Genomic DNA, 46027 nt, shown 5'->3' with positions numbered 1-46027 from the left:
GATTTCATCGATATGAACGGACGGATTCCGGATGCAGTACCGATAGGCGGGGGGAGTTTGAATCCAGTGGACTTCCTTGCTACAGCCAATGCACTGATATCAAACTTATTTGACGGTTCTTCAAACAGGTCAGGTGTGAGCGTACCTTCATCGCCTGGCAGCATTAATCTGATGACCGGTAATCTAGAGCTAGAGAGGCAGGTTGTAGGAGAAGGAGTATGGAAATGGGTCATTTTCCCGGAAGGCTTTGATGCCCCGAATATTATAGAACTTGCCAAGCTTCAGACTTGGAGTCTCAAGCCTGCATACTGGAGCCGGTGCTGAAACAACTCGGCAAGGTTCCACAGAAGTCCCAAGTGGTTTCATGTTGCGAATGTCGAGGGTTTCGAAGATGGTGGTCCTACCTCAATTGGAAGTACAGATAAGGCATTGCTACCATGGACATGACCAAGAAATGGACTACGCCAGTAAGGGAATGGGCAGACTGTATATCGCAGCTCATTCTTCAGTTCGGTGACCGGATGGAGGTGGCTGCGTCTGCCCTATGGCCCGTGGCGGGGGATCATATGAAAAGACCATTTACACAAAATAATCTACGCTCCTAAGATACTGTTGAAAACAAGACTGGCCATACCAAGGAGATAAGCCTTCGGGCCCAGTTCTGAGGGGACCACTTTTAGTGAATCGATGGGGACAGGTAGAACCCTATTATGAACGAATTCTCCAATGGCTGTCGCTAGTCCGGGAATTGAGTCAATATATTCGCCACCCAATATGACCATCTCTGGGTCGATAAGGTTCACAAGATTCACGATACCTGCGCCACAGTATTCTATGAGGGTGTCAGTCTGGATGTCCGGCACATCCCCTCCAATAAAGGTGCCAAGGCATCCGGCATTCCCGCAGGAACATCTTTCGCCTCCAAGAGCCACTGTTATATGTCCCAATTCGCCAGCCCTCATATTAGCTCCTGGATAAGGATTGTCATCAATCACTATACCGGCCCCTATACCGCCCTTTCCTATAGTTACATATACAAAACTGCTTACTCCTTTGGCCTTGCCGAAAATCCTTTCTCCATAGGCTGCGGCCCTCACGTCCCTTTCAATGAGAACAGGGACTGAAAATTCTCTTGATACTATCTTGCCAAGTGGCACGTTCGTCCAGTTCAGGCGAGAGGAACGGATCACCAATCCCTCCGCAGTATTCACTATGCCTGGTATGACGATTCCTACGCCAACAACTTCGCGATGCCTTTTGGGAATCCTGGCAAGTATCCTGGCTATAACCTCAAGTATCTTCCCAACCAGTTCCTCAGTAGATAAATCACTAGATGGAATTTCAGATAATAACCCTATGGCACCCCCTAGATCTACACTGGCGGCTCGGATCATGCTCACTGTCACTTCCACGACAATGGCCATCCTGGCCGAATGGTTAAAACCTAGAAGTATGGGCTTTCTTCCGCCCGTTGATGGCCCAGATTGTATCTCTAGAACGAATTTCGCCTTGATCAGTTCATCAATTATCCCTGAGACCGTGGATGGGCTTAATCGAGTAAGCCTCGCTATGTCGGACCGGGAAAGGGGTGCATATTTCGATAGACAGTCTAGAATTAGCGAGCGATTGATTTGTTTTGCCAGCGCGGAGCTAGCTGTTGTCTTTATGGCTTTCAAAGGCTGTTTCCTCCCTCTGGTATTCCCATTACGGGTTATTCTAGCGGCCAAATCATGCAGACTCAAACTTTATACAGGATTAGAAATAAGTCTTCGTCAATGTTGCATCGGCATACACCGTTAAATAGATGATACCAATAATTTTGCGGAATCTCAATATAAACATTCTACCGTTTGAATGATGAAAGAGCTGGAAGTATTTTCGACACAAGAATTAATATATTGACCATGCAGGATTTCCTTAGTATAATGAGGATGCGAAATGTTTTCCTGGAGATCCGATCTTGTCCCATTCAACCACTTCCCCTTATTTATCACCTGCATGCCGCAAAAAGGAGGGATCCAGTAGACAGGATATAGGCTTCGATGTACCGCGATATACTATAATCCCACAAGGAGATAGGAGGTACCATATTACATGAGAAAGAAGTGCGCTTTGTCATTCTCTTGGTTCCTTATCGTGATCCTAACTGTCGCCATATCTTCGTCAGGTGCATTTGGAGCAGAGAAGGTTACAATACGCTGGCTATATCCGGGTGGCGACCAGCCAGTATCCCGCCAGACATGGCAGGGTCACCTGGAAAGGTTTGAAGCCAAATATCCTAATATAAAGGTTGAGCTGCTTGACGTTCCTTGGGATTTGGTGCACGATAGGCTTGTCAACATGATCATGGCCGGAGACGGCCCAGATGTGATACAAATAGGAGCAAGATGGCTCCCAGAGTTTGTCGAAATGGGAGCCTTTATGCCGCTCGATAAACTAGTAACACAAGATAAACGTAACATGTATTATCCAGGCCTTATTAAAGCGATGACATACAAGGGCAAACTATATGCAATGCCACGGGCATATAGCACCCAGGCCTTGATTTATAGAAGTGATTTAATTAAAACGCCTCCAAAGACATGGGATGAACTTGTCAAAGTCGCGAAGAAGGTGCAAGAAGAGCATCCGGGCATCTATGGATTCGCCATTGCCGGGGCAAATCATGTTAGCACGCTCTCTCAGTACTTCTGTTATTTATTCCAGGCGGGTGGGAACGTATTCGATGAAAAAGGAAATCTCATCTTAGATAGTCCTCGAGCCATAGAAGCCCTCAGATTCTATCGAGATCTATATACAGTACATAAGGTCGTTCCGAATCCCCTTGAATACCACCGTGAACAATTGCCAGAGTTATTTGCTGCTGGCCGGATTGCGATGTTCGTAAGTGGGCCATGGGGAGGCAGGTCCGTGGGGAGGCCTCCACAGAATCCAAAGACCCCTTATGCGGCGGCCTTGCTCCCTGCTGGGCCGGAGGGTATAGCGACTGAATTGGTTTCCGACTGCACGGGGATATATAGTAAGACCAAGCATCCTAAGGAAGCCTGGCTACTGCTTGACTTCATAACAAGCGAGCAAGAGCAGATATTTAGAGATAAGATCGGAGGCCTTGTTCCTCAAGGGCCTAAGATTGCTGGATTGCCGGAATTTCAGAAAGATCCATATTTCTCTACTTTTATTAAGATGGCCCAATATGGAGTGCCACAGCCTCAACCGCTCCGTTGGGAGCCTATGCAGAAGATTATAGTTGAGATGATTCAGAAGGTACTTTTACAGAAGGCCACACCTGAGCAGGCAGTGAAAGAGGCCGCACGTGAGATCGAAGAGCAGGGTCTAGTCCCTGCCTCCTCAAAGAAGTAACCCTGGTGTCCTTTTTCTGGCGGGTATTCGAACATACCCGCCGCTCTTTGTATGCCCGGAATGGGCCGCGAACCGCCGGATGAGGGTCTACATGTCTGGCGGTATGAGGGGATGGGGGTGGGATGCCCCCTCTCTTGGTGATAGGAGGCCAATCATGAGTACTAAGATCAAATTGGATGACCAACAGAAGACGGCACTGGTTGCGACCTTGCCCGCACTCATATGCATGATAGCCATAATAGGGTTCCCACTACTTACCACCTTGAAATCTTCAGTATTCAAGGAATCGTTGATCAATCCTATGGCTGGCTCCACTCTTATAGGGTTTACGAATTTCATCACCCTTGCTATCGATCCAGGATTCTGGAGCACCCTTCTTAGAACAACTGTATGGACCTTAGGTTCTGTCCTGGGGAAGAGTTTAATCGGGTTGCTCATAGCAGTCCTGCTAAACAAGGAATTCCGCGGTAATGCAGTATATCGTGTTCTGCTGCTTGTTCCGTGGGCTACGCCTCAGGTGATAGGCGCAATTGTATGGAAATGGATTTTCAATGGTCAATATGGAATGCTCAACTACTATCTGATGAAACTTGGCATTCTATCCGATCATTACTCCTGGCTTGGGAATACGACCTCTGCATTTCTCGCTGCAATGGTTGTAGACATGTGGAGGGGGGTTCCGTTTATGGCCATTGTATTCCTGGCGGGGCTACAATCTATACCGAATGACATCTATCAAGCGGCGTCAGTAGACGGGGCTGGATCATGGCACAAGTTTCGCTTTATAACCATGCCGCTTCTTATCCCGGTACTGCTGGCCGCAACAACATTATCAATAATCTGGACTTTTAATTCATTTAACATTATCTGGACAATGACAGGGGGCGGCCCACTGAACGCTACAGAAATCCTAGTGGTCAAGACTTACCGTGAAGCTTTCTCCAACTACGATGTTGGAATGAGTTCGGCATATGCGACTGTTACACTAATTATCCTGATGGCATTTAGCATACTTTATTGGCGCATCCTTAGGCGCGGGGGTGAGCAGGCTTGAACAGAAGAAAGACCCTGGATCTGATGATGACCCATTTGTTGTTGATTCTGCTCATAGGATTGATGGTATTCCCTGTTATCGTGATGATAGGCACGAGTCTCAAATCCTATGATTCGTTATTTGAATGGCCTCCAAAGCTATTCCCTGGAAAACCAGAGTGGTCAAACTACCTTACTGTATGGAGTGGACAGTATAAGTTCTATATACCCTTTAAAAACAGTCTCGCAATTGCGGGCGCGACCGGAATCCTCTCGATACTATTGGGAGCTCCTGCAGCTTATGGAATCAGCAGGACTGTCACTTCCTTGCGCAATTCCCTTCTATTTGGGATACTAGCCAGTCAGATGATTTCTCCTGTTGTCTTTATTCTTCCTCTATATAAAGTGATCCGCGCCTATGGCCTTCTGAATACCCTTACCTCAGTGATCGTAACCAGCGCTGCCTTCACTCTACCAATGGTCATATGGCTTCTCCATGGTTATTTTGACAGTATCCCCAGAGAGCTAGAAGAGGCAGCAATGGTAGATGGTTGTAGCAGGATTCAAGCCCTGTACAGGGTTATGTTGCCATTAGCCGCACCTGGGTTGGCTGCAGCAGGCATATATGCTTTTATCATGGGATGGGATCAGCTCATGTTTCCGTTGACATTCCTTACGAATAGTGCCCTAAAGCCTATCACATTGGCGTTGTATGATTTCTCAGGGTACAACATAGTCTATTGGCATGAGATGATGGCTGCCTCAACAATAGCCGTCATCCCTGTGGCTATTGCATTTGCATTTATACAGAGATACCTGGTAAAGGGATTGACAGCCGGAGCCATAAAATGAACGATGATGGCGGGGCACCTGCATCCGAGGGTTCGCCCCGCCACCGCCCATGTGTTCCTATCTCCTGCCCATTGTCAGGTATATTCCTTCGGCGTCAAATCAACCACCTTCTTCATTCCCGTGCTGCTTTGGGTCATGATGCATCTGACTTTCCCATCTGAAGTCTCACGGGCTGATGAACCGCATCTCAACCCGCTTGAACTCTATATTGAGGGGCTGAACATGTTCCAATGCCATACCTGTAATACCTTGGGGCGACTGAGCCGCGAGATCGCCCCTCCGGCTAAATTTACCACATACCTGCAGATCACAGGATACAAGGATTTTGGAAATCCATAGCGAAATAGAGATCCCGTTGCTTATATCAGTATCCGGAACACGGCTGAACGGGTGAAGGCGTTAGGTAAATCCGTCAGAACGAAGGTAACCGAAACTACATGGTAATATGATATCCGAATTCGATACCCCGAAAGAAGAAGGCGAGAAAACGGGATGAAGACGGTTATCCTCTTATCTATCTCCAATATCTTCATGACCTTTGCGTGGTATGGACACTTGAAATATAGGGAATCCCCCTTATGGAAGGCGATTATAGCTAGCTGGCTTATCGCCTTTGTGGAATATTGCTTCCAGGTCCCTGCTAACCGCATAGGATATTCCCAGTTCTCGGCAGCCCAGTTGAAAACCATTCAGGAGGTCATAACTCTGGTGGTTTTTAGCGTCTTTTCCGTGGTATATCTCAGGGAGCAGCTCAAATGGAACTATATAGTGGGTTTCCTCATGATCATTGGGGCGGTCTTCTTTGTGTTTAAGAAATGGTAGACCGGTGATAGCGGCAACCCAGTGGCCTGTTTGCACAAGTCTGACCTACCATTGAAAGGGCGCAATGGGAGGCCCAGGGCAGGGGGTTACCCTCTGTCAAACCCTATATGCGGGGATTCATAGCTCGTGTAAGGGGCATGCAGCAATGAAGGTCTCGCGCCGGATTCGTGCTAGTCACAAAGTGCCTTTCCTCCGCTGCAATCGGATATGAGAAACCGCATCCCGGGGCATTTCACATCGCTCTTGAGATCGCTCAAATTTCGCTTATCCGCGTCTTGAGTGATCGAAAGAGAGGTCTGACGATTCTGGATCCACTAGTTGGAGTTGGCTATCCATAGTTTGGGACACAGGCTTGACTGTTCAGGAATATGTTACATGAGGGGAGAAGGAAGTAATCAGAACTTTGACTCACCCTCGCCTTACCCTCGTCAGTAAAGATAGAGCATGGCATGAGATATATTGCTCCAGGATCCTCCTCAAGAACTTGCTTAATGAAGATGTCAATATTTTCAGCTATCCATATGGAGATTATGATAAAAGCATAGAAGACATGGTCCGAAAAGCGGGATACCTCCTAGCCTGTTCAAGCGCTGGGTTGTTCTGACAGGATAATCTGGATGAAAGGTTGATGCTATGCTTGCCCTGGTGGTCGAAGATGAAGTCAAACTCGCATCCCTTATAAAGAAGGGACTCGAGAATGAGGGTTTCACTGCTGATGTGGCGCATGATGGAAATATGGCGTATGAACAGGCCTCATGCACAGACTATGACGTTATTATCCTCGATCTAATGCTTCCTGGGATGGATGGGCTTACTGTATGCCGCAGACTCAGGGAGGAAGGCAACGAAACCCCGATTTTGATCCTCACGGCCAAAGATGAGGTGAATGACAAGGTAGCAGGCCTAAATGCGGGAGCTGATGACTACCTCACTAAGCCATTCTCCTTTGATGAACTTGTCGCGCGTTTGCGGGCGCTCTTGCGCAGGGCCAGGGAATTGAAATCGGAAAACTTGACGGTGGGGGAGCTTAGTCTGGATACTGCGACGCATGAGGCTATACGGGGCGACAGGCGAGTGCAGCTCTCTGGCACTGAATACCGTATCCTCGAATACCTGATGCGCCATCCAAATCAGATAGTGACTCGTGGAGCTATCGAAGAACATGTATGGGGATATGGCTTCGTCTCGAATTCTAATCTGGTAGATGTCTACATCCGCTACCTCAGAAGGAAGATCGACGAAGGCTTCAATGTTAGATTATTGGAGACGGTCCGTGGTGAAGGCTATCGTCTTGTCTCGGGTGGGTCAAATAGCTAAATGAACCATATAGTAAGAACATCCTCTGAAGCGTTCTCGAAAATCAAGATCTGCTTGACGAACGTTCGCACGCGACTCACTGCTTGGTATGTTTTTCTGCTTGCCGCCATGCTTATCGGATTCAGTGTCCTTGTATATGTATCCATGGAAAGGAGTCTTTACAGTGATCTTGACGCAGCCTTACAGACAAGGACTGAGCAAATTGAAGCCACAATCGACGTTGGTCCAGACGGGCTTACAATCGCCAACGGCAGTGCAGACCACCCCAGAATATCAGGCAGAACACATTTGTCTTCAACCTCGACGAACATCCCATTTATCATATTGGATATGGCCGGGCATATCAGAGCCACCTCAGGAGATTCAAGCAAAGTTCTGCCTGCAGGACCTGATGTCATTGGTCCGGCTCTGCATGGAGATTCGGTGATCGGCACCCTGAGAGCAAGCGAAAAGGAGGCCATTCGCTTCCTGTGCGTTCCCCTTGAAATGAGGGGTGAACAGGTTGGCGTTGTGGTTGTAGGTCGATCACTCTTTACATTGGAATCCACCTTGACACGCCTGCGGCTCATACTTGGATCTCTCATCCTGGGGGCTCTCGTTCTTGCGGGGATAACCGGATACCTGATGGCGTGGCGGGCCCTTGCGCCAATTGACGCCATAACTCGAACCGCGCGAAAGATCACTGCCAAAGATCTGAGCTTGAGACTAGATTTACAGAACGTAGATGATGAAGTGGGACGGTTGGCCCGCACTTTCAATGAGATGTTGGGCCGTTTGGATGATCAGTTTCAGAAGGAACGGCAGTTTACAGCCGATGTCTCACATGAGCTCCGCACGCCTCTCACTGTCATAAGAAGCGCTGCAGATATAGCATTAAGGGATCCAAATCCTACCATGGAAAAATGTCGTGCAGCTCTTTTGAATGTAAGAGATGAGGCGAGCAGGCTTTCCCATATTATCGATGACCTTCTGTTTTTTGCGCGGGCAGATTTCCGCCAGATGAAACTGAATGTTGCGCCGGTCGATTTGAGTACTTTGCTGGGGGATGTCTTTGACTATGGAGTAAGACTAGCGTCATTAAAGGAGATAGACATAGAATGTGCGCCAGCTACTGCAAGGTTGCAGACATATATAGTAAATGGGGATAGAGTTCAACTCATGCGGATGTTCAGGAATATCGTTGACAATGCGGTAAAATACACCCCGCACGGCGGGAGGATCAAAATAGAAATGAAGGTGGAAGATGACTCCATCCACGTCATGATCTCTGACACGGGGCCTGGAATTCCTGAGGAGGAATTGCCGAGAATCTTCGATCGATTTTACAGGGTCGACAGCTCAAGGTCTCGGGCGGCTTCCATAAATGGGATGGATATGACAAGCGGCATAGGCCTGGGACTAGCCATAGCGAAAACCATAGCGGAGCTGCATGGAGGCTCCATCGCCGCAAGAAGCAGACTTGGTGAGGGTAGTACATTTGAAGTGATTCTGCCCCGAGCAATCGTTCTACAGGAGGGCGAGTAGAGCAGGAAATTATAGAATGTGTAGACGCTGAGGAGCACCAGATCATCCGGGGGAACGCCTTCGCATTTTACTTATGCCCACAAACGACATAGCCGTTTTTGTCCTCTGGCTGGCGGTCATAGCGATACTGATAAGACTCAAGATTCACCATCTCAGATTCATACACAATGATCCTGTCTTCGGTATATATGGCCTGATGGCCACGTCCTATCTGATGTTTCGTCTATTTTGCCTGCTACTTTACGCTCCTGAGCGATTGGTTGCAGAAGGCACTACAAGGGACTTCTACCCGTCCGTAACAATTGTAATCCCTGCGATGAATGAAGAGAAGGCCATCTTCAAGACAATCCAGGCATGCTGCACGGTAGGTTACCCGCCTGGCCAGCTTCGGATCATCGTGGTAAATGACGGTTCGACAGACGGGACCTGGCAGGAGATTGCCCGTGCCGCGGACATGTTTCCCCAGGTGGAGGCTATAAACTGGGATGTCAATCGCGGCAAGCGTTCCGCAATGGTCGAGGGCATATGCCGCTCGGAATCCGAAATAGTGGTGTTCATTGACTCTGATAGCGTTATAGAGCCGGGGTCCCTTGTTCCTCTGGTTAGAGCTTTTGCAGATCCCAAGGTTGGCGCTGTTGTAGGGCATGCTGATGTCTTAAACAAGGAACGCAACCTGCTTACCAAAATGCAGGCAGTCAGATATTTTGTCTCATTCCGCATTATCAAGGCGTCTGAAAGTGTCTTCAAAAGTGTTACGTGCTGCTCCGGATGTTACTCAGCATATCGTCGGAGCGCGGTGCTGAAGGTCCTGGAGAGATGGAAAAACCAGACTTTCCTCGGCAAGAGGTGTACCTTTGGTGATGATCGTAGCCTGACGAATCTCTTGCTCAGAGAGGGATATTCTCTCTTGTATATGTCAGATGCGATAGTCCGGACTATAGTTCCTGAAACTTGGAGAGGGTATTTCCGGCAGCAACTCAGGTGGAAAAAATCATGGTTTCGCGAGACCCTAATCGCTGTTACCCATATGTGGCGGAGGAATCCCGGGGCATCTATACCCTACTATTTGTCGGTTTTCTTTACGCTTTGTTCACCTATTGTGCTCATTCGTTCGCTCGTCATGAGCCCCGCCACCCGATGGGGTTATCTTGCCGGCCTTATGATTCTTGGGGCTCTTTACGGGCTGTATTACCGGATTCATCGGCGAGATGGGCTTTGGCTGTATGCCTTTGTGTTTGTTTTCCTAAATGCATTTGTATTTTCATGGCAGATCTACCAGGCCATCCTGAATTCGACTGATACTAGCTGGGGGACGCGACAGGTGCGGCAAGTTAAGGCGGGGTCTGGGTTCCAAAGTGATGGGGTTGGGCCAATAGAAGGGCGGTGGTTTCATGTCTGGTGATTCTGTAGCCAGAGAGTTGGAAGCCAAAATCCTCTCAAGGCGTGCCAGTGCAGCAGTGATCGGACTAGGATATGTGGGGTTGCCACTTGCTATAGCAATGTGTAAAGCTGGATTTCATGTGACGGGCATAGATGTGAATCCGGAGAAGATCAGGCTGCTCACTGAGGGTAAGTCTTACATAATTGACGTGCCAGAAACCGACGTTCAGCAAGCAGTATCATCGGGCATGCTGGAACCCATCCAAGATTTTGATCGTCTAAGCAGGGCGGATACCGTCAGCATATGCGTACCGACTCCCGTTGGAAAAGAGAAGGTTCCCGATCTAACATATTTGGTGTCAGCGGTGAATGCTTTGAAAATGCATGCCCATAGGGGAATGCTTATCGTCCTTGAAAGCACAACCTATCCAGGGACCACCGAAGAACTTCTACAGGATTCCTTCGAGGCTATGGGCTATCGCGCCGGGACGGATGTCTTCATTTGTTTTTCTCCTGAAAGAGTAGATCCAGGAAATCCTAAGTTTAAAATGAGCGATATACCGAAAGTGGTAGGTGGAGTTACGCCTGAGTGTACGAGGCTAGGGTCGCTATTATACGGAACATTTATTTCTCGGGTTATACCTGTCAGTTCCGCAACAACGGCCGAGATGGTCAAGCTCATTGAAAACACCTTCCGCAGTGTCAATATAGCCCTTATAAACGAAATGGCCTTGCTTTGCGAACGCATAGGAGTGGATATATGGGAAACCATAGACGCCGCGTCATCGAAGCCTTTTGGCTTCATGCCATTTTACCCCGGGCCTGGGGTGGGCGGCCACTGTATACCGCTGGATCCAATCTACCTATCCTGGAAGGCCGAACGTCTAGGTTTCTATGAGAGATTTATTGAGTTGGCGAGCGATATCAACAGAAGCATGCCGGGGCATGTCATATATAGGGTCTGCCAGGCGCTCAAAAGAGAGGGAAAGGATATAAAAGGAGCGAGCATACTTCTCCTGGGATTGGCATACAAACGAGACATCGATGATATACGAGAGTCCCCCGCCCTGGAGATATACCGTTTACTCAGGGGGGAGGGAGCCCTGGTAGCCTATCATGACCCATACTGCAGGAATATCCTCTTCAACGGTGAGGTGGTGGAATCCATTGAATTGACTGAGGAGCAGCTGAAAGCTGCAGATTGTGTTGTTCTCTGCACTGATCATTCGGTTTACGACTATAGATGGATTGAAGAGCACTCGATGTTGATACTTGATACCAGGAATGCCTTCAAGGGCATAAACAGCCCGAAAATCATAAAGCTTGGCGCCCCGGACCCTGTCGACTATCAGAGTATCTCATATGGGCACTCCCTTTCATTTCACGCTAGAAGGTAGATAAAGTAGAAATGGCTCAGGCTACCAAATAGATGGCTGAATCCGCTGACCGGGTCCTTTAATCTCATTGACATGAAAAGATCTCCCTCTTTGATGGCGTCAGTTGGGCCGGCATAGGGACTGACCCAAAGAATGCGCGCTGCGGTTTTCGTCATCACTAGCAGTATGAGAGTCTATTAAGAATATATTCGTCCCTATCTAGCTTTTCCCTGCCAGAGAATGCAAATAAGCATGGTTATTTTACCCAGCTAGCCTGATGTGGGAAATGTCAATAATCTCGATAGTATTTCATGAATAAATTTCCGTCTTTCCCATAGAACAGGAAACATGGTATAATAACCCGGGAGGGGAGTCCTTTTGAAAAGGCCGGGCCGCATAGTCGCTCCCGTGGCCGGAGCAATTCGAGCTTTACTTGTGTCAGGTGGCGATGCGGGTTCGCCGGGATGGATTTCTCATCTCAAACTGGGTCTCTCGATTTTATTGCTGCTGATTTTGCTCTTTCTGAAAGGCACCTTTGAACCCTTGGAACTCATGACCTATGATGTCAGAATGAGAGCTGGGGCACGCATATTTTCCTCTCAACGCAGCTTGAATGGAGATTCTCCCGTAGTTCTAGTGGTAATTGATGATGCTTCTCTACAACAGATCGGCCAATGGCCGTGGCCCCGTTCGATTCATGCGAGATTGACGGAAATCCTGTCGCGAGCGGGTGCAAAGGCAATAGGTTTTGATATAATGTTTTCCGAACCAGACACGAAAGATATAATAGGGGACAAAAGGTTGGCTGATGCAAGCATCGCGTCAGGCAATGTGGTACTTGCGGGGGCTTTCGCTGGCAAATTTATGACTCCGGGGTCAAGGCTCTTCCAGGGGATCGGTGAAATCCTGCCTTTGGAGCCGTTGCGCAGAGCGGCCGCCGGGGTCGGCCATATAGTCGCTCTTACTGATGATGACGGTATGGTGCGAAGGGTGCCCGTCGCGGTAAAAGGGGAGGGGAGGTTATATCTCTCCCTGCCCGTGGAGCTCGCCAGAGTTTATCTGGGAATCTCGGAGAAATCTATGAACCTGGCTCCGGGCCGGTATCTTGAATTGGTCGGGGACGGCGGAAAGCCGCTCGGGATCCCGCTGGACGCGACTAGCAGCATGTTCATAAATTATCTCCGTGGGCTGGCTCCATCCAGCCATGGCATGCTCGTGGTTCCCTATCATCAAGTGCTGGCAGGAAAGATCCCCAGTAAGACATTCAAGGGGAAAGCTGTCATCATCGGCATGGAAGCCAGGGGACTCAGAGATTTCTATCCAACGCCTCTCTCTGTCCCGGGAGGGGTGACATCGGGGCTGCGAATAAACGCTATGGCGCTTGATACCATTTTATCCGGCGCTTTCATCAAAAGAGTGAGCCCTCTGGTCACAGTGGGCATGATGGCGGCGGGGAGCCTAGCAGCGGGCGCAGCCGGGGCTTTTGGAGTTCCCGGGATTCCCGGGGCAGACGTAGGAGGCGATTGGGGAGCCGGTAGATTTCCTGTTTTTCTTCATGCTCTGTTCCCGGCCCTCATATCGATGGTATTCGCGATAGGCGCTGGATTCGCACTTCTCTGGCGATACGGCCTGTGGCTAGATATAGTGCCTGTCGTGACAGCCATAGCGGTCTCATACATTGCTACTCTGGTTCAGGCGCTGGTCGTCGAGAAAAAGAAACGCTATGAAGTGAGGAAGACTTTTGAACGGTATCTGGCTCCGGAGGTCGTCCGGGAGATCCTATCCGCCCCGGGTGGATACGCCCTCGGAGGATCGCGTCGCAAGGTGACTATCCTTTTTGCAGACATAAGGGGTTTTACGACATTTGCATCAGTCAAAGACCCTGAGATGGCAGTGAACGTTCTGAATCAATACCTCAAAGTGATGGGGGAGGCGGTGATCCGGGAGGGTGGGGCTTTGGATAAATTCATGGGTGATGGCATAATGGCTATTTTTGGCGCGCCGGCGCCGCTAAAAGACCATGCATCCCGGGCAATCAAAGCTGCTATTGAGATCCTGGATGAAGTAGGGAAGATGGAGTATGGCCTGCGGGTCGGGATTGGCATATCATCTGGCGATGCCGTGGTCGGGAATATAGGGACCGGCAGGCGCATGGATTATACGGCCATTGGAAATACGGTCAATATAGCAAGTCGGCTAGAGGAGCTTGCAGGGCCTCAAGAAATCCTCATGGATGGCGCTAGTTTCCATATGGTCAGGGGGCAAGCGGATGGGACTACGGCCCAGAGTGGGTCGTCCGAATCGGAGTATGAGCAAAAGGATAAGACGCCCCATATTCCGTGGGAAATCCTCTTCTGCGAGGGGCTTGGGCAGATGACATTGCGGGGTCTGAGCATTCCGGTGGAGATATGGAAGGTAACAATAGCGCGTGGGCAATGTGGGGCCAATTGCGGGCAGGCGGGACAATAGAGAAAAGGAAAAGGCAGTGGCAAAGAAAGAAGAGGCGTCAGGATAAATGCTACGCCCATCAAGATTTTCCCAACAGGAGCAGAAATTCCGCAATATGGAGAAGATGAGGGCTGGTCTCTTACTTGTCCTTATAGCCATGCTGTCGCTATGTTCTTTTTCACTGTCTCACGCATTGTCCCGGGGCGCCCAGCTGGATTCAAGAACGGGGACTGCAGTGGCTTCCGCGCCGGCTATCTCTGCCGTCATATCCAGGGTAGAAGGAAAGGTGGAAGTCTGTCTGGGGAAGGAAAAGGTCTGGCGTGTGGTGGGAAGTGGATTCCCCTTGGGACCGTCAGATAAGGTCCGTACCGGAAAGAATTCGTGGGCCGAGATTCAGGTTGTCTATGAGTCTATGCAGCGAGTTGGAGCCAGGCCCGGACCGGGGGCTCGACCGCTAAAGGGCTGGATAAGACTCGAGCCAGAGACCCAATTCCAGCTCGAGGCAATTTCTGCCGCCATGCCTCATGTAGATTCCGGGATGCAGGAGGATTCAGGGCTAGAAGGCGAAGTCGCGCAAGGGGGCGGCCTCAAACCCCAAATGGGGTACAGGGAAGAATCTCCCTTTGAGTCTCGAGTGGTTCTCAGGACAAGATTGTTTTTCGGAAGGGTATATATAAAGATCCTCCAGGTGCTTGGAATAGCCTCGGATACGCCCCCTGGTTTCGAGGTGATCACCGATGCGGCCACGATTGGGGTAAGAGGAACGCTTTTCTCTGCGTACGTATTGCCTTCAATGGCGACTGGTGTATCTGTCCGCGAGGGCCTGGTAGAGGTGACGGCCATGGGTGAATCTGTCATTGTGGGGGCCGGGCAGGAAACTGCGATTCACCCGGGGAGGCCTCCTCAGCCACCTGCTGCCATGTCCTCTAACGAAGAGCGGATGTGGCAGGGCGTAAAGAGATGGATTGATAACGTAAAAGATGAGGTTGGGAAGATTGGGGCGAATGCCGGCGGAAACGGGGAGACGGCTGGGGAGGATTACGGAAAGAGCTCCGGAGAGAATCCTGAGGAGGGTCTCGAAGAGACTCTCGGGGAGGGACTCGGGGAGACGCCTGGAGAAAATCCCGCAGAGAATCACGGGGAGAATCATATGAAGGATCATGGAGAGAGCCGTGGGAAGAGTAAGTAACAGCGATTATTCTCAATTGCATCAGGCGGATGACTCGGTAGCTGAACGAAGCATGGCCGAGTTCCTCCGTCAGGTTGAGCTATTTTCTGACCTGTCCGATGAGGAATTGGCGCGGGTGGCAGCGATAGCGCAAGAGAGGATTTATAAAAAAGGAAATCACATATTTTTCGAAGGTGATCCTGGCGGCGCGATGTTCATTGTAAAGGATGGCGCTGTCAGGATATATAGACTCTCCGCCGGGGGAAGAGAAAAAACGCTGGCGATGGTCTCCAGAGGAGACTGCTTCGGCGAGATGTCCCTTCTTGACGCGTTCCCCCGTTCCGCTGGAGCGCAGGCTCTCGAAGACGCCAGGCTTATTATGATATCCAGAGAGCATTTCCTTGACATTATGGCGTCAATTCCGAAAATCGCTCTCAAGGTCATTCGCGTCCTGACGGCCCGTCTCCGTGAGGCTGATCAGCAGATCGAATATCTTAGTTTCGGGGATGCGAGAAGCCGGATAGTATCTACCCTCCTGGATCTTTTGAGAAAGCATTCTAGACCAGGTCCTTATGGGTATACCATCGACCTTAAGCTAACTCACCAGGAACTCGCCAACCTTTCGGGAGTTACCAGGGAAACTGCGAGTCGCATTCTGGCTGAGCTGGAAAGTGACGGCCTAATTCAAATCCACGAGAAGAACATCATCATCATAGATGAAAAAAGCCTTCGCAGCCTGCTTTCCTTTTGATCCGCTCTCATTAGACCGTATGTTTTAGGTTTGGGTTTGTCCTGTATATCTATAGTCAAAATGTGATGAAGATCACGAAATCCCTGTGACGGAGCCCACAAATCTCTTCCCGTTTGTACCCTAATATGAAATTGAAGGCAATGCCAGAGCCTGCGGCGTCCATGTTGATATGGGCAGGAATTCCGGGGAATAGAGCCTCGAGGGATCAGCCGAGCCCGTCTTACATAGCCAACTATGGCAATTCGCATGGACGCGGCAGAACATCGTGGCATCCTGCGGCAGAATATCATAACGGGGGAGTGAGATTTCATGATGGCGAAATCGGTCAGGAAAAACATTGGCGCAAAGAGGAGGTTGTCGGCGCTTGGGGCGCTGGTGATTATAACAGTGTTTGTGACTTTTTTGGGCATGATATCATTTACCAGGGGAATGGCATATGCAGCTGGCCCCGGACCTAAGGCCGGCGGCAGTGGGACTGTAGGTGCAGGGAAGTCAGGCGGAGGACCCAATGGTGGCGGGAATGGGGCTGGCATCGAGAGTGGAACTGGCACAGGGAATGGAGCTGACGCCGGGATTGAATCTAGCGCGGGGAATGGCGCCAGTTCAGGGAATGGAGGGAATGGCGGTTTCGGTTCGAATATCGGTGGGAATGCTCCGGCAGGGCTCAAGGTGGATATCGATGATGAGGATAATGGGGACAATTGGAATCTGGTGGGATCTCCCGGCGAAGATGACATGGGTAGCAATGGCCAGAACCAGACACAGGCTCAGGCTGGCCCGGGCTCAGGTGCTTCAGGTAGTGGGGGGGCTGATGCCATAATTAGTGGCGAGCTGGAGGCTGAAATGAACGAGCAGGTTGAGGCCTTATGTATGAGGATCCGCGCCATGAACGAGATATCAGCCCAGATAAGAACCAGGCTCGAGGCGCAGTTGCGCAAAGAACTCAATGCCACTTACCAAGGTCAGATTCAGGCTCAGACTCACCAGGCCCAAACTCAAGCCCAGACCATGACTCAGGCTCAAGCTCAGACCCAAACTCAGACTCAGACTCAGACCCGGACCCAGAATCAAACCCAGGACCAAACGCAGGTCCAGGCCGGCGGGGCTTCCTACCAGGAAAGGCTCCGCTTGAGAACCCGGATCCATGTCAATATAGAAGAGTGTGTCAGGGCAGCGATACAGTCAGGCTATTCTGTCGAGGAGACTGCGAAGATTGCTGCGGCGGTGCAGGGAGCTGTTCTTGCCGGGGTGGATGCGGAGACAGCTGAGAAAGTAGCTCTCCAGTGCATAGCTCAGCGCGGATCCTGTGACGAGCTTCAAACCCGGCTCAGGCTCCAGATCCAGTTAACAACACAGGCCAAATAGGGTCGGTAAGGCTATACTTCGTTAGGACCATATCTCATACACATTTCATGCTCTGGTAATGAAGGACTGGGCCGGATTTGACGCTGGCCCAGCTCTGGCTATTCGATTAAGGGACGCCCCACATTGATTCCATTGGCTTCACAAAATCTGGCGCAGGATGCCTCCCAATAATGTAGCATCCTCGTCGCCTTGTCCTTCAGCTCAGATGCTGGGGCGGGTCAATCGTGAGACTGCGCCTAGATTTTTACCGCAGGCCTCGGACTTCAGTCCGGGGTGGTTGAGTGAAACGAAACAGGATGACATCTCCGTCCTGAACCGGATATTCTCGTCCCTCTTGACGAAGAAGCCCTTTTTCCCTTGCCTCGGCGAAGGATCCTGCAGACACTAGATCCTCATATCGTATCACCTCTGCCTTGATGAAGCCTCGCTGCATATCCGTATGGATTTTCCCGGCTGCCTCAAAGGCGGTCTCTCCGCGGCGCAGCGTCCAGGCTCTGGTCTCTGTTCCTTTTGTAGTGTAGAAGGTTATGAGATCAAGGGCGCTATATGCCGCGATCACGAGCTTTTTCAGCCCCGATGATTCCATCCCAAGTTCTTGAAGGTATTCTTGGGCCTCGTCAGGGGTGAGATCAGCGAGTTCGGACTCAAGTCTCGCAGATATGGCCACCACCGGCGCATTCTCTCCCCGAGATTGGATCCATTCTGTCAATACGCGCAAATACGCTGCGCTGTCTTTGAGGTCATTTTCACCAATATTGGCAACGTAGACGACAGGTTTCATCGTGAGGAGGAACAGGCTCTGAATGCATGCCTTTTCTTCATCCGATAGAGGGACCAGTTTAGCAGGCTTTCCCCCTTCGAGTTCGCCCTTTAGCCTATCCATGAGAATGGTCTCTTCCTGGTAGTGCCTATCCCCGCTCTTTTGCATCTTGGCTGCCTTGTCGCGACGCTTTTTTACTGTTTCTATGTCCGCCAGGATGAGCTCGGTCTCCACAATCTCGGCATCTAGCACAGGGTTGAGATTTCCGGATACATGGGGGACATCGGGGTTTGTGAAGCACCTGATTACATGCGCGATAGCATCAACTTCGCGAATATGTCCCAAAAAACGGTTGCCAAGGCCTTCCCCGCGGCTCGCGCCCTTTACAAGGCCGGCTATGTCCACGAATTCGACGGTTGCAGGAGTGACCTTCTCGGGCTTAACGATCGAGGCAATTCTGTCGAGTCTTGGATCCGGCACAGGAACTATGCCGACATTAGGGTCTATCGTCGTGAACGGATAGCTTGCTACCTGAGCGCCTGCCTGCGTCAGGGCATTGAAAAGGGTAGACTTGCCTGCGTTAGGAAGCCCTACAATGCCGATGCGCATCATTGTCTATCATCTCCTCTGTGAAAGAGGGGAATGTCCCACCTCCCGGCGCGGATCAACCGTAGAGAATACATGGATTATTGGGCAATCCGGGCGAAGATCACTTTAAATTCTTCTTTTGACTCGTCCTCGATAAACTCGGGTTCCGGTAGCCCCGCTTGCCTGCACTCAAATATCATCCTCCGGATTCCCGACCCTATGCCACGATAAGGTATGCGCAGTTTCGGAACAAATGATAATAGAATAGGGTTGCGGGCGATCTGGATTCCCTGTTTTATGGTATGGATGCTGACGGTGTTGGGGAGCCTCCCGGGGCTTATGATTTCCACGCGATCGTCAAAGATGATGATTTTTACACTTGCGTTCATGAAATAATCCCTATGAACAAGGGCGTTTACAACTGCCTCTTCTAGCGCAATCTGGGGTATTTCCCAAACACCTGGCAGGTTTACATCCCTTCCCCTTTGGACTTTACGCAAATTCCGCTTCAGGAAGGCCATAGTATCCCTATATTGGTCATAGAGGGTTCCGGTGATATCCTCGCTATCAAGATATTCCCGGCCAACAATCTCCGTCCCGACGAATGCTACAGCCTTTACGATAAATTGGGACCTGAGCCGCTCCGGCTTGTTCCCAAATAAGAGCAATCCAGCTAGGGTAGGGTGAGGCCCCTGCATTAGTTTTAAGTTTAATAATGCCCTATATGCTTCCTCATCATCTATCAGGCTCATCCCATATTCTTGTTCATAGAATCTTCTAAATCTATCCATGTCGATATCATCGATATGGGCTCGCATGATTGGCATTTCGTCTGCATATAGGCCACCGGAAGCCTGCATCAGCCTCCTAAGTTCTTCGCGAGTGGCTCGCCTCTTATCTGCGCCCACTTTCAGCCAGAATTCCGTTTTCTGAACTGCATAGGGTTTGTTGGGGCCCAGGGGGACATCAACTAATACCACCAGTTTGCCCTCACATAACAGGTTCTGTGTTGTGACCTCTACAGGCGGGTCGATTTTCTGTGAGGCGGCATTGGAGATCCACTGGTTGAGTCTGTTCAAATCGTGAACACCGGTGATTTCCCCTGTATCCGAGACCCCGATAACGATCCTCCCGCCCTTTGTATTAGCAAAGGCACAGATTTCGGCAGCCAGCGCATCTATGCTATTGAACTCCTTCTTGAATTGGAGGGTCGAGTCTTTCCCCTTCTTGATCAGGTCGAGCAGTTCCATACAGTCCATTTGAAAAGATCGCCTCCGGGTTCAGGCTGAGAGAAATAGACTTAGAACCTTTACCATCTTAGATTGCCCATGTACCCCAGATCGTCCACACGCCCAAATCGCTCAAGCGCCCTTATGATCAGTCTATCCCGTAAGTATGGCAAAGTCAACGGACCTCTATCATACGCCATGCGGCCGGCGCCGCAACTCCTGTAGTTGGCGACACCAGCCGCATAGCTGGTATAATCGTCTCAGACTACCTCATATACACATAGCCATATCTTAGACCGTTTATTCTATATATGCATATTTATGTGCATATCCTAGATCTTGGATCTCAGGCTATTTCACATGCGCATATCCATAGAACCATTTGAATGAGCCATTCTCACCAATGTAGGCTATCTTCAAGCGCTGGCCGGGTTCTACCGGCTGGGACAGGTTGAATGAATATTCAGCCTCAGGCGCGGAGGGCACCACATATTCTGCCAACTTTTCGCCTGACATAGTGAATACTTGTATCTTGTCGCCGGCTGATTCCTTGAATGCTGTCTGCGCCGCGATGAACTTCGCCTGGCCCTGCGCCGTTATGGTGATTCCCGGTGGCTCGGGGTAGGCCACTTCTGGTATCATGGCCTTTCCTTCATACGGAGGCATTCCTTTCATTCTCTCCTGGAATTCGGCTTTCACCTTGCCCAGAGCCTCTTTGTTTGTCAGCAGTTCTATCCCCAAGACAGCGAGGCCCTTAGATGCCGCTATGGCTCCCTTGAAGCCATATACAGCCCCTGACTGTTTCGCCGACTCCGCCGAATGCCCGGCCGTTCCTGGAGTCCATGTCGCCACAGAAAGGGTGGCTGATGGAGTCTTCCATGTAACATCGCCAATTGGGTTGGAACCGAAGCTCTGTGATCCCTCTGGCTCTTTGAATTCAGATGTCGGGACGCCCTTGATCCCTAGCTTTTCCATCTGGGCTTTATCTTCGTCGGTGAACACAGGCGCTCCGACTTCCTTCATCGCATCTACTGTGAGGTAAGCCAGAGCCTTATTGGGTACCTTGTTATATATCCCCGAACTGAACCCGATCTCCAGCTCGGTCCCTGTAGCTAGGGCCGCGCCCTTTGCACAATCATCAATCCGCTGCCGTGCGTAAGCCACGTCAGGATATTTGGGCCCGCGTATGAAATAGCGGCTGGCAGCTGTTGCCGGGACGATATTGGGGGCCGCGCCGCCATCAGTGATCACGTAATGAATCCTCATCTCCTGGATCAAGTGCTCGCGCAGATAGTTCACAGCCACATTCATGATTTCAACTGCATCAAGAGCGCTGCGCCCTTTCTCAGGCGAGGCTGAGGCATGGGCAGCCTTTCCCTTGAATTTATACTCAACATGATCCATTGCCATGGTGCTGCCAAATTCTGAGGTATTCTCTGTTCCTGCATGGAATGAAATGAGAACATCCACATCATCGTAGTAGCCTTTTGCTGCCACCAATGGAGCGACATCCCATATTTCCTCGGCCGGGTTGATGAAAAGCTTGATGGTTCCCGGTATTCCGTGCTTTTCCATGGCTTCCTTGAGAGCGATGGCAGCAGTCACACCTGCAGCAGTGTTGAGGTTATGACCGCAGCCATGCCCGACCCCTGGCAGCGCATCTATGTCCTCATAGATGCCAAGGACCGGCTTGCCGCTTCCCCATGTAGCAAGTGAAGCTGTTGGAATGTCAGCTACTGACGGCTCAACATTGAATCCTGCCTTCTTCAGCACATCCATGACCTTAACGATGGACTTATATTCATTCAGTCCAACCTCTGCATAGTCCCACAGTGATTTGGCTATATCCACCGTAAGATTCTGATTCTCATCTATGTACTGGATAGCAGTCTTTTTCGCCAAACCTGCCACATCCTTCTCCTGTGCACCGACACTGATGGCTATGACACTAAATAAAAGACCCAGAATCAGAGCAAGAATAACCGGTTTCATGACTTTCATAGACATCGAGATCCCCATTCGATATTTGTTCAAATTGTTCATATCCGACAAACTCCTCTCCCAAAAATGAAAATATGGCATCGAAAACTCAGGTGCTGTTCCATTTCAACTGAAACTCGTGCCTCCTCCGCCGCCACCACCTCCTCCACCAGAACTGAATCCGCCGCCACCGCCAGAGGATGAAGATGAGGGACTGAGGGCGGCATAGGGAGGTCATTGACCCTCGAGGTCACCCTGGAACCATCCTGTATCTTCACAATGCCATGCAAAGGACCATGTCCCCAGGCGCGTATCTCGTCTTTATCAGCCCCCAGCGGCAGCTCCACAGTCACCGAGACGTGGGACACAGGTTCACTGGTCTCATCTCCGACGAATTTCCAATAAAGCTCGGCAACATCTTTGTAGGCTGTCACCGCGCCAGGAACGCGGTATTGTATCGTGAAAGTCCTTTCCCCCCCAGAGGTCTCAAAGAACCAGTCAAGTTCAACCTTATCCTTTTCCCTTTTCACAATATAAGTCCCGGGTCGTCCACTTGCGCTGTTGGCATCCTCTTCCCTATACTGATTCGTTCCTTCCGACATTTGGAAGCCCAAGAGCTCATAGCCCGGTTTTAGGGGGATCCATCTCTTTCCTTTCGTAAAAGCTCCCTTGAACAACACTGTATGGTCCTCTCGAATATCCATTGAACCATCAGGGAGAACCTTCGCGTGTATCTTGATCTCGGGAAAGGATACAGATCTTTCCTCGGCCTCGATGCATGAGATCACGAATTGCTGTGAGCACCCAGCGCTCAAAGCCACGATGGCGATAAAGGCAAGGAATACGACCGCATGGATGACCATTAGCAAACGCTTATGCCTTGTATATGACTTGGCGCTTTGGTTGCGGATTATCATTGAATTGCCTCCAGACCATCGTCTTTCGCCGGACACACTGGGTGCGGGTCTTTATGAGACTACATGAGACTACACGCATCCAGAGCACCGTCCGCATCGATCAAGATTTAGATCAACCAATTCTATGTTTCATAACTATTCCCTGCAGGCTAATTAAAATTCATTATCTGAAACATGATCCGAAATAACATGATCCGAAATCCGAAACATGATCCGAAATTGGGGAGCCCGCGGGTTTATTTATGGAAAAGGTCAAGGCCTTGCCAGAGCCTTGCAGACACCAACACATTCCCGGCACCGAATGCAGTTGAGACCATTTACTTCTCTGGGAACATCCAGATCCATCGGGCAGAGCTTGGTGCATAGGCCGCAGTTCGTGCAAAGGTCAGGCTTCAGTTTCACGAAATCTGGGGCCACCCTATTAAATGGCGAGTATATGGCCCCCAATGGGCAGAAGAATCTGCAGAAGGGCCTTTTGACGAAAAGCATCGCGGCCAATATTGATATGGTAATCCCTACTTTCATCCAGAAAAATGGGCCAATAAGGCTTCTTATCATTGAATTACCTATAGCCAAGGGGATACCTGCCTCAATGGTTCCCACAAAGCACAGCTTTGAAAACCATGGTTCCATGGTGGAGTAGGGGATAGCGAACACTAGAATAGCTAGAATGAAGAATCTCAAGAATGTGAATCGATTGGAAACATGGATCTTACGAACGGGAGCCTTGTACAGGAGTTCCTGTAACCCTCCCACTGGACATGCCCATCCGCATACCGCCCGGCCAAATATGCTTCCTATCGCTCCAAGGATTCCGATAGTGAAGAAGGGAATCCTGCGGATCGCCGCGAAATGCTGCAAAGTTCCAATGGGACATGCGAAATTCGCGGCGGGACAGGCATAGCAGTTGAGGGTCGGGCATGGAACATGTTTCAGGAACTTAAAGAAATAGGAATTTGCGAGAATAAGGCCGGAAAGCTGGCCGAGATTTCTAAAGGTCGAACGAATCCGTTTCATCTAGCTCCCCCTTTGGATCGTCCAATTCATCATGAGTAAACGGGCAAGCAAATGGCCGTTTTTATTGAATTCCTATGCATGATAGGCAGATGACGACTGCGTTCCTGAAAACCTGCCGCGGCTCATCCAGCGCTATGCCGGCACCGGCCAGAGCCAGCGAAACCAAAAGAATGAGCCAGAAAGTCGGACGTTGAGCTTTCAATGACTTCACCCCCATAGTGGAAGCCATGTCCCCGCAATGAAAGGCATATTGGTCACCGCGCTCCCGCGATAACTTCGAGACCAGGTCCACACCATCCCCTCCAATGACCGGCATCAAGCTAGTCGCGGCAAACCCGCCAACTTATCAGAATTGCTTAGGAATTTGTTAGATCATGGTGGGAATTGCTCTTTTACTTCTGAGTATACCATGATAAGATACTATAAACAAAGGATAGGGAGAAGGAGGAAGCGCTGTTCATGTCCTCTTCAAAGACTACCTGCCTCGTTAAATTTGTTGCATCTGATATGTCTACTATTCGCGAAATTGAGGTCCCCTGCGGAGTGACGCTTCTGGAAGCAGCAGTGAAAGCAGGAATCGACCTGCGCGCCACCTGCGGGGGGACCGGACGTTGCGGTAAATGCAAGGTCAAGCCCATGGGCGAAGTCAGTGGGCTGACCTCTATAGAAGGGAAGCATCTTTCTTCTAATGATCTGGCGTCTGGTATAAGACTTGCCTGCCAGACGAATACATTAGGAGATGTCGTAGTGATTCTTCCCGGAGAATCATCTTTTGCCGGGGCCAGGATTTTGACAGATACAATTCAGATCTCTGATTTTAGCATATCTCCAATCCCTCCCTCGGTAGCGCCCGGGAGAGTTCAGGGTGGCGCATCTTATGGGGTTGCTATTGATATCGGCACTACCACCCTTGTTGCTTATCTTATGGATCTTACGAGCGGAAAACAGCTGGCTGTGGCATCCCGAGTGAATCCCCAGTCCAAATTCGGGGCCGATGTCATATCGAGAATCGCCTATGCAGGCTCAAGCCCGGAGGCGACGGCGGAGCTAAGGTCAGCTGTGCTTGGCGGCGTCAATGCCATCATAAAGGAGGCAGCTGCCAAAGCGGGAGTTGAAACAGGGAAGATATCCTCAGCCGTTGTAGTAGGTAATACATGCATGCACCACCTTTTCCTTGGGATCGATCCATCTCCGCTCGGGGTGGCGCCATTTGAGCCTGTAGTCAAGTCAGGCCTTACGCTGACTCAGGAAGAATCAGGTCTGGAAATCGGCCATGATGGGACAGTGTTTCTATTGCCCAATATAGGCGGGTTTGTCGGGGCTGATACGGTAGCTGTGATACTCGCCTCAGGTCTTGATAGAAGAGAGGGCACAGCCATGGCCATCGACCTCGGAACCAACGGGGAGATGGTGCTGCGGTCAAAAGGCAAGCTCTTGGCATGTTCCACCGCCGCAGGTCCAGCCTTTGAAGGCTGGCGTATCAGCGTAGGCATGCCTGCCACGGCAGGGGCGATAGATCATGTATCGTTCGATCATGGTGTCGGAGACATCCACTTTTCGACAATCGGTGGTGCGAAGCCGCTAGGGATTTGTGGGTCGGGCATGGCTGACCTTGTAGCAGGATTTTTAACCCTCGGTATCATTACAGAAACGGGCCGGATGAGGACCCGGGAAGAGGTTATCGAGGTATTCGGCGAACTCCCCTTATTTAATAGGATACAAAACGGATCTTCTGAGGTGGAATTTGTAATATCGAAACCCCAGATCACCTTCAAACAGCGCGACGTTCGTGAACTCCAGCTTGCCTCTGCCGCTATTCATGCCGGTATAGAGACCCTTAAGAGGATGGCCGGAGTTGATGATTCTGATATTGAGGCTGTGTATCTGGCCGGGGGATTTGGCAACTATATCAGCAAGGAAAGCGCGCGTATCCTGGGGATTGTGCCGCAGGTCTCGCTGGATAAGATCATTCCCATTGGAAATGGCGCTGGCGCCGGGGCTATTATGGCGCTCCTGTCAAAAGAGGCGGCTGAACGCGCCCTCAGAATAGCCGAAGAGGTGGAGCATGTTGACCTTGGCGGTCAACCTGGATTTTCAGAGGCCTTCATGAATGCGATGGTTTACGCCTCCGCCAGGCAGGCGCCCATTCCGTCGTGATTCAGGAAGGAAATCCACCATTTTCATAGAAGTCGTTGTCACAGGCCCCTTTATCGGAGGGAAGATTGTGACGCGCGATATTCCGTGTTCCGGGAATTGCAATGGACCTATTCGGGGTTCGGGGCATCGGGATGGTCTTACTCGGGTTCCAGGAGATTGGAGCAGTCTTACCCAGGCTCCGGAGGATTGGCGTGGCCTTACTCCTATAGATATTGCCCTTGAGATGGCAAGACAAGGGCGATTTGGGGAGTTCATCCTGGTATTGCCTACATCCCATCTAGTGGAACGGATAGAGGAGATCATTTTGCTTGAATCTCCGTCCCGCGCGATCCCCAGGCTGAACATCTATACCTTTGACGGATTTGTGACCTCGATAATAAGAGCTGGGGTTGCGGCGGGCCTTGTTCCTGAGCCTGATAACCTGGATGACCTGGCCAGGCAATTCATCATCGAACATATTGTAAAGGAGCTTAAGGGAGCAGGAGATATCAAATACTTCGCGGGCGTGGCAGAGACTCCCGGTTTCATCGCTTCCCTGGGAGAACTAATCGGTGAACTCAAGCTAGCCGCGGTAAGTCCAGATGGCCTGAAAATGGCTTTTGAATGCTCCTCGGTCTCAGACGGTGATGGCCAGAGACGCTATGAGATCCAGCGCATCTACCATGAATACGAGGAATTCTTGAAGGCTCACCGACTCCTTGATAGAGAGGGGCGTCCTCTTCTGGCGCGCGATGTTCTGCGGGCTGGGGCCGGGAAGAATCACAGAGGATTATTTAATCAAGTGCGAATACTTCTCGCAGATGCGTTTTTCGACATTGTTCCTGCTCAAAGAGAGGTTTTCGAGGCTGCAAGGGTGCTAATAGGCCAATGCTTCATTGGAACTTCCAAGACGATCGAACCGCAATCCCTGGCGGTCAAGTCGCAATCCCCGGCGATTGAGCCACAATCTCCGACGGTTGAGTCTTATGCTCCGCGCGCAATTGTGCCGGAAGCCGAGGTCATCGAGGCCGGAGATATCAGAGACGTCGAAGGGGAGGGCGGACCTGAGGGGATAAAAATCATGGTGTCAGAGGCTAGGGACATTGAGAGCCGAGATATCGAAGGCGCGGCCAGACCTGAGGAAGTAAGAATAATCGAAGCTCCAGGCTCGCAGGCAGAGGCGCAGGAGATTGCGAAAAGGGTCAAGCAGCTTATCGTAAGGGGCGATTTTCAACCAGACGAAATCTGCGTCATTGTGCGGGAATTAGGGCCGAGGATCGATAGCTTTTATCGTGCTTTCGAAAGGGAGGGAGTCCCATTGGATCTCACATGGACGGAACCTCTCTCCCAAAACCCCATGATTGGCGCAATTATGCTATTATTAGAATGTATTCTCGATGAAAAAGACAAGGGCTTTAATCTACCCCGGCTCGTCGCGTGCGATTATCTTGTTTGCAATGACCTGCTGCAGCAATTGCCCCCGGATATATCGAATCACCCTTCTGTGATTCATGATGCTGAACTCCTTTTCCCGCAAAGAGGTTACCTTGGGACTCGGGATGAGTGGCTTGCTCGCCTGGATGATGTCATAGGCCGTCTCGAACAAATAGTGGCGGGCGATGGGGGGCGGCAGGAATCGTCAGAGCTGGATCTAGATGATGAGGAAGAAAAAGCTTTCAAAATGGATCCCAAGGTAAGGCTCGTGCGAACTCGCGCCCTCAGGCAATACCTGAGTGGATTCTTCAGCAGATGGGATGTGATCCCTCGCAGGTCCACAGCTCCTGGCTTCGCTGATGCCCTATCTCAGCTCCTTTCCTGTCTCGGTTTCGGGAAAAGATTCAGGCGGGGAGGAGGTCTACGAGACTGGGCCGCCTGGGCGGAGTTCCTCGAGATGCTAAATAAGATGACAGCGGGACTCGACCTTGCAGGGGAGATGACCCTTTCAGAGTTCATTTCAAAACTTGGTGTGGCTCTTCGGAGCGCAAGGTATACATGCAAGATCGGAAAACCAGGCGGGGTCTTGGTGACATCACCCACCCAGTCTCGTGGACTTTCCTTTCCTGTTGTATTCATCTCTGGACTTTCAGATGGGGAATTCCCCAAGCATATCTCCCAAGATTGGCTTCTAGGAGATAGGGCACGCCTTGCGCTACGAGATAAAGGGATATATCTTGCTACAAGTTCTGAGCTCATGTTACACGAAAAGACCCTTTTTGATGTCTCTAGCAATCTCGCCTTAAAGATCCTCTACCTGACCTATCCATATGCTGATGAAAAGGGCAGACCGATCTTTCCCTCACCTTTCATAGAGAGATTTACGCATGGCGAAGATCTCAGAGTTAAAGAGAAATGCAGGATTCCCTTTTCCAGAGTCATTCCGACGGATTACGGTAACATCACTAATTTGAGCGAACTAGGCGCTAGGTTGTTCTATGACCTGTGGCGGATGCCAGTTCAGCAGAGCGACATCTTTGAGCCTACGAGATTGCCAAACGAGAATTCGATACAACAGAGTCAGATGGCCATCAAGGGGGCAATGGCTGCGGCGCCAAGCCTGGGAGCCAAAGTCTTGGCTGGTGAGGAGGCGCTGCGAACCCAGCAGGGAGATCTCTATTCTGCATTGGCCATATACGTTTCAGCGGCGCCAGAGATCTGGCTGCATACTTTATCGTCTCTGAAAGTGGAAGAATCCAGATGGGGACCTGACTATGGACCATATGACGGCCTTATTTGCTCAGCCGACCTCAAGGCCGGGCTGGAAGAAAAATATAATCCTTCATTTATCTATAGCGCTGCTCTCCTGGGGGATTATGGGAGGTGTCCATTTGCCTATTTTTGTAGGCGAGAACTCAGACTGGCGCCTCTCGAGGAAATCATCGATGATTTGAGTCCCCTTGACCGCGGCAAGATTTGCCATGAGATCCTGAGAAGATTCTATTCGAGGCATGGCGGAGAGAGGCTCAGGCCTGAGGCTATCGAGGATTATCTCGCAGAGGCAGCCGGGGATGTGGAGAAGGTCTTTGAGGAATTCTCAAAGACAGCTATCGGTATCCCGCCGCATATCCTTGAGGTGAGAAAGAAGGATTTGCTTGTAAGGATCATCGCCCTCATAAGATTTGAAACATCACGGGATGAGCCCGCAAAGCCGCTTCCTAGCTACTTTGAATGGGCATTTGGGATGAAAACAAGGCCGGGCTTAGACAGTCGTTCCGTTTCAACGCCTTTGATACTCTTTCCGGGAGATCCACCATCATCGGGTGAGCAAGGTATAAGGATATGTGGCAAAATCGATCGCATAGATGTGGCCGAGGATCAGCTATCTATGATAATCGATTATAAATATTCCGGAGGTTCGGCGCTTGATTTGATTGAAAACGGAAAGGATTTGCAGTTGCCGTTATACATTCTCGCTGTTTCAGAATTCCTCAAGGAAGCAGAACCAGCCGCGGCAGCTTACTTGACTGTGAAGGGCGCGAAGTTCAGCGGAGGCCTATGGAGAAAGGAGTCTGCTGACAGAATGGGGGCCCAAAGAAGGAGAAGATTACTCGACGAGGAGGAGTGGAATTCCTTTCTTGCTGCCGTCCGGGGCTATGTATTTGATTATGTGAGCAGGATCAGGCAGGGTCTATTCCCGCCTCATCCATACAAATCTATCTGTCCTCTCATGGCCGGCCCAGTGGGAAGACAGAGTTTTGGACCTGGCTGCGATTTCGCCACCCTATGCAGATTCAGCCAGGAGAGAATGGCTCAAAAGTCTCCTATTGTAGGAGAGTATAGCGCAAAGGTAAGCTGTCCTTCAGCTGGTGATGGATCATGAATGAGGCCTGTGAAATCATACTTCATGGGTTGACGCCAAATCAGAGGGAAGCGGCCACTACCTTCGATCGGAGCGTCCTTGTGAGCGCAGGCGCAGGCTCAGGTAAGACCCGGGTGCTGGTGGCGCGATATCTTGCTATTCTTGCGCAGCGCCTTTCGAGTGTAGACGGTATAGTGGCGATCACATTCACCAGAAAAGCGGCCGGCGAGATGGTGGAACGTATCCGCTCATCAGTTGATGGACTTATTGAGATGCTTCGCGGGAGACCAGAAGAGTCCGATTTCTGGCAGCAGATCAAGAAGGATCTCATGCGGGCCCATATCGGAACCATACATAGTTTTTGTTCTAATCTCATCCGCGAGAATCCTGTAGAATGTCGCGTGGATCCGAGATTTGAGATGCTCGATGAGACGCAAGCAGCTATTTTACTTGATGAGGCCGCAAGGTCTTCTGTTCTTGCGCTTCTCGAAAGGGAAGGAGAGCAATACGCGGAGCTGGCGGGTGCTGCGGGCATTGACAGGCTCGCGGATCAGGCCGCCAGGTTATATAAGCAAATAAGGCAGGCCGGGAGAACGATTGAAAGCGTAAGGGAAGAGTCTCTTATCAGCCTGGACGATGATCTGAGGAGATTTGTCTGCAATGTGGGGCGATTTGTCGAGGATTTATCAGAACTCGCGCTGAAGGAAAATGACCCGGCCGTCGCGAAGGCCGGTCAAACTATCGAGAAGTTGAGAGAATTGAAATCCAGACTTCCTGATTGTCAGCAGGCCGCTCAATATTTCATGAATTCTTTTGATCATTACGAACCTGATGAGGTCAGGGAGAAAGGACAGGTATTGCTGGGGGTCGGTTCCCTACTTGGTGGCAAGGTGGCAAATGCAGTCAAGGAACAATTCAAGGATCTCAAAGAGTTCTCCACAAACATCCAGCTTGGTATAGCTGACGCTCTTGCGCGTCCATATTTTGAAAGCCTCTTTGAGCTCTTGGCAGAGATTGACCGGCGCTATTCAGAGGCAAAAATGGCCATTTCAGGACTTGATTATGCTGACCTTCAGGTTATCGCATATAACCTTCTATCAGATCATCCCCACATACTAGCTGAATATCGTGAACGATTCAAGTTCATTATGGTAGACGAATTTCAGGATGTAGATGGGCTGCAGCTGAGGATTTTATCCCTTCTGGTCGGGGATCCCCCAACGAGATCCCTCTTCGCCGTTGGGGACCCAAAACAGTCAATATACAGGTTCAGGGGGGCTGAGGTGTCTTTATTCAATATTGTAAGGGGGAAGATCGAGAGGAATGGAGGCAAGGTCGTTCTTCTTCAGGAGAATTTCCGCAGCCAGCCCGGTATCATATCTCTGGTGAATCAGGCATTCGGGAAGATCATGGGATCTGTCGAGACTGAAGATCCTTCCATGACCAGCGATTCTCTTACGACTGGGGAACCCTGGAAGATAAGATATGAAGAGCTATGCGCACGAAAACCAGCTCCTGACGGATCAGAGGATCTGGAACGTGTAAGATTCGTCAGGATTCCAGATGGTGGGCCCGAAGCAGAGGCTCAATTCATAGCCGAACAGATCGTTTCGATGGTTGAACACGGCAAGTGCCTGGCAACACGCGCTAAGGAGGTTTCTGGTTCGATCGTGGTTGAATCGCGGCCCGTAAGTTACGGTGATATTGCAATACTCTTCCGGGCTGCTACAAATATCAAAATCTATGAAAGAGCGCTCATGAAACATGGGATTCCATATTATGTTGTAGGTGGGACAGGCTTTTATGATAGGCCGGAGATCCAGGACATCTTATCGACCTTACGTGCCGTAGAAAATGAGTATGATGCCCTGTCGCTCGCTGCTGCATTGCGATCTCCGATTTTCGGCCTCTCGGATGAGACTCTCCTCCGTCTGGCCTGGAGCGCTAATGGGGATTCCCCATCCCCGCCACTGGCATATGCATTCTGGAGAGGGATCGACGCAGAGGGGGCGAATTTTGATCGGGCCCACGCAAGTATGCCAGATGAAGAAAAGGAGAAGTTGAACTGGGCTCGTATGATTATGCAGGAATTGAAACAGATGCGAGCCTGCCATAATGCCGGGGAGATGATCGAGACTCTTCTCATTCGTTCTGGTTTTGAGAATGTACTCGTCACCCGGCCGGACGGAGCGCAGGCAGTGTCCAATGTCCGAAAGATTCTTTCCATTGCCGGCGAGATCTCCCGGACCCGGTATTCTAGCATCGGAGGCTTCCTCGATAATATCTCCAGGCTCCAGGAGATCTCGGCTCGCGAGGAGGAGGCCACCCTGGAGGTCGAGGAAGGAGATACCGTAAAACTGCTGACCATTCATAAGGCGAAGGGCCTACAATTTCCAGTGGTAATCGTCCCGGACATTGCCCACCAGCGTAGACGAAATACTGATATATTCTCTTTTGACCTGGAAATGGGCGTCGGCATGAAAATCCCCAATACTGGCCATGTGTTAGATCCTGGGGATGATTGGATAGACACCAGCGCATATACGAGGATTCATTCTCTGGATGACCAGAAGGACCGCGAGGAATCTAAACGCATTTTATATGTGGCGACGACAAGGGCCGAAGACTGCCTTATCATGGTGGGTTCACTGAATGGCCAGGATCCTTCGGAAGCAAAGGGGGACACCTGGCTTTCGTGGCTGCAGGATGTGGTACCTCAAGACAAATTACAGATCGTGACAGTGCCTGAAGGCGGGAGCGCGACAGATTCTGCGGGCGAGGGCGGCATGGTTCCTCCATGGCCCCATGCGCCTTTGCAAAGGGCCGGATGGGCACAAAAGATGGCTGAATATGCGCTCGTGGCTCATAAAAACCTATCTTGCGAACCAGCAGCCACCCTCTTAAAGCAGGTAAATCCGCTCCCTCATCGGGGGCGGCGCATATCGAGGTTCTCGGTATCGGCCTTGATGGCCTATCATGAATGCCCCAGGAGGTTCTTCTTTCAATATAGGATGTCCCTTCCACAATCAGGTATGACTCTTGAAGAAACGGATGTAGTAGTTCCAATCATCTCGGATGATGATCAGCTGGCTTCTGGCGAAAGGCTCATTCTCCCTCCGATTGTCAGGGGAAATGTAATCCATAGGGTTTGTGAGAGATTGCGAAGGGCCGGAGAAGTTGAAGAAATCCTAGAATGGGCGTTGAAGGCCGAAGGGGTGCCGGAATCGCAGCTCCATCCGGCTAAAGAAAGTCTCATGGGCATAATCCAGCATTACCTTGAGAGCGACTTTTTCAAATATGTCGCAGACGGGGTGCCCGTGGACAATGAGATTCCTTTCGTCTTCCGGCTCTCAGATAATATCTTCCTCAGGGGCGCTGCTGATAGAGTGATCTATACTGGAGGGGCGCGAACAGATCCGGCAATCCTGGTCGATTTCAAGACAAATGTCGTTGATCAGTCCGGGATTTCAGAGGTACTGTCTGTATATGAACTCCAGAGCAGGGTGTATGCCATGGCGCTGCGAGCTGCAGGCATTCTTGTGGAAAAGGCCTTCATTTATTTTATGTTCCCAGACATAGTGCATGGGTGTGATATTTCACTCGATGCACTTGAGGCCGCAAAAACATATGCAATCAGGGTATGCAGCGAAATGGAAGCGGTTGAAGGCTTCAAAGGACTCAGAGGGAACTCGAGGTTGTGCAGTCAGTGTGGATATCAGGCTATTTGCAATGACCTATTCCCATCAGTATAAGAGAGGCCAATGTCGTACCGGCATCAACAACTGCAAACATATGCGCTGCATCAGGATAAGAGGCCAATGTCATACGAGTAGCCCAAAATCTCTCGCGCGGCCCGGTATTAACTCTATGATGCTAGCCCCTGCATTGTTTCGCTCCTGCTCTATCTGTAGGTCCGGCGCTTGCTGAGCAAACTCATATACCATCTCCGACAGGACCTCGCCACAACCATGGATTATGCGGGCGCGCCCCTTCTTGCGTCTTCGCAAGAGGGCCACCACCTGCTGGAGTTCGATCCACGCTTCATCCCTCGTCAAACCATGCAAATCACATTCTATATCAACTCGTCCTGATTTCTGTTTGGCCATGGAAATTCACCGCTATATTTGCTTCTCTGAGTTTATGGGATTTCCTCCGCCGGAGCAAGAATTTTGATTTTCAAGCAGGAATCTCGCAGCTGCACGAGATGCCAATGTGATCGTGGAGGGTCTCACAAGAGATATATTGGATTCTGCAGTCAACCTGAAACTGGATGATACTGATGTGATCCGCATGGAAGTGAATCGAGCCCTCGACTTCTATGTCCTTGGCACGCTAGATTAAGAAGATCAAAAGGGTTACCCCATTGTGAAGAGACTCTTCAAATACCATTGACTTTACCGCTAGTAAAACAAAGACCCCAGGTACCGTATGTACTCCCGGGCTCTAGGGTGTTGCTATCTTCCATCGGATATTTCCCCTATTTCAATATTCGTACAACGCAGCATACATCCCCTTCTGGTATCTGTTTCCTTAACACGACATGGCTCCCCCGTTGGCGTACCTGCACAAAGCCTAGCCCTTCCAAGGCACGAACGACCTCCGGACCTGATAGACGACATAGTCTAGGGGTGTGCTTCAATTCCAGATTATCATACTTATGAGCCTCACTCAATTCATGCTTCAGCCGTGGGGGCAAAGCTTCCTGATGGCCCAGAGGGTAAATTTATTGGTAACATATTTCTTCGCGTCGTGCCAGTAGCTTGGTGCGACAAGACTATCACAGGGGGTGATGAATATCGCGACACCCTTGATCGCAGACTGGCGAAATCATCGCCAGCTTCGCCATCATCTTGACTAGAATATCGTCAGCCTTGCCCCCAGCCTGATCGAAATATCGTCACCTTGACCCAATATATACCATAAACTGTATTATGATGGATAATCATCTCCTTGAATTTTCCAATTTGGATATGAGGTGGCGAGGATTCCGCCACCCGGGAGCGAAGACTGGCGGCATTTTCGCCACCTCTCGACGAAACCTGACGAGATTTCAGCTACCTGTAGGTAAGACCTACCCAGGATCTCCCAGAATCACCCCGACCTGACGACCATTTCACCACTTCTGAGGGGAGGCTGCCGAAATCCTCGCCATCTTCTTACAAAGCCTGCCTAAAAATACGTCACCCCTGATTTGAGGTGGCGAGGAATTAGCCACGCCTGCCCATCTTCTCCGGATATTATCTGTGCGCTCTCAGTCCGCCTTGCTTTTGGTCATCTTTCTGTCGCAAGTTGGATGACGATCTTCCCCGCTATTTTCGGGCTTTGTTTCGGCCAGAAGAGTTTTTTCGAGATCCATGATTTTTTCAGCAACTACGGACATATTCTCCGCTATCAGTTTCTCCACGGAATCAATGGTCAACTCTCCTTTCCTCCGTTGAGCCTCAGCCTGTTCAATGAATCCTCTCAAAATACCTTCTATATCCGCTCTGCATTGCGATATCTTAGTGTCATCGAGCATGGTCAGCTCTCCCTTTCTCCGTAGAGCTACGATCTGTTCAGTGAATTCCTTGAGGATATCTTCAATCCTTTTGGTATATTGCGATATAGTAGTATCGTCAAGCATAATCTAGAATTCAGTCCCCATTTGATCTTTCAAAGAAATACTATGTCATTTCCGCGACTTTTATCAAAGAGAGACTTTATCCTGGTAGGAAGATCATGCATCTTTTGCCTTCCTTGTCCTTTTCTGCTTAGACTTCATGTTCTTCCGGCCGTGCGCCAGTCAGGAGTCTAACGATGCGCTGTAAAATCCCACATAGGTTGAAAAAAGCATATGCAGGAAAAGGGCCAAGACAGTCAAAAGATATAAGGTAATCGAGAGATAGAAGTTGGAGGATCGTGCCATTTCATAGGTGCTGGAGACCTTATACATAGCGGCGCGAAAAGGTCCGAGTCGCAGAATCCCGCGGCTTCAGTCGTGGAGAGATTTAATGTATTAAGCTCATATGGCGCGAATGTCGGGTGCGCCGCGGCCAATCATCTAGATAGTCTCCCATCGCGCGTCCAAGGATGCTGTATACTATTTGATTGGAGATCTCCGATGATCTGCAGCTATTGTCGGTATAGGAGGGGACACGGTTGCGGTTGTCTGGAAAGGTAGCGATTGTAACAGGGAGTGGACAGGGGATAGGGGCTGAGATTGCTCGCACTTTCGCCAGGGAAGGGGCGAGCGTTACTTTGGCGGCCCGCACACTGGAGAAGATCAAAGACGTGGCGGAGGAGATTCGCCAGGCTGGCGGCCAAGCCCTGGCGATCCAAACCGATATCCGTGAGGTAGACCAAGTTGAGCGCATGGTTGTCTCCACTGTTGAGACCTTTGGACGCCTGGACATCCTTGTCAACAATGCAGGGATCCCGGCATTTGTTCATCAGGTCGATGGTCCGCTTGAAAGGGCGCTTTCTGATTTTGATGATGTTATGAACACAAACGTCAGGGGCGGGTGGCTTGCTATCCACTTTGCAGTGCCGTATATGAAGGCCGTGGGCGGCGGATCCATCATCCAGATAGGTTCGGTCCACGGGAAAGCCGGGGCATCGATGTGGTCAGCCTATGCCGCCTCCAAGGGCGCGCTAGACGCAATGACGCGTGCTTTGGCAATTGAGCTGGCCCCCTATAAAATCCGCGTCAATAGCTGTAACCCAGGGGCTATTGATGTTAGTAAAGGCAGGCTGAAGCAGGCCCTATTGGATCTCGGAGAAATAGAGAAGGCTAAACAAATCGAAGCTTTGGAACGGGAATACAGGGAGCTTAATCAGCCACTACACATAGTCGGGGAACCGAGAGATGTTGCCTGGGCGTGTGTTTACCTTGCAAGTGACGAATCTCGATATGTTACGGGCGTCTCTCTCATGGTTGACGGGGGTCTAACAGCACTTTTGGGTGAGCCGAGTCGCCTCGAACGTCGGAGTTTTGAGGTGTTGGAGGAATATAGGAAGGCCGTGCGCGCCGCGGTCGAGTATCTGCGTCAGAAAAACATTGATTTCTGACCACGTTCATATGGAGGCGATATTTTGCAGAACAAAGGCCAAGCCCTATATGCATAAACATTCATCGAGGAAGAGCCATGGAAAAAGTGAGCGATAGGTTTGAAGATCACTCGGTTTGAGCTGCTAATGGGTAAGTCTCGCTGATTGGTCATAGATCACCGGCTGATCGACGGGGGCGCGGCGGCAGTGTTCGTCCGCCGCGTCTCTGTCCGGACTGTGGGGATGTAGCGAAAGGATGGTCGATCCATGCTCAAGACGACAAGGACGCTTTTCTCTGAAGTGGTGATAGCCCGGACAGATGGTGAGTTGGAAAGTACCCTCCGGTCTTGCATAGACATGGTTGGCGGACTTGCACGCTATATCAAAAAGACTGATACAGTCTTCATAAAGCCCAATCTTACTGCAGGAGCCCCTGCAGAATCTGGCGGGACGACGGGTGTAGGGATCGTCGAAGCTGTCGTCAAGCTGGTTAAGGAGGTAGGTCCGGCGAGGATAATCGTGGGGGAAGGGGCCGGAAATGAGATACGGACGGCTGAGGCGTTCCAAAGGTTAGGCTATTTCGATATGGCGAGACGTGCTAATGTAGAACTAGTGGATTGTGACAACGTGGAATATGTTGATGTTCATCTTAAAGACGCGCTTTACAGGGAAACTGTGCATTTGCCCAGGATATTCCTTGAAAGCGATGTTTTCATAAATGTGCCTGCCCTTAAGACCCATGTAGCATGCGGGATTACTGTTGCTCTCAAGAATACTTTTGGACTGATACCTGATACTGACAAAACTGAAGTTCACAGGGATGGAGCATTGGAAGAATGCCTTGTTGACATCAATCGAATCAAGCCGGCTGACCTGGTAATCGTCGATGGGAGGACTGGGGCAGAAGGGGTGGCAGGTGGCACTGATTTTGATCATCCGATTCATGCCAATATCATAATAGTCGGAAATGACCCTGTGGCGGTGGATACTGTCTGCACACGTGTCATGAAACAGAATCCGAGAATTCGATATTTGCGCTGGGCAGCGCAAAGGGGGATAGGGACGGATGCTCTCGACTATATCTTGATCAGGGGGCTGAATATAAGAGATGCAGAATGTCCGTTCATGACTCCTGCGCAGCAGCTAATGAAAGATTCCGGCGGCAAGTTGAGACTCTTCGACCTCGAGTCTTGCTCAGGATGCAGGTCAATCGCTGAAGGGGGAGTGTATAGGTTCGCCCGTCCTAATGTCCTGCTGGAATCAGTGGATATTGTATATGGGCCTGGCCCCTGGGATATGCCGGATACCGTGAATCCCCGTACAGTGCTTCTGGGTGATTGTATCAGAGAAGAGTACCGGTCGAAGGGAATCTGGATTGGGGGTTGTCCGCCTTCTGGCCGCAGATATTACGAGATTCTTGACTCCTTCGATGTGGTATGCAGGAAATGTATTGACTTGGCCAATAGAGTGATCAACTCTGTTAGGGACGATCTCTCAAGCATAAGAGTGCTGGCAGGGGGAAGAGAGATATTGAGAGGGAGCAAGAACCTGGCTCGAATGGATGATTACCTGCTTGCGGTTGGAGATTGCCAGCAAGGTTATTGTAGACACCACTCTCACAGGGTGCGCAAAATGACAGAGAAAAATCCAGAAGATCTTATCGAGTTTGTCAGCGGATGCCCGCCGACCATTGATGAGATAATAGCTGGTCTTAATGCCCTTTCTCGTCGGGCCATTCAATTAGATAAGCAAACCGTCTAGCGGGAGTTTCCTAGTTATGTCTATAGACGGGAAACTCTTGTTACGGAGCTCAATCAATGGTTACAGCATCGGATGCGAGCGTGCCTTTGGGGGGCAGTGGAAGAGGGTCCGCATGTCCGGTGGTATGAGGGGACGGGGGCCAGACACCCCCTCCTGCTCGATCGATGGCCCTTTTATTTGATTTTGTGCCCGTTACAGTATACCTTCATACTTCTGCGCGCCATAGAGCACACGCATAATAACAATCTGTTTTTCTACCTCGTCAATCAGGTGAAAGACAATATAGTTTTTGACAATCAGCTTGCGGTAGCCACGGCTACTTAGAATATCATCCGTGACAGGGCTGCCTGAATAAGGAAACTCCTTGAGCCGCAGGATGGAGGCCTCAATATCATCCATCAGGCCATTGGCGGCTTCTGGGGCAACCAGATGTTCTGAAATATATCGGTATATCCCCTTCAAATCATCCTCGGCGATTGGTGTAAATCTCAGCTGATAACTATTTTGCATATTTTTCCCTCAAACGCTTGAACACCTGCTCTCCCGCCAACAGGGGAACTCCGTCTGCGATCTGCTTTTCAGCTTCGCCCAGTTTTTTATAAACATCTACAAGCGCGAACTGCCTTTCATAGGTTTCCATGCTCATAATCACTAGATCACCATATCCGTTTTTGGTGATGAATATAGGTTCCGATTGGTTGTGGCAGATCTTTGAAATTTTGCTTGTATTCCTTAACTCGGCGATGGGTCTTATCTGTGGCATACGCTCAACTCCCTTGCTATAATCACAACATAATTATAGCATAATTATGGTGCTACCATGCCATGTTCGGCAAGATTGAAATGGCTTGGAGAACTCAATGTATATGTAGTGGCGGACTCCTGAACTCTCTAGATATCCAGTGAGCGATGTGGCATCTAGTATTTCCAATTCAGAGCTGTCCTTCATATTCAATACTATATGTGATTGGGCATTCCCTGGATAGGTAAATCGGTAATATATGGCATGAGCGGTCACTGTGCAGTCCGCTATTATGTCGTAGTCTTCCAGGAGAACCGAATAATGATATGGCGAAACGATCTCCAGGTCATGATCGAACGTGGAAGCATATTTGGCGGGTTCTATCTCGGTTGCGCCATTGGTTGCCATTATGGCCGCCGCAGCTGAGGATCTTCCCCCCACATTGGCAACTGGGAAACCGTAGATCTTATCGGCCAAGTATCTATCCATAATGCCGGGTGTTGTGATGGGTGCAACTTGAGCCATGCCATGCGGAAGCATGACTGTCGGGGATGTAGCGGTGAGCAGGTGGCCTATGGTGCCGATGTTGGGATTGACGTAATCTACAGGGTCTTTATACATCAACATCGCCTCCAGGCAGTTACCGGATTTGCCGAAATTTGTTACGAACTACCCCTGGAACCAGAGAGACTCTTGCTTTGTAATCGAGGGAATATCCTCAGGTTTTATGAAACGGGAGCAAGGAAGATCGGGTTCGTCCAGGCGGTCTTTCCATGACCATCTACGCATTCGGCACGGACATAGAGTTCGCTACCCTTAAGCCTGTATCTTGCGGTCGTTATAGATTCTCCAGGAGCGGCGTGGAAGCTTTCCCCTCTTGAAGGCCCGGTCATAAAATGGATCGATTTAACCGGAGAGCTCCGCACGAATGCCTCGCCGTCATCAATCCCAAAACCCTCTATAATGGGTCCGCTTGAGGAGTAAAATCGCCCCTCGACCAGCGCTTCAGCGATTGCAGACCGAGTGAGCGACGGCGCCTTGACCATTACCCAACCCCCACATTCGTCCTGGATGCGGTGATGAGCATCGTCGACTGCAACGCCCCAGATCCTCTTCCCTCGCTTCAGCAACGAATCCCAGTATAGGGTGGAAAGGCCGGTATGGCATTCGAGTTCGCACCCATGGTTGTAGATTTCGATCGCAAAGTAGCCCTCCAGGTCCTTGAGATCCTCGAACTCGGTCAGGGACCAGACAGGGTGGCAGAGGATCACATGATTATTCCTTGATTTGAGCTCGTCGATCAAAGCCTGGACACTACCTATTCCCTGCCAGACTGCAGGTTCCCATCTATCCCCGTGCCTTAATTCCCTTACAAGTCGGGCATGCTGCCCCGGCTTACCTCCCTGGATCCCCAGAATGTGATAGCATATCGGACGGCCTTCTTTACTTGCGTCAACATTTAATTCTACGCCCGGGATTATGAGAAAATCCTCATCGCCCAGCTTGTTCCAGTCCGCAAAAACACGGTGATCCGTGAAGGCGAGAAAATTCCACCCATTGCCACGATAAAGGGAAACCACATCTTCCGGGGCCAGCTTCCCATCGGACACGGTTGAATGACAATGAAGGTTACCTTTGTACCAGTTTCCTTTGACCTCGAAGGGCGATATGTTATTCATTGCCAGCAGCATGCTCCTTTCTTTTGAGCCATTCATCGAACACAGCGCGGATATTCTCCTTTGGATCCTTGACCCCCCATTCGCACTGGGCTATCACGCCCCCATGCCCTGTATCAAGCGCCCTCCGGACGCGCCTTACCGCTTGCCTAACCTCATCCGTGCTTCCGAAGGGAAGGATCTTCTGTCTATCTATTTCGCCCCAGAAGGTGATTTTGCCTCCATACTTTCGTCCAAGTTCCTCTATATTCATACAGAAAAGCTGGGAATTCAGCGCGCTTATTCCTATCTCGATGAGATCCGGGTAAATTACTTCGATATTGCCATCAGAATGGAAGAATACGAACTTGCCTGCTGAATGCAGGATATCGCAGTAATCCTTGTAAAGTGGTTTGAAGAAACTGCGCCAGAGTTCTGGCGAGATGAGAAGCGCCTTTTGTGCCCCCCAGTCATCCATGAACGCAACTGCGTCCACATCTGTCTTAGCCCACATTTCCATTTCCCTTATGAAGAACTCATGCAGCATATCCCGCAACCTATATACCTCTTTTGTGCCATATGCCAGGTCAAGAAAGAGGTTCTCAGTCCCCCGGAGGAACTGCATCCTCTCGAAAGGCCTCGTTTCAGTCCCCACTTTTACAAACCGGTCAGTCTCGGCGCAACTCCGATTCACTTCCGATAAGTCGGCTTCTTCAAGAAGCTCCCATGGAGGCGTATAAGAATCGAGGGCCGACCAATCAGCCAGTGGTGGGGCCTTCACCTCACCTATAACTCCCGGCTCTGCTACCGTCCATACAGATCCCCAGGCGTCTACATATTCGCCAATCACATTGGGGATGCCGCGCGCACGCCTTGATTTACCATACCTATAGCGGGGGGATGCGAAGTCTGGAGGGAACTCCTGGAGCACTTCATCAAGCTCATTCTTCCTAAACATTTCAACTCCGGGCAAGTACCAGAGGTCGCGGGGGGCTCGATCGACGCTTTCAAACCTCAGTGTTTTGATGACTCGATCTCGTGGATTCATTCGTGTATACCCCATTTTCTCGCCGATTTACCTGCACCTCTATTATCTAGCACCGGAATGGAGGTATCAAGGTATGTTTTGCTTGTTTTCTCCGGATCAAGCCTTTTCCGCATAGGAAGCCATATATTGCCGGCCTGGATCAGAGAATATTCGGTCTTGTCCTGATCGGCCTTGAATATTAGGTTTCGAAGAATTTTAAACGAAGAATCAGAATTTCGGAAGGAATATTCCATATAGTATAGAAGTATATACAGCTAGAGGAGTATACACTATTGATTTCTCGCCTGGGTTTTGCCAATTCCACTCATGGAGCAGGAGGAGCCGCCTACAGAGGGCGCCTCGCGCTAATCACGCCTTAATGAGGGGGTGATAAGGCAGAGCCAAGATCTTCCTTCGATAGGTATCAGCCTGCGTTGTTGTCCCATCTTATTCTATTTATTTATGAATTCGTAAAATTCCATAGGGGAGGTAGAATTAAGTGAAGAGGATTTTTATTGCGGTGCTGATATTTGGGGTTCTCATTGGGCTCAGTTTGACTTCTGCTGCATTTGCCGCTCCTAAGACTATTGTTAAAATAAATGCCATGGGCTGGGTACAGGCGGAATGGCCGCTCAAGGAATTAGCGGCGCAATATGAGAAGATCCGACCCGATGTCAAGATTGTATTTGAAGATGTTGGCATGGATTTGAAAAAATATAAGCAGCTCGTAAGTGAAAAGAAAATGGAGTGGAACCTGCTCCTTGGAGGGTGGCCTGCCACAGATACGGCCCCAGGGTTCATTGGTGGGATGTATCAGTATATGGATGAATATATAAAGAATTCCAAGGAGAAAGATGCCGCTCTGATTGAGAAGGACATGCTGCCATCAGTCCTGGGAGAAACCAAATTTAGGGATAAATACTTTGCTAGTATGCCAATAACTATTGATATAGACGCCCTTCTTTATAGAAAAGACATCCTTAAAAAGGTTGGATATGACAAGCCTCCAGTGACCAACTGGGAGGATGTAAATGCTCTTGCCAAGAAGATTGTAAATGCCTTCAAGGCACAAAAAATTTATGGAATCTCTACAACCATAATTCCCTTCCATAGAGGACCTGCTGCAATTCAACAGACCTTTACGAAGAAGCCATTCCTTCCCAACGGGCTAGTAGATGTCACCGGCGAAGGAATGATCAAGACCTGCCTTTTGCTCAAGCAATGGATAGAACAAGGGCTATCTATGCCCACGAGTATGTGGTACCCTTACGCCGGGGACGCCTTTGCAGAACCCTACTTGAAAGGCCAATATGGAATGTTTGTATACCAGCATTCGGCGGGAATCTGGGCATACCAGACTATAGGCAAGGAGAACTCGGGACTCACCAGGCTTCCAAAGGATGTCGGGGGCGGTACCGTGTTCTGGAGCACCCCAGCCTATCTATACAAGGACGCACCTCATCCTCAAGAAGCTGTAGACTTTCTGATTTGGGCGTTTGGGCCTACAAACGATTTTACGTGGAAGAAAATATTTGAGAGTGGGAAATTACCTCCGTATAGAACTCCATATAATCGTCTAGCTGCCGGAAGTAAAGATTTGGATTGGGCCTTGGACATGGCAGATGTTTTGGAAGAGGCTACTCCGATTATAAATACAACCAATTTCTGGGCACAGATAGAGATCATAAGGCCATGGACGGAGAAATATCTCTCTGGTAAGATCAAGGATCCTATGGAAGCAATGAAGGGCGCCAAGAAGGAGCTAGATGAACAGCTTTCCAAACTGATATTCAAATGATAGAGTATCCGATATGGGGAGATTAGAAGGCGGGAAGCCGGAAGGCTTCCCGCCTTTAGGAGGAATTGGAGATGCAGATACCTGTCAAGCATCAAACTAGAGAATGGAGTGGCCTCGTGTATGTGTTACCTGCGTTGATTTTCATTTTCATCTTCAATTTTTGGCCTATCATTTGGGGTATAGTGTTGGGATTTATGGATTTTAGAGGCGTCACGCTTACTGGAAAATGGGTAGGGTTGGCGAATTTTAGGGAATTGATCAGCGATGATAGGGTGGCGCAAGGGCTTGTTATATCAGCAAAATATGTTTTATATACTTATCCAGTTACTCAAATATTGGCTTTGGCTACAGGCTGGCTGATTGCTGAATTAAAATCCCCTAAGGCCGCACGAATTTATAGGGTACTCTTATATCTTCCGGTAATTATACCGCTCTCCGCTGGAATGACTATGTTTAAAGCCCTATACGAGCAAAACGGATATCTAAATGCTTTCTTGGGGAAGTTTGGGATTGAACCTATACCATGGCTTACTAGTCCCGAGGTTGCTATGTTTGCATTGGCCATAGCCGTCATTTGGAGAAATTTTGGGGCAAGTATGTTTTATTATCTAATAGGATTTTATAATATCTCACGTGAGGTTAAAGAGTCAGCACTGATTGACGGAGCAGATACCTTGAGACGGTTCTGGTATGTGGATCTTCCATCGATAAAGAACATGTTGTTTCTGATTTTCGTCCAATCTGCCGGTGTGTTGGCTGGTGGACTGGCAGAAGTTACAGCTTTGACAGGTGGTGGTCCCGCAAGGGCCACATCAATACTCCCTTATTACGCCACAGAGGTTTCGATATGGGGTGAACAGCGTCTAGGGTATGCGGCAGCTATTAACCTTACGTTATCTTTATTTACCTTGGCGATAGCCACTATCGTAATGAGAACGATGAAGCTAGATAGAGATTGAGAGGGGGCATCAGGTATGAACGCAACCGATGCATCTTTCGTGGTGAAAAGAAGATCTATGTTGGGGTTTCAAACAAGGCAACAGCTGATCATGAATCTCGTCTTAGCGGTGACCGCTATAGTTGTTGTCTTTCCTATCTTTTGGACAATTTCTAGCTCTTTTAAAACCATACAAGAGATCTACTCGCTAGTTCCCAGGTTGCTGCCAAAGAGACTCGACTTCTCCAACTACAGGTTTCTTTTCGAGACTTCTGTCATAGATTACAAGCAGGCCATTTTGAATAGCTTGGTAGTAAGTGCACTTGCGGTTATATTGGTTGTGACATGCGCAACCCTCGCGGGATACGGTTTTTCCAGAGTGGATTTCCGCCATAGAGACAGAATCTTCAATATGATCGTACTCCTTCAATTCGTGCCACTTACGGCCGGAATTATCGCCCAGTGGCATATCATGAGTTTGCTAAGGCTAAAAGATACCCTTTGGGGTCTGGCTTTGCTACTCACGGCGATGGCCTTACCTGCGAATATATTCTTGATGCGACAGGTCTTCCTAGGGATTCCTCGTGACCTTGAAGACGCCGCCAGGATCGATGGCGCGTCTACTTCTCAGATGCTCTGGTACGTAATGCTCCCGCTAGCTGGCGGCGGGATCATCTTGACTGCTGTAAATTCATTCCTATTTGTCTGGGGAGACTTCATTTACGCCCGTACTATGATTTCTATTCCTAGCAAATATACACTGCCCGTAATAATAACCACCAGTATTCCATCTACCCCTGCAACCCTTCGGGTTGCTACCTATGGCGTCTATAATGCCGCTGCCATGATAACCGCTTTGCCGGCTATCATTTTCTTCATATTGATACAGAACAGGTTCTATGAAGGCGCACGAGAGGGACTGAAGGGCTAACCGACCACCGCTAATACGGCAGAATACAGGCATTCTTACGCATAATGGTCGCTTTACGCATTTGCGCAACAGGAGAGATCGAATCGTGAAACTCATTGAGAGATATTCGCTAGTTCCTATCTACCATCAAGTTAAAGAGTTTATAAGGTCCAAAATCGAATCAGGCGAGTGGTTGCCGGGCTACAAGATCCCTTCCGAAGAACAACTAGCCCAACTTCCGCAACCCAGGCCTATTTTTCGATCATTTTGGGGTGTCGAGTAAGGCAAAAGCCCAGCTAGACACATTGTCCATCTGCATAAGCTCAAAATAGTGACGACAAGTGATACGATTT

The 46027-nt window shown here is 49.9% G+C and carries 39 protein-coding genes; 24 read left to right on the top strand and 15 right to left on the bottom strand.

Annotation, left to right across the window (positions count from 1 at the left end; translation table 11 throughout):
• The first annotated feature begins 57 nt into the window (after nucleotides 1-57).
• Nucleotides 58-324, top strand: coding sequence for a hypothetical protein (locus HPY52_13795; GenBank protein ID NPV81324.1), 267 nt, complete (start codon nucleotides 58-60; stop codon nucleotides 322-324).
• 269 nt (nucleotides 325-593) lie between these two features.
• Here HPY52_13795 and HPY52_13790 read toward each other — a convergent pair whose 3' ends face one another.
• Nucleotides 594-1676: an ROK family protein gene (locus HPY52_13790; protein ID NPV81323.1), complete on the bottom strand. Its 1083-nt coding sequence runs from the start codon at nucleotides 1674-1676 to the stop codon at nucleotides 594-596.
• 418 nt (nucleotides 1677-2094) lie between these two features.
• Between HPY52_13790 and HPY52_13785 the strand changes: the two genes are divergently transcribed.
• From HPY52_13785 to HPY52_13720, 14 genes are all read left to right on the top strand, one after another.
• Nucleotides 2095-3360 (top strand): sugar ABC transporter substrate-binding protein, encoded by a 1266-nt coding sequence (locus tag HPY52_13785; GenBank protein NPV81322.1) that lies wholly within the window; start codon nucleotides 2095-2097, stop codon nucleotides 3358-3360.
• Between the two features lie 226 nt (nucleotides 3361-3586).
• A complete protein-coding gene (locus tag HPY52_13780) occupies nucleotides 3587-4414 on the top strand; it encodes a sugar ABC transporter permease (protein NPV81321.1) in 828 nt (275 codons plus the stop codon).
• A complete protein-coding gene (locus HPY52_13775) occupies nucleotides 4411-5244 on the top strand; it encodes a carbohydrate ABC transporter permease (GenBank protein ID NPV81320.1) in 834 nt (277 codons plus the stop codon). Before HPY52_13780 ends, HPY52_13775 begins: the two co-directional genes overlap by 4 nt.
• A gap of 51 nt (nucleotides 5245-5295) precedes the next feature.
• Nucleotides 5296-5583, top strand: coding sequence for a hypothetical protein (locus tag HPY52_13770; protein NPV81319.1), 288 nt, complete (start codon nucleotides 5296-5298; stop codon nucleotides 5581-5583).
• Nucleotides 5584-5736: 153 nt separating this feature from the next.
• Nucleotides 5737-6066, top strand: a complete 330-nt coding sequence (locus HPY52_13765; GenBank protein NPV81318.1) for a DMT family protein — start codon at nucleotides 5737-5739, stop codon at nucleotides 6064-6066.
• Nucleotides 6067-6469: 403 nt separating this feature from the next.
• On the top strand, nucleotides 6470-6670 hold the full coding sequence (locus HPY52_13760; protein ID NPV81317.1) for a polysaccharide deacetylase family protein: 201 nt from the start codon (nucleotides 6470-6472) through the stop codon (nucleotides 6668-6670).
• A gap of 29 nt (nucleotides 6671-6699) precedes the next feature.
• On the top strand, nucleotides 6700-7383 hold the full coding sequence (locus HPY52_13755; GenBank protein NPV81316.1) for a response regulator transcription factor: 684 nt from the start codon (nucleotides 6700-6702) through the stop codon (nucleotides 7381-7383).
• Entirely contained in the window at nucleotides 7384-8907 is a 1524-nt protein-coding gene (locus HPY52_13750) for a HAMP domain-containing protein (protein ID NPV81315.1), read from the top strand. It begins immediately after the preceding gene.
• Nucleotides 8908-8980: 73 nt separating this feature from the next.
• Nucleotides 8981-10309 (top strand): glycosyltransferase, encoded by a 1329-nt coding sequence (locus tag HPY52_13745; protein ID NPV81314.1) that lies wholly within the window; start codon nucleotides 8981-8983, stop codon nucleotides 10307-10309.
• Nucleotides 10299-11684: a nucleotide sugar dehydrogenase gene (locus HPY52_13740; GenBank protein NPV81313.1), complete on the top strand. Its 1386-nt coding sequence runs from the start codon at nucleotides 10299-10301 to the stop codon at nucleotides 11682-11684. Before HPY52_13745 ends, HPY52_13740 begins: the two co-directional genes overlap by 11 nt.
• Nucleotides 11685-12041: 357 nt before the next feature.
• A complete protein-coding gene (locus tag HPY52_13735; protein ID NPV81312.1) occupies nucleotides 12042-14132 on the top strand; it encodes an adenylate/guanylate cyclase domain-containing protein in 2091 nt (696 codons plus the stop codon).
• A gap of 94 nt (nucleotides 14133-14226) precedes the next feature.
• Nucleotides 14227-15300: a hypothetical protein gene (locus HPY52_13730; GenBank protein ID NPV81311.1), complete on the top strand. Its 1074-nt coding sequence runs from the start codon at nucleotides 14227-14229 to the stop codon at nucleotides 15298-15300.
• Entirely contained in the window at nucleotides 15284-16030 is a 747-nt protein-coding gene (locus HPY52_13725; GenBank protein NPV81310.1) for a Crp/Fnr family transcriptional regulator, read from the top strand. The genes HPY52_13730 and HPY52_13725 overlap by 17 nt, the downstream gene beginning before the upstream one ends.
• Nucleotides 16031-16342: 312 nt before the next feature.
• Nucleotides 16343-17395 (top strand): hypothetical protein, encoded by a 1053-nt coding sequence (locus HPY52_13720; GenBank protein NPV81309.1) that lies wholly within the window; start codon nucleotides 16343-16345, stop codon nucleotides 17393-17395.
• Nucleotides 17396-17639: 244 nt separating this feature from the next.
• Here the strand turns inward: HPY52_13720 and ychF are convergent, their stop codons facing one another.
• The 6 genes from ychF to HPY52_13690 form a co-directional block, all read right to left on the bottom strand.
• Entirely contained in the window at nucleotides 17640-18764 is a 1125-nt protein-coding gene (ychF, locus tag HPY52_13715) for a redox-regulated ATPase YchF (protein NPV81308.1), read from the bottom strand.
• Between the two features lie 77 nt (nucleotides 18765-18841).
• Nucleotides 18842-20002, bottom strand: coding sequence for a transcriptional regulator (locus HPY52_13710; protein NPV81307.1), 1161 nt, complete (start codon nucleotides 20000-20002; stop codon nucleotides 18842-18844).
• Nucleotides 20003-20323: 321 nt separating this feature from the next.
• Nucleotides 20324-22015, bottom strand: coding sequence for an amidohydrolase (locus HPY52_13705; GenBank protein ID NPV81306.1), 1692 nt, complete (start codon nucleotides 22013-22015; stop codon nucleotides 20324-20326).
• Nucleotides 22012-22869: a DUF2207 domain-containing protein gene (locus tag HPY52_13700; protein ID NPV81305.1), complete on the bottom strand. Its 858-nt coding sequence runs from the start codon at nucleotides 22867-22869 to the stop codon at nucleotides 22012-22014. The genes HPY52_13705 and HPY52_13700 overlap by 4 nt, the downstream gene beginning before the upstream one ends.
• Before the next feature lie 252 nt (nucleotides 22870-23121).
• Complete coding sequence (locus HPY52_13695) at nucleotides 23122-23886, bottom strand: 4Fe-4S binding protein (protein ID NPV81304.1); 765 nt, start codon at nucleotides 23884-23886, stop codon at nucleotides 23122-23124.
• A 61-nt stretch (nucleotides 23887-23947) separates the two neighbouring features.
• Nucleotides 23948-24202 carry a hypothetical protein gene (locus HPY52_13690; protein NPV81303.1) on the bottom strand — a complete coding sequence of 85 codons (255 nt, stop codon included), beginning with the start codon at nucleotides 24200-24202 and terminating at the stop codon, nucleotides 23948-23950.
• A gap of 143 nt (nucleotides 24203-24345) precedes the next feature.
• Here HPY52_13690 and HPY52_13685 point away from each other — a divergent pair, with 143 nt between their 5' ends.
• The 3 genes from HPY52_13685 (at nucleotide 24346) to HPY52_13675 (ending at nucleotide 33570) form a co-directional block, all read left to right on the top strand.
• On the top strand, nucleotides 24346-26043 hold the full coding sequence (locus HPY52_13685) for a DUF4445 domain-containing protein (protein NPV81302.1): 1698 nt from the start codon (nucleotides 24346-24348) through the stop codon (nucleotides 26041-26043).
• 67 nt (nucleotides 26044-26110) lie between these two features.
• Entirely contained in the window at nucleotides 26111-29839 is a 3729-nt protein-coding gene (locus HPY52_13680) for a hypothetical protein (protein ID NPV81301.1), read from the top strand.
• The gene (locus HPY52_13675) at nucleotides 29836-33570 is read left to right on the top strand and encodes a UvrD-helicase domain-containing protein (protein NPV81300.1); all 3735 of its coding nucleotides are present in this window, start codon (nucleotides 29836-29838) and stop codon (nucleotides 33568-33570) included. The genes HPY52_13680 and HPY52_13675 overlap by 4 nt, the downstream gene beginning before the upstream one ends.
• Before the next feature lie 69 nt (nucleotides 33571-33639).
• Here the strand turns inward: HPY52_13675 and HPY52_13670 are convergent, their stop codons facing one another.
• From HPY52_13670 to HPY52_13660, 3 genes are all read right to left on the bottom strand, one after another.
• Nucleotides 33640-33924 carry a Smr/MutS family protein gene (locus HPY52_13670; GenBank protein NPV81299.1) on the bottom strand — a complete coding sequence of 95 codons (285 nt, stop codon included), beginning with the start codon at nucleotides 33922-33924 and terminating at the stop codon, nucleotides 33640-33642.
• Nucleotides 33925-34295: 371 nt separating this feature from the next.
• The gene (locus tag HPY52_13665) at nucleotides 34296-34457 is read right to left on the bottom strand and encodes an addiction module toxin, HicA family (protein ID NPV81298.1); all 162 of its coding nucleotides are present in this window, start codon (nucleotides 34455-34457) and stop codon (nucleotides 34296-34298) included.
• 612 nt (nucleotides 34458-35069) lie between these two features.
• Complete coding sequence (locus HPY52_13660) at nucleotides 35070-35441, bottom strand: hypothetical protein (GenBank protein ID NPV81297.1); 372 nt, start codon at nucleotides 35439-35441, stop codon at nucleotides 35070-35072.
• Between the two features lie 515 nt (nucleotides 35442-35956).
• Between HPY52_13660 and HPY52_13655 the strand changes: the two genes are divergently transcribed.
• Nucleotides 35957-36865, top strand: coding sequence for a glucose 1-dehydrogenase (locus HPY52_13655; protein ID NPV81296.1), 909 nt, complete (start codon nucleotides 35957-35959; stop codon nucleotides 36863-36865).
• A 246-nt stretch (nucleotides 36866-37111) separates the two neighbouring features.
• Nucleotides 37112-38605: a DUF362 domain-containing protein gene (locus HPY52_13650; GenBank protein ID NPV81295.1), complete on the top strand. Its 1494-nt coding sequence runs from the start codon at nucleotides 37112-37114 to the stop codon at nucleotides 38603-38605.
• Between the two features lie 192 nt (nucleotides 38606-38797).
• On the opposite strand, the gene HPY52_13645 is transcribed toward HPY52_13650, so the two are convergent.
• From HPY52_13645 to HPY52_13625, 5 genes are all read right to left on the bottom strand, one after another.
• On the bottom strand, nucleotides 38798-39115 hold the full coding sequence (locus tag HPY52_13645) for a type II toxin-antitoxin system RelE/ParE family toxin (GenBank protein ID NPV81294.1): 318 nt from the start codon (nucleotides 39113-39115) through the stop codon (nucleotides 38798-38800).
• Nucleotides 39105-39368 carry a type II toxin-antitoxin system Phd/YefM family antitoxin gene (locus HPY52_13640; GenBank protein ID NPV81293.1) on the bottom strand — a complete coding sequence of 88 codons (264 nt, stop codon included), beginning with the start codon at nucleotides 39366-39368 and terminating at the stop codon, nucleotides 39105-39107. The genes HPY52_13645 and HPY52_13640 overlap by 11 nt, the downstream gene beginning before the upstream one ends.
• Nucleotides 39369-39401: 33 nt before the next feature.
• Nucleotides 39402-39968: a hypothetical protein gene (locus HPY52_13635; GenBank protein NPV81292.1), complete on the bottom strand. Its 567-nt coding sequence runs from the start codon at nucleotides 39966-39968 to the stop codon at nucleotides 39402-39404.
• Nucleotides 39969-40072: 104 nt separating this feature from the next.
• Entirely contained in the window at nucleotides 40073-41062 is a 990-nt protein-coding gene (locus HPY52_13630; protein ID NPV81291.1) for a PHP domain-containing protein, read from the bottom strand.
• On the bottom strand, nucleotides 41019-42050 hold the full coding sequence (locus HPY52_13625) for a methyltransferase (protein ID NPV81290.1): 1032 nt from the start codon (nucleotides 42048-42050) through the stop codon (nucleotides 41019-41021). The genes HPY52_13630 and HPY52_13625 overlap by 44 nt, the downstream gene beginning before the upstream one ends.
• 478 nt (nucleotides 42051-42528) lie before the next feature.
• Between HPY52_13625 and HPY52_13620 the strand changes: the two genes are divergently transcribed.
• The 4 genes from HPY52_13620 (at nucleotide 42529) to HPY52_13605 (ending at nucleotide 45957) form a co-directional block, all read left to right on the top strand.
• On the top strand, nucleotides 42529-43827 hold the full coding sequence (locus HPY52_13620) for an extracellular solute-binding protein (GenBank protein NPV81289.1): 1299 nt from the start codon (nucleotides 42529-42531) through the stop codon (nucleotides 43825-43827).
• 71 nt (nucleotides 43828-43898) lie between these two features.
• Nucleotides 43899-44786 (top strand): sugar ABC transporter permease, encoded by an 888-nt coding sequence (locus tag HPY52_13615; protein NPV81288.1) that lies wholly within the window; start codon nucleotides 43899-43901, stop codon nucleotides 44784-44786.
• A 15-nt stretch (nucleotides 44787-44801) separates the two neighbouring features.
• Nucleotides 44802-45695 carry a carbohydrate ABC transporter permease gene (locus HPY52_13610; protein ID NPV81287.1) on the top strand — a complete coding sequence of 298 codons (894 nt, stop codon included), beginning with the start codon at nucleotides 44802-44804 and terminating at the stop codon, nucleotides 45693-45695.
• A gap of 85 nt (nucleotides 45696-45780) precedes the next feature.
• A complete protein-coding gene (locus tag HPY52_13605) occupies nucleotides 45781-45957 on the top strand; it encodes a GntR family transcriptional regulator (protein ID NPV81286.1) in 177 nt (58 codons plus the stop codon).
• Nucleotides 45958-46027: the final 70 nt, after the last annotated feature.

Source organism: Bacillota bacterium, assembly GCA_013178415.1.
Taxonomy (GTDB): domain Bacteria; phylum Bacillota; class SHA-98; order Ch115; family Ch115; genus Ch115.
The sequence above is the reverse complement of the archived record's forward strand: the minus strand, read 5'-3'. Positions and strand labels throughout refer to the sequence as shown.

Bases quoted from the DNA above. Each gene is read 5' to 3' on its own strand.
- HPY52_13785 (NPV81322.1), top strand. From the start codon at position 2,095: ATGAGAAAGAAGTGCGCTTTGTCATTCTCTTGGTTCCTTATCGTGATC.
- HPY52_13780 (NPV81321.1), top strand. From the start codon at position 3,587: ATGATAGCCATAATAGGGTTCCCACTACTTACCACCTTGAAATCTTCA.
- HPY52_13765 (NPV81318.1), top strand. From the start codon at position 5,737: ATGAAGACGGTTATCCTCTTATCTATCTCCAATATCTTCATGACCTTT.
- HPY52_13755 (NPV81316.1), top strand. From the start codon at position 6,700: ATGCTTGCCCTGGTGGTCGAAGATGAAGTCAAACTCGCATCCCTTATA.
- HPY52_13750 (NPV81315.1), top strand. From the start codon at position 7,384: ATGAACCATATAGTAAGAACATCCTCTGAAGCGTTCTCGAAAATCAAG.
- HPY52_13745 (NPV81314.1), top strand. From the start codon at position 8,981: ATGCCCACAAACGACATAGCCGTTTTTGTCCTCTGGCTGGCGGTCATA.
- HPY52_13740 (NPV81313.1), top strand. From the start codon at position 10,299: ATGTCTGGTGATTCTGTAGCCAGAGAGTTGGAAGCCAAAATCCTCTCA.
- HPY52_13730 (NPV81311.1), top strand. From the start codon at position 14,227: ATGGAGAAGATGAGGGCTGGTCTCTTACTTGTCCTTATAGCCATGCTG.
- HPY52_13720 (NPV81309.1), top strand. From the start codon at position 16,343: ATGGCGAAATCGGTCAGGAAAAACATTGGCGCAAAGAGGAGGTTGTCG.
- ychF (NPV81308.1), bottom strand. From the start codon at position 18,764: ATGCGCATCGGCATTGTAGGGCTTCCTAACGCAGGCAAGTCTACCCTT.
- HPY52_13710 (NPV81307.1), bottom strand. From the start codon at position 20,002: ATGGACTGTATGGAACTGCTCGACCTGATCAAGAAGGGGAAAGACTCG.
- HPY52_13705 (NPV81306.1), bottom strand. From the start codon at position 22,015: ATGAACAATTTGAACAAATATCGAATGGGGATCTCGATGTCTATGAAA.
- HPY52_13700 (NPV81305.1), bottom strand. From the start codon at position 22,869: ATGATAATCCGCAACCAAAGCGCCAAGTCATATACAAGGCATAAGCGT.
- HPY52_13695 (NPV81304.1), bottom strand. From the start codon at position 23,886: ATGAAACGGATTCGTTCGACCTTTAGAAATCTCGGCCAGCTTTCCGGC.
- HPY52_13690 (NPV81303.1), bottom strand. From the start codon at position 24,202: ATGCCGGTCATTGGAGGGGATGGTGTGGACCTGGTCTCGAAGTTATCG.
- HPY52_13685 (NPV81302.1), top strand. From the start codon at position 24,346: ATGTCCTCTTCAAAGACTACCTGCCTCGTTAAATTTGTTGCATCTGAT.
- HPY52_13675 (NPV81300.1), top strand. From the start codon at position 29,836: ATGAATGAGGCCTGTGAAATCATACTTCATGGGTTGACGCCAAATCAG.
- HPY52_13670 (NPV81299.1), bottom strand. From the start codon at position 33,924: ATGGCCAAACAGAAATCAGGACGAGTTGATATAGAATGTGATTTGCAT.
- HPY52_13660 (NPV81297.1), bottom strand. From the start codon at position 35,441: ATGCTTGACGATACTACTATATCGCAATATACCAAAAGGATTGAAGAT.
- HPY52_13650 (NPV81295.1), top strand. From the start codon at position 37,112: ATGCTCAAGACGACAAGGACGCTTTTCTCTGAAGTGGTGATAGCCCGG.
- HPY52_13645 (NPV81294.1), bottom strand. From the start codon at position 39,115: ATGCAAAATAGTTATCAGCTGAGATTTACACCAATCGCCGAGGATGAT.
- HPY52_13640 (NPV81293.1), bottom strand. From the start codon at position 39,368: ATGCCACAGATAAGACCCATCGCCGAGTTAAGGAATACAAGCAAAATT.
- HPY52_13635 (NPV81292.1), bottom strand. From the start codon at position 39,968: ATGTATAAAGACCCTGTAGATTACGTCAATCCCAACATCGGCACCATA.
- HPY52_13630 (NPV81291.1), bottom strand. From the start codon at position 41,062: ATGAATGGCTCAAAAGAAAGGAGCATGCTGCTGGCAATGAATAACATA.
- HPY52_13625 (NPV81290.1), bottom strand. From the start codon at position 42,050: ATGAATCCACGAGATCGAGTCATCAAAACACTGAGGTTTGAAAGCGTC.
- HPY52_13615 (NPV81288.1), top strand. From the start codon at position 43,899: ATGCAGATACCTGTCAAGCATCAAACTAGAGAATGGAGTGGCCTCGTG.
- HPY52_13610 (NPV81287.1), top strand. From the start codon at position 44,802: ATGAACGCAACCGATGCATCTTTCGTGGTGAAAAGAAGATCTATGTTG.